The organism is Streptomyces sp. Y309, assembly GCF_056712025.1.
Window position 1 is genome coordinate 9261790 of sequence record NZ_CM160048.1, and the last position, 57671, is coordinate 9319460.

Consider the following 57671-nt stretch of genomic DNA (forward strand, 5'->3'; position numbering starts at 1 on the left):
CGCAGTGGCGTTCAGCCCCGACGGGCACACTCTCGCCACTGCCAGTGCCGACAACACCGCACGGCTGTGGAACGCCACCACCGGCACGGCACTGACCACGCTCACCGGCCACAAAAACGAAGTCGTCTCGGTGGCGTTCAAGCCGGGCGGCAAGTCCCTTGCCACCGCAAGCGCTGACGGCACGGTGCGGCTGTGGGATGCCACGGCGGGCACCGCACGCACCACGCTCACCGGCCACAAGGACTTTGTGAACGCGGTGGCGTTCAGCCCCGACGGGCGCACCCTCGCCACCGGCAGCGACGATGACACCGTACGGCTCTGGGACAGCGCCCGTCACCGCACCCGCGCCGTCCTCACCGGCCATGACGGCAACGTGTACGGAGTGGCGTTCAGCCCGGACGGCAAGTCCCTTGCCACCAGTGATGCTGGCGGTACGGTGCGGCTGTGGGACGCGGCAACCGGCGCCCTGCGAACCGCACTCACCGGCCACGACGACTTGGTGACAAAGGTGGCGTTCAGCCCCGACAGGCGCACCCTTGCCACCGCGAGCACCGATCGGACGGTGCGGTTGTGGGACACGGCGAGCGGCCGCACCCGCAAGACGCTCACCGGACACAACGACTGGGTGTACGCGGTGGCGTTCAGCCCCGACGGGCACACGCTTGCCACCGCCAGCTTCGACAAGACGGTGCGGTTGTGGGACACGGCGAGCGGCCGCACCCGCAAAACGCTCACCGGACACAACGACCAAGTACACGGGGTGGCGTTCAACCCTGACGGGCGCACCCTCGCCACCGCCAGTGCTGACAACACCATACGGCTGTGGGATGCCACCACAGGATCCCCCCGGACGACCCTCAGCGGCCACGACGACCAGGTGCACGCGGTGGTGTTCAGCCCGGACGGAAGGTCCCTGGCCAGCGCGAGCGCCGACAACACCGTGCGCTTGTGGGACGCCGCCACCGGCACCGCACGCACCACCTTCACCGGCCACCAGCGCTGGGTGTTCGCGGTGGCGTTCAGCCCGGACGGGCACACCCTGGTCAGCGCGAGCAGCGATGCCACGGTACGGCTGTGGACCGCGAAGTCACCCGGTAGAGCCGCGGCGACAAGGGCGATCTGTGCATCCGTCGACCGCGATTTCACGGCGGACGAACGCGCCACCTACCTCTCGGGCCGACGGTCCGGCCCGGTGTGCCCCTCCTAGTCTGAGGCAGGGGCCTGCTTCCTGGATCAGGATATCTGTCACGAGGCCGCGACTGGCTTTGTCGGTGACTGGCGACAAAGCCACGCGGCACCGTCCTCAAGGGCCACACGGAACGGCTGTCGGCTATGGAGTTCAGCCCGGACGGGCTCACCCTGGCCACCGCAGCGCGGGCGACGCCGTGCTGCTGTGGGACATGAAGCGGCGTACGGTCCTGGCCACCGCACCGGCCACACCCAGCTGGTCAGCACGCTAGCGTTCAGCCCCGACGGCGGTACGCTCGCCACCGGCAGCGACGACCACACCGCCCGGCTGTGGAGCACCGACCCCGAGCGCACCGCTCAGGAGCTGTGCGCCACCCTTGCCAAGAACCTCAGCCGACAGGAGTGGCAGCGGTTCATCCCTGGCAGGCCCTACCACCGCACATGCCCGCCCACAGGCGGAGGTCTCCCTGTTCACCGACGCACGGCGTCCTCCAGGGCCTCGACGTAAGAGCCCATCCTTGAACCTCTTGTGATCTCGAACACCAGCCACCAAGTCATCATGAACGGCCCCAGCTACCGCCCGAACAAACACCCCAAGAACCCCACCGACAAGCCAGGCAAGCCCTCCATCAAGTAGTCCCCACCAGGCCCGGCCCTGGGGGAATTACGTGACGTTCAGCCAGGGGAATATCGCCGTCGTCCACACGCGGGTACTGCCGTCGCAGCACGGACCGGTCCGGCGGAGATGCGCCGGACGATGTCAAAAACACCAGCGGATTCCGGCCTCCTCCTGTAGCAGCACGCGAGCAGGAGGAGGCCGTCCCATGCCGAACGTTCACGTCCCGCGCGGCCGGCCGTCAAGTCCGCCTCCCGACTCGGCCGGACCGTAGAACTCCGGGCTGTCCCGCCCGATCCTCCCCAAGCACGCGTTGCCGGCGAACCGCCGGAGACATCGGAGCCCATGCTCGGACCGCCGCAGTCCGTCTCCGGACCGGAGCAGCAGTCGGTCAGTCCGAAGCCGGACTCCGGCAGGACGCACTCGGACTCCTTCGACTTGGCGATCGGTGTCACCGACAGAAGGTCGGTGTCCTGGGCGCACGAAACGCCTTGGGACGAACTGCTGACACCGACAGGGATCCTTGCCCTCCTCATCCGCCGGGGTGGTACGCCGGACGGGCGGCCGACCCTCCCTCTCGTGCGGCCGCGGCAGTTGCTTCCCTTCGACCACACGGGTCCGGGTGTCGCTCGCCTCCGGTGAGTAGGAGTCGGGGAGCGCACGGTGTGGGACTCCGGCCGGGTGACCTCTGCGCGGACCGTCGGCGTGCCGTACGGCGGGCCCGCGTTGCTGCCCCGTACCCGCTGCCACTGGCAGGTGCGGGTCTGGGACGGAGCGGGTCGGTCCTCCGCGTGGAGAGCGTCCTGGGTGGTGGGAGACCGCGTTGCGGGACGAGGACTGGCAGGGGTACTGGATCGGGGCGGGCGCCGCGCCCTAGCCGCCCGGCTTCGACGGTGCTTCCGAGAACGTGGCGGGGCTGCGCCCCAGCGACGAGGGCTGCCGGACGTTCACCGTGCGGCCCGACGCCGCGCGACGGGGGCGACGACGAGGGGGACTGGGCGCGCACGGAGCTGCGCACGGTCCGGGGTCCGGGCGGGCTGTCCTGGTCGCGCGTCGACAAGTCCGTGGGGCTCACGGGGCGGCGTTGCCGTGTGCTGGGCGGCGACGGGCGTCAGCGTGCCCCGAGGCTGGAGTGCCGCACCACCAGTTCCGGGCTGAGCACGATGGTGCGGTGCCGGTGGTCCGAGCCGTCGGGCTCCGCCGCGATTTCCTCCAGGAGGAGCTCGGCGGCCATCCGGCCCATGGCGACGGCGGGCTGGCGTACCGAGGTGAGCGGGATGGCCGCGGCGGCGGCGAACTCGATGTCGTCGTAGCCGACGATCGCCAGGTCGTCCGGAACGCGCACCCCGGCGGCGAACATGGCCTGCAGCACGCCGAGGGCGAGCAGGTCGTTGGCGCAGAAGACGGCGGTGGGCCGGTCCGCCAGGCCGAGCAGACGCGCCCCGGCGTCGCGTCCCGCGGCGACGTCGAGGCGTTCGGTGGGCAGTTCGCGCAGCGCGTCGCGCGTCAGGCCGGCCTCGGTGAGGGCGTTCACGGCGCCGGTGCGGCGGTCGGTCACCTGCTGGAGTCCGGGCGGGCCGCTGACGTAGGCGATCGAGCGGTGCCCCGCGTCGAGCAGATGGCGCACGGCCAGCGCGCCGCCGGTCACGTCGTCGACCGAGACGGAGCACTCGGAGGCGCCCTCGGCCACCCGGTCGACGAGGACGAACGGGATGCGGTGCCGACGGAACATCTCCACCGTGCGGCCGGTCGCGTCCGCCGGGGTGAGCAGGACACCGCGCACCCGCTGCTCGGCGAAGAGCGAGAGGTAGTCGGCCTCTTCGGCCGGGTCCTGCTCGCTGTCGCAGAGCATCACCCCGAGGCCCGCGGCCCGGGTCGCACGCTGCGCGCCCCGCGCGATGTCCACGAAGAAGGGGTTGCCCATGTCGAGGACGAGGAGGCCGACCATGCGGCTGCGTCCGACCCTCAGCTGGCGGGCGGACTCGCTGCGGACGTAGCCGAGGCGGTCGATCTCGGCCTGGACGCGGGCCCGGGTGCGGGGCGAGACGGAGTCCGGCCGGTTGAGCACGTTGGAGACCGTGCCCACGGAGACTCCTGCGGCGAGCGCGATGTCCTTGATACCCACGAGCGGGGCCATCGGGGCAGGACCTCCAGGGATGTGTGGTTCGACGAGATCGGTGCAAGGCTATGCGACGTCAGAAGTCGAACCGGTCGATGTTCTTCTCGTCGAAGACGGTCGGCTTGCCGAGGTTGATCACGCCGTTCTCGCCGAGGGTGAAAGAGCCCATGGCACCGGCCTTGAAGGTCTCGCCTTCCTTGCCGGTGATCTGCCCGGACTTCAGGGCGACGGCCGTGCGGGCGGCGAGCTCGCCGAGTTTGGCGGGGTCCCACAACTCGAATGCTTCGACGGTGCCGTTCTTGACGTACTTGCGCATGTCGTTCGGGGTGCCGAGGCCGGTGAGCGCGACCTTGCCCTTGTACTTGGAGCCCGACAGGTACTGGGCGGCCGCCTTGATGCCGACCGTCGTCGGGGAGATGATGCCGGCCAGCTTCGGGTGCTCCTGGAGGAGACCCTGCGTCTGCTGGAAGGACGCCTGCGCGTCGTCGTTGCCGTACGCGACCTTCACCAGCTTCATGTTCTTGTACTTGGGGTTCTTCAGCTCGTCCTTCATGAAGCCGATCCAGGTGTTCTGGTTGGTCGCGGTCTGTGCGGCCGACAGGATCGCTATCTCGCCCTTGTGGTCGAGCTGCTTCGCGAGCAGTTGCACCTGGGTGCGGCCCAGGTCCTCCGCACTGGCCTGGGAGACGAACGCGTTGCGGCACTCGGGCTTGGTGTCGGAGTCGTAGGTGACGACCTTGACGCCGTTCTTCATGGCCTGCTTGAGGGCGGTGCACAGCGCGCCGGGGTCCTGCGCGGAGACGGCCATGGCGTCGACCTGCTGCTGGGTGAGGGTGTTGACGTAGGAGACCTGGCCACTGGTGTCGGTGGCGGAGCTGGACCCGGTCTCCTTGTACGTCGAGCCGAGCTCCTTGAGGGCCTTCTCGCCGCCCTTGTCGGCCGTGGTGAAGTACGGGTTGTTGACCTGCTTGGGCAGGAACGCGACGGTCAGGTCCTTCTTGGTCGCGGCGTTCGGGTCGGCCTTGCCCGCGGAGGCGTTGGCGCCGCCCTCCTTGGCGGCGTCGTCCTTCGTGGTGCCGCCGCAGGCGCTCGCGCCCAGGGTGAGGGTGGTGGCGGCCGCGACGGCGCAGCAGGCACGGCGGAGCGTGACTCGGGACATGAGAGGTTCCCTTCGGGCACTGGGGTACGGGGACTGCGTACAGAACGTGCGGCACGTGCGGGCGGACTCAGCGGAACGTACGGCCGGACTCAGCCGACGGCGGCAGGCGGCCGACCGGCCCGGCGGCCCGCCCGGGCCTGCACGACCTGGCGCGCCACGCGCGGACCGAGCACCGACAGGACGAGCAGGACCCCGGTGACGACGATCTGGGACTGCGCGGACACGTCGAGCAGGCTCATCACGTTCTGCAGGGTGCCGAGCAGGAACACACCGGCGACGGCGCCGCCGAGGGTGCCCTTGCCGCCGTCGAAGTCGATGCCGCCGAGCAACACGGCGGCGACGACGGACAGTTCGAGGCCGGTGGCGTTGTCGTAGCGCGCGCTGGCGTAGTGCAGGGCCCAGAAGACACCGGTCAGCGCGGCCATGAACCCGGTCGCCACGAACAACCACAGCTTGTGCCGCTTGACGCGGACGCCCGCGAACCGGGCCGCCTCCTCGTTCGCTCCCACCGCGAACAGGGAGCGCCCGAAGGGCGTGGCGTGCAGGACGACGACGGCGATGGCGAGCAGGGCGAGGAAGGGCGGCAGGGCGTACGGGACGAACGTGTCGCCGAATCGTCCGGCGGCGAAGTCCAGGTACCGCGTGGGGAAGTCGGTCACCGCGTCCGAGCCGAGCACGATCTGGGCGATGCCCCGGTAGGCGGCCAGGGTGCCGATCGTGACGGCCAGCGAGGGCAGCCCGAGCCGGGTCACCAGGAGCCCGTTGACCAGCCCGCACACCACGCCGAGCAGCAGGCACAACGGGATGATCGCCTCGATCGCCATGCCCGCGTTCCACAAGGCACCCATCACCGCGCCGGAGAGACCGGCCGTCGACGCCACGGACAGGTCGATCTCACCGGCCACGACCAGGAGCGTCATCGGCAGCGCGATCAGCGCGATCGGCAGGGTGTTGCCGATCAGGAACGACAGGTTGAGGCCGTTGCCGAACCCGTCGACGAAGCCGAAGGAGAGCAGCAGGACGACGAGGAGCAGGGCGCCGACGACCGTGTCCCAGCGGACGGCGCGCGCGAGCGGCTCAGGCATGGCGAGCGTTCCTCTTCTTCAGTGCGCGGGCCACGCGCAGCGCGACGACGCGGTCGACGGCGATGGCGAGGACGAGCAGGAACCCGTTGATGGCCATGACCCACACCGAACTGACGCCGAGCGCGGGCAGCACGCTGTTGATGGAGGTCAGCAGGAGCGCGCCGAGGGCCGCGCCGTAGACGCTGCCGGAGCCGCCGGTGAACACGACGCCGCCGACGACCACGGCGCTGACGACGGTGAGTTCATAGCCGTTGCCGGTCGCGGAGTCGACGTTGCCGAAGCGGGCGAGATACAGCGCTCCGGCCAGACCGGTGAGCGCGCCGCACACGGTGTACGCCGTCAGAATGCGTCTGCGCAGCGGGATGCCTGCCAGGCGCGCGGCCTCGGGGTTGGAGCCGAGCGCGTACAGCTCGCGGCCGCCGCCGAGGTGCTTGAGGCAGAACGCGGTCGCCACCAGGACGGCGAGGGCGATTAGCGCCAGATACGGGACGGCGAAGACGCCGCCCGAGCCGAAGTCGACGAAGCCGCCGGGCAGATCGGCCGCGGTGATCTGACGCGAGCCGACCCAGATCGAGTCGACGCCGCGGATGATGTACAGCGTGCCGAGGGTGACGACGAGGGCCGGCACCTGCCCCAGGCTGACCAGCGCGCCGTTGAGCAGCCCGCAGCCGATGCCGAGGGCGACGGCCACCAGCACGGCGACCACGCCGCTGCCGCCGCCCTGGAGATACGTACCGGCGGCGAAGGCGCTGATGCCGAGCGTCGAGCCGACCGACAGGTCGACGTTGCGGGTGATGACGACCAGCGCCTGACCGGTGGCGACGAGCACCAGGATGGTCGCGTTCAGGAGCAGGTCCTTGATGCCCTGCTCGGACAGGAACTCGCTGTTGCCCGCCTGCGTGATCGCGATCATCGCCAAGAAGACGACCAGGATGGCGAGTTCGCGCATCTTGAACACCCGGTCCACCAGGCGCGCACCGTTGGACCGCGGCACCTCGGTGGCGGGTGTGGGCGTGGGGGTGGTCACCGTCATGCGGCCCTCCCGGTGGCCGCGGCCAGCACGGCTTCCTCGGTGGCGTCGGCACGGGGGATCTCGGCGGCGATCCGGCCCTCGTGCATGACGAGCACGCGGTCGGCCATGCCGAGGATCTCGGGCAGGTCGGAGGAGATCATCACGATGGCCACGCCGTCGGCCGCCAACTCGCCGAGCAGCCGGTGCACTTCGGCCTTCGTGCCCACGTCGATGCCGCGGGTCGGCTCGTCCACGATGAGCACCTTGGGCCCGGTGGCGAGCCACTTGGCGAGGACGACCTTCTGCTGATTGCCGCCCGACAGGGTCGAGACGGCATCCGCGATGCGCGCGTACTTCACCCGCAGCCTGACGGCCCAGTCGACGGAGCGGCGCCGCTCGGCGGAACGGTCCATCAGCCCGGCCCGCACCGTCGTACGCAGGCCGGTCAGCGCGATGTTCCGCTCGATGGACATGCCCATCACCAGGCCCTGGGCGCGCCGGTCCTCGGGCACCAGGGCGAGGCCGGCGGCCATGGCCACGGACGGGGCGCCGTTGACCAGCGGCCGCCCGTCCAGGTCGACCTCGCCGCCGTCCCACCGGTCGACGCCGAAGACGGCACGCGCGACCTCGGTGCGCCCGGCGCCCACCAGCCCCGCAAGGCCGACGATCTCGCCGCGGCGCACCTCGAAGGACACGTCGGTGAACACGCCCTCGCGCGTCAACCGCCGTACGGAAAGGGCGACATCACCGGGCACGACGTCCTGCTTGGGGTACAGCTCGTCGAGGTCGCGGCCGACCATCCTGCGGACGAGATCGTCCTCCGTCATGCCGTCCACCGGCTCGACGGCGATGCGGGAACCGTCGCGCAGGGTGGTGACACGCTGCGCGATCTCGAAGATCTCCTCGAGGCGGTGGGAGATGAACAGCACGGCTGCGCCTTGTTCGCGCAGCGTGCGCACCACGCCGAAGAGCCGGGACACTTCACTGCCGGTCAGGGCGGCCGTCGGCTCGTCCATGATCAGGACGCGGGCGTCGAAGGACAGCGCCTTGGCGATCTCGACGATCTGCTGGTCGGCGATCGACAGTCCACGCGCCGGACGCTGCGGGTCCAGCGTGACGCCGAGGCGTGTCATCAGCGCGGCGGTCGCCGTGAGCATGGCCCGGTGATCGAGCAGCCCGAGGGCTCGGCGAGGCTGGCGGCCCATGAAGATGTTCTCGGCGATGGAGAGGTCCGGGAACAGCGTGGGCTCCTGATAGATCACGGCGATGCCCGCGTCCCGGGCGTCGGCGGGACCGTGGAAGGCGGTCGCCGCACCGTCGAGCAGTACCCGGCCGGCGTCGGGCCGGTGCACGCCGGCCAGGACCTTGATGAGTGTGGACTTGCCCGCGCCGTTCTCCCCGGCGAGGGCGTGCACCTCACCGGGGAACAGCTCCAGCGACACGCCCCGCAGGGCGCGCACCGCACCGAAGGACTTGGACACGCCCTCGAGGGCCAGCACAGGAGTCGGGCCCGAGTCGGTCGCGTGGGTCATGGGGGCTCCTCGACGACACGGCTACGGACCGGCCACGTCGTGACAGAGTGCGTGAAAGGTTTCAGTTCAGTGGCTGGGACGTTAGACAGGCCGACGTTTTCGCGTCAATGGGTTCGCAGGGAAGCGTTACGCTCGTGCGAATCCCGCACGAGGTGCGGGCCGTTGGTGTCTGTTCCGCCCCCTCTTGACGCTCCGCGCCCGGACTTCTAGGTTCGCCATGAATCGTTTCACGATCCGTCGTGGGCACCTCGCGTGCCGCTGCGCCAGGGAGTCCCGTTCCCCCAGGAGTTCCGAAGTGACAGACCGCGCCGAAGTGAAGGCCGTGCTCAAGCGCCAGGCCATCGAGACCCCGTCCTGGGCCTACGGCAACTCGGGCACCCGTTTCAAGGTGTTCACCCAGCCGGGCGTCCCGCGCACCCCACGGGAGAAGCTGGACGACGCCGCCACCGTGCACGAACTGACGGGTGCCGCACCGACGGTGGCGCTGCACATTCCCTGGGACGAGGTCGACGACTACGCCGCGCTCGCGACGTACGCGAAGGAGCGCGGCCTGCGCCTGGGCGCCATCAACGCGAACGTCTTCCAGGACGACGACTACCGACTCGGCTCCGTCACCAACCCGGACCCCAAGGTGCGCCGCAAGGCCCTCGCGCACCTCCTGGACTGCGTCGACATCATGGACGCCACCGGCTCCCGCGACCTGAAACTGTGGTTCTCCGACGGCACCAACTACCCCGGCCAGGACGACACCCGGGCCCGCCAGGACCGCCTCGCCGAAGCCCTTCAGGCCGTCTACGACCGGCTCGGCGAGGACCAGCGGCTGGTCCTGGAGTACAAGCTCTTCGAGCCTGCCTTCTACACGACGGACGTCCCGGACTGGGGCACTTCGTACGCCCACTGCCTCAGGCTCGGCGACAAGGCTCAGGTCTGCGTGGACACCGGGCACCACGCCCCGGGCACCAACATCGAGTTCATCGTGGCCTTCCTGCTGCGCGAGAACAAGCTCGGCGCCTTCGACTTCAACTCCCGCTTCTACGCCGACGACGACCTGATGGTCGGCGCGGCGGACCCCTTCCAACTCTTCCGGATCATGTACGAGGTACGGCGCGGCGGCGGCCTCGACGCCGACTCGGGGATCGCGTTCATGCTGGACCAGTGCCACAACATCGAGGCCAAGATCCCGGCGATCATCCGCTCGGTGATGAACGTGCAGGAGGCCACGGCCAAGGCGCTGCTCGTCGATCGGGACGCACTGTCCGCGGCCCAGCGCTCGGGCGACGTCCTGGAGGCCAACGCCGTGCTGATGGACGCGTACGACACCGATGTCCGCCCGCTGCTCGCCGAGGTGCGCGAGGAGCTCGGCATCGCCCCGGACCCCGTCGCCGCCTACCGGGCCGCGGGATGGCAGGAGAGGATCGTCGCCGAGCGGGTGGGCGGTGAGCAGGCCGGCTGGGGCGCCTGACGTGAGGCAGCCGCCCCGCACCCCGTACGTCACTCCCCGATGGACCGAGACTCCCCGAAGGGCCGAATCCGACATGGCACCCCACCCGGACGCACCCCACCCGGACGCACCCCACCCCGAGGCAGCCGCCCTCCTCGCCCGCTCGCACCGGCTCGGCGCCGACCCCCGCAACACCAACTACGCGGGCGGCAACACCTCCGCCAAGGGCACCGCCACCGACCCCGTCACCGGCGGCGCGGTCGAGCTGATGTGGGTCAAGGGCTCCGGCGGCGACCTCGGCACCCTCACCGAACCCGGCCTCGCCGTGCTGCGCCTGGACCGGTTGCGGGCCCTCACGGACGTGTACCCGGGAGTGGAGCGCGAGGACGAGATGGTCGCCGCGTTCGACTACTGCCTGCACGGCAAGGGCGGCGCCGCCCCGTCCATCGACACGGCCATGCACGGCCTGGTGGACGCGGCGCACGTCGACCATCTGCACCCCGACTCCGGCATCGCCCTGGCCTGCGCCGCCGACGGCGAGAAACTCACCGCCGAGTGCTTCGGCGAGAAGGTGGTGTGGGTGCCGTGGCGGCGCCCCGGATTCCAGCTCGGCCTGGACATCGCCGCGGTCAAGGCCGCCCACCCGGAGGCGATCGGCTGCGTCCTGGGCGGCCACGGCATCACCGCCTGGGGCGACAGCGCCGAGGAGTGCGAGGCGAACTCGCTGTTCCTCATCCGCACCGCCGAGACGTTCCTGGCCGAACGCGGCAAGGCACAGCCCTTCGGCGCGCCCCTTCGGGAGTACGAGGCCCTGCCCGAAGCCGAACGCCGGGCCCGGGCCGCCGAACTCGCCCCGCACATCCGGGGGTTGGCCTCCAGGGACCGCCCGCAGGTCGGCCACTTCGACGACTCCGACACCGTCCTGGACTTCCTCTCACGCACCGAGCACCCGCGGCTCGCCGCCCTCGGCACGTCCTGCCCCGACCACTTCCTGCGCACCAAGATCCGCCCGCTCGTCCTCGACCTGCCGCCGACCGCCGCACTCGACGCGGTCGTCACCCGGCTGAAGGAGCTCCACACCGCCTACCGCGAGGAGTACACGGCGTACTACCGCCGCCACGCCACCGACCAGTCACCCGCGATGCGCGGCGCCGACCCGGCGATCGTGCTCGTGCCCGGCGTCGGCATGTTCAGCTACGGAAAGGACAAGCAGACTGCCCGCGTGGCCGGCGAGTTCTACCTCAACGCGATCAACGTCATGCGCGGGGCCGAGGCGGTCTCCACGTACGCGCCCATCGAGGAGTCGGAGAAGTTCCGCATCGAGTACTGGGACCTGGAGGAGGCCAAGCTGCGGCGCATGCCCGCGCCCAAGCCTCTGGCCACCCGGGTCGCGTTCGTGACGGGTGCGGGCAGCGGCATCGGCAAGGCGATCGCGCACCGGCTGGTCGCCGAGGGTGCCTGCGTGGTCGTCGCCGACCTCGACGCGGACAACGCGGCTGCTGTGGCAGAGGAGTTGGGCGGTCCGGACAAGGCGGTGGCCGTCACAGTCGACGTCACCTCCGAGGAACAGATCACGCGGGCGTTCCGGGCCGCGGCGCTCGCCTTCGGCGGCGTGGACCTCGTCGTCAACAACGCGGGCATCTCCATCTCCAAACCGCTCCTCGAGACCACCGCGCAGGACTGGGACCGCCAGCACGCCATCATGGCGCGCGGCTCCTTCCTCGTCTCCCGCGAGGCCGTCCGCATCATGACGGGACAGGGCCTGGGCGGCGACATCGTCTACATCGCCTCGAAGAATTCCGTCTTCGCCGGACCGAACAACATCGCCTACTCCGCCACCAAGGCCGACCAGGCTCACCAAGTACGCCTGCTCGCCGCCGAGTTGGGCGAGCACGGCATCCGCGTCAACGGCGTCAATCCGGACGGAGTGGTGCGCGGCTCCGGCATCTTCGCGGGCGGCTGGGGAGCGCAGCGCGCGGCGACGTACGGCATCGAGGAGGAGAAGCTGGGCGAGTTCTACGCCCAGAGGACCCTGCTCAAGCGCGAAGTGCTGCCCGAGCATGTCGCCGGGGCCGTGTTCGCGCTGACGGGCGGGGACCTCACGCACACGACCGGCCTGCACATTCCCGTGGACGCGGGTGTCGCCGCGGCGTTCCTGCGATGAGTTCTCGTACGGGACGTACGCCGCCGGCGGGCACGGGGACGTTCGCCGCGGTCGACCTGGGCGCGTCCAGCGGACGCGTCATGGTCGGCCGCGTCGGCCCCGACGCCCTCGGCCTCACCGAGGCGCACCGCTTCCCGAACCGTCCGGTCCGGCTCGCGGAGGGGCTGCGCTGGGACGTGCTCGGGCTGTACGCGGGCATCCTCGACGGCCTGCGTGCGGCGGGCCGCGTGGACTCGATCGGCATCGACAGCTGGGGCGTCGACTACGGTCTGCTCGACGCCGACGGGCACCTGCTCGGCAATCCGGTCCACTACCGCGACGCACGCACCGACGGCATGGCGCAAAAGGCGTGGACGCTGCTGCCCGCGCAGCGGCTGTACGCCGAGACCGGCATCCAGGACACGCCCATCAACACCCTGTACCAACTCCTGGCCGCACAAGGCACCGCCCAACTCGCCGCCGCATCCCGCCTGTTACTGATGCCCGACCTGATCTCGTACTGGCTGACCGGCGAGCAGGGCACGGAGCTCACGAACGCCTCCACCACCCAGCTGATCGACCCACGCACCGGCACCTGGGCGCACGCGGTGGCCGCCGCCCTGGGCATCGACCTCTCCCTCTTCGCCCCACTGCGCCACCCCGGCGACCCGGCAGGCCGACTGCGCGCCCACGCGGCGGAGTTCACGGGACACGAGACGCCGGTCACGACGGTGGGCTCGCACGACACCGCGTCCGCGGTGGCCGCCGTCCCCGCGGCCACCGGCGAGCGCTTCGCGTACATCTGCACGGGAACCTGGTCCCTCGCGGGGCTCGAACTCGACGCGCCCGTCCTGACCGAGCAGAGCCGGACCGCGAACTTCACCAACGAACTGGGCATCGACGGCGCGGTCCGCTACCTGCGCAACATCATGGGCCTGTGGCTGCTCCAGGAGTGCATGCGCTCCTGGAGCGAGCCGGACGTCGTGCCCCTCCTGCGGGAAGCGGCCGCGGCGCCCGGCCTGCGCTCGGTCGTGGACGCCTCCGACCCCGCGTTCCTCGCGCCCGGCCGGATGCCGGAACGGATCGCCGAGGCCTGCCGGGCCACCGGACAGCCCGCGCCGGTGACCCGCGGTGAGATCACTCGCTGCATCCTGGACTCGCTCGCCCTCGCCCATCGCCGTGCCGTCGCGGACGCCCAACGGCTCGCCGACCACCCGGTCGACGTCGTGCACGTGGTCGGCGGCGGGGCACGCAACCGCCTGCTGTGCCAACTGACCGCGGACGCCTGCGGGGTGCCGGTCGTCGCAGGACCGGCCGAGGCCGCGGCACTCGGCAACGTCCTGGTGCAGGCCCGCGCCCAGGGCCTCGTCGCCAACCGGCCGACGATGCGCGAACTCGTCGTACGCACACAGCCTTTGCGGCGCTACGAGCCGTCCCGCGACCGCGGCGCCTGGGAGGCGGCGGACCGGCGGGTGCCACGGCCGTGAGGGGGCGGGGGAGGGGATGGTGACCCCGGGACGCCCGGGGATTCACCCCACCTCCAGTCGTGGCCAGTCCGCGAGGTCCCGCAGCAGTTGCCGGTCGTGCGTGGCGACGACGACGGCGGCGCTCGTGCCGCGGATGGCGTCGGTCAACTCGTCGACCAGCGTCGACGAGAGGTGGTTGGTGGGCTCGTCGAGCAGGATGAGGCCGGGCCGCCCGGCCAGCGCGAGGGCCAGGTCGAGGCGCCGCCGCTGCCCCTGCGACATCCGCCCGACCGGCGTGCGCAGCGCGTCGGGGTCGAGGAGTCCGAGCGCGCCGAGCGGGACGGCGTCGGCGTCGCGGAGCGCCCCGCGCGCCACCAGCCGTCCCACATGGCGGGCGTGCACCTCGTGGGCGGTGAGGCCGGGGTGCTGCTCGGCGGTCTCCTGGGTGACCCGGACGATCCGGGCCCCCTGCGCCGTCCGGACGTACCCGTGCGTGGGTTGGAGCGAACCGGCGAGGACCGCGAGCAGCGTGGACTTCCCGGCACCGTTCGGCCCGGTGACGAGCAGCCGGTCGCCGCCGTCGAGGGTGAGGCCGACCGGCCCGGCGAGGCGGCCGTCGACGGCGACGCCGTGCGCGCGCAGCTGCGGCGCACCCGCCCGGACGCCCAGGTCGGGCCACCGCAACGCCGGCGGTGGTTCCGGTACGTCGATCCGGTGGGCGCGCAGGGCCTCCTGCTGCCGGTTCAGGGCCTGTACGACGCCGGGTGCGCGGGACTGGCGCTGGTGCTTGCCGGTCCCCTTGTCCGGCCGCCAGCCGGTGGAGAGCCGGTCGCGGGCCTTGGACACCGCGTCCTGCAGCCGCCGGTGCTCGGCCTGCTGCTCCTCGTGGTCCTGCTCCCAGCGCTCACGCTCACGACGCCGGGCGTCCTGCCAGGCGTCGTAGCCGCCGGCGTACAGGCGCGGCCTTTCGTCGCGGGTCGGGTCGAGGTCGAGGAAGCGGTCCGCGACATCGCGCAGCAGCGCCCGGTCGTGGCTGACGACGGCCAGACCGCCGTCGTGCTCGCGCAGCCTGCGGGTCAGGAAGTCGAGGCCGCCCGCGTCGAGGTGGTTGGTCGGCTCGTCGAGCAGCAGGACGTCGTGCCGCGCGCCGAGCAGGCACGCGAGCCGGACCCGATAGCGCTGGCCGACCGACAGCGCGGACAGCGGGCGGTCGCGGTCGGTGCACGCGCCGAGGGCCTCAAGGGCGACGTCGACGCGGCGTTCGGCGTCCCACGCGTCGAGCCGGGTCGCGGCGTCGAGCGCGGCGGCATAGCGGTCGTCGGCGGCGGGCTCGCCCTTGGCCATGGCGAGGGTCGCCTCGTCCAGCGCGGCGAGGGCCGCGAGTGACGCGGCCAGCGCCTCGGACGTCAGGGTGCCGACGGTCTCACCGTTCCGCGAGGACAGCTCCTGGAGGGCCAGGCCGATGGTGCCGGCCCGGTGCACGGTGCCCTCGTCGGGCGCGATCAGTCCGGCGAGGACGTGCAGCAGCGTCGTCTTGCCGCGGCCGTTCTCGCCGACGACGGCGATCCGCGACCGGGCGGAGACGGTGACCGAGACGCCGTTCAGGACACGTCGGGACCCGCGGGTGACGGTGACGGCCTCGGCGCGGACGTGCGCGCGGCCGCCTGCCTCGACGGGCAGGGACAGGGCTCGGGCTTGAGGGGTCGGGGTGAAGTTCAAGGGATGCTTCGCAGCTCGCAGTGGAGCCGGGCAGCAAAAGACGGCCGCCCGGCGGGACCGGGACGGCGAGCGCGGATTCAGCAGGGAGAAGGCGCCGCCGTCAGCGGGCGGAGCGGACCTTCTGCGACCAGATACCTCGTGCCATGTCGATCAAGGTAACAGCACCGGCGCGCCGCGGGCCAGTGAGAATGCGGCCTCCCCGACGTCGGGCGGCCACACGGAGTGCGGCCCCGGCTGGGCGCGGCCTCGGCCCGCAAGCCTTTGCCATCTGCGAGCGGGCCAGGGCCTGTTCAGGCAGGTCAGGGCTTGTTCAAGTAGGTGAGGACGGCGAGGACGCGGCGGTTGTTGCTGTCGTCGTCGGTGATGCCGAGCTTGCCGAACAGGGAGGTGGTGTACTTGCTGATCGCGCTTTCGCTGAGGAAGAGCCGCTTGGCGATGGCCTGGTTGGACAGGCCTTCCGCCATGAGGCCGAGCACGGAGTGTTCGCGTTCGGTGAGCTGCTCCAGACGCCGGTTCGAGGGCGCGCTGGAGAGCAGTTTGGCGATGACGGCCGGGTCCATGGCCGTGCCGCCGTCCGCGACGCGTTCCAGGGCGTCGATGAACTGGTCGGCGTCGAAGACGCTCTCCTTGAGGAAGTAGCCGATGCCGCCCGCACCGTCGGCCAGGAGTTCGCGGGCGTAGAGTTGCTCGACGTACTGGGAGAGGATCAGCACCGGCAGTCCGGGTAGTTCGCGGCGGGCGGCGAGGGCCGCGCGCAGGCCCTCGTCGGACTGGGTGGGCGGCATGCGGACGTCGACGACGGCCAGGTCCGGCCGCCACGTCAGCAGGGCTCCCAGAGTTTCGGGGCCCGTGGTCGCCGTCGCCACCACCTGGTGTCCGTACGCCTCGATGAGACGGACCATTCCGTCACGCAGGAGGTAGAGGTCTTCGGCTACGACGATTCGCATGGCACCGTCATTCTCACTCGGGTGGGCCCGCCTGCCGGGCTGTCGACGTCCAGGGTGCCGCCGAAGGCCGCGAGGCGGCGGCGCAGTCCGTCGAGGCCGCCGCCGGGGCGTGCCTCGGCTCCGCCCCGGCCGTCGTCCTCGACCACGGCGACGAGGTCGGCCGCCGCACCCTCGCGGGCGAGGGAGATGTGCGCGCGGGTCGCCCGGGCGTGCTTGACGGTGTTGGTGGCCAGCTCGGCGATCCCGAAGTAGACGGCGGACTCGATCGGCGGGTCCAGGTGGAGGAGGACATCGGCGTGGACGATCACGTCGAGCGGACTGTCCAGGGCGAGCGCGCGGACGGCGTCGACGAGCCCGCGGTCGTTGAGCACGGGCGGGTTGATTCCCCGCACCAGTTCGCGCAGTTCGGTCAGGGACGTGGCGGCGCCGACCCGCGCTTCCCGCATCAGCGACTTGGCCTGTTCGGGGTCGGTCTCCATCAGCTTCTCCGCGGTCGCGAGCGAGAGCCCGAGTACGACCAGGCGGGCCTGCGCCCCGTCGTGCAGGTCCCGTTCGATGCGGCGGATCTCGGCGGCCTGCGCGACCGTCGCGTCCGCGCGTTGCGCCGTCAGCTCGTCGACGCGGTCCGCGAGCGCCATCGCCGACGACGGGCGCAGGAAGCGGACGGCGACCGGGGCGAGGGGCCGCCAGGCGTACGGGGCGAGGGCAGCGGCCACGACCAGGGCGAGCGCGCCGCCGACGCGGGCGCCGAGCCCCGGTCGGCCGAGCCCGAGGACGGCCGCCGCCACCCCGGCCGCGGGGACAGCCGCGACCACGCCCGCGGTGAGCGGCACGATCCCCGTGAACCGCAGGTCGCGCCAGTTGGCGGGATCGCGCCACCGGACCCGCCACTTCTGGTCCAGGAGGGCGTCGCGGCGTGTGCGCTCGTAACTGAAGCCGTTCCACCAGTACCCGGTCGACATCCGCGTCACCGGCCCCGCCCGCCGGTATCCGGCGGGAATGACGGTGGCCGTCCACCTCGCGACGAGGAAACGGACCATCCGGCAGACCGGCCGGGACAGCGCGAGCGTGCCCACGCACCCCAGCACGACCGGCGCGACCCACGACCACGGGTTGCCCGCGCCCCACCAGATCCCCAGCGCCACGGCCGCGGCCCACACGGCGGGGATCAGCAGGCTGACGACCGCGACCACGCAGGCCCGCACGAACCCCACACCGACGCGCGCCGCCCACGAACCGAGCTGTCGCATGACTCTTCCTTCACCTTCTTCGCTCGAGGATCCCGTCGAGATCAGCCGAGATCAGCCGAGATCAGCCGGGATCCCATCAAGATCCCGCCGAGATCCCACTCTGCACCGCGCAGGGCCCGCCGCCGCCCCGATCGGCCCAGGAGTGGGTCTGGCCCCACCCACCCGTGCGCCCAGACCGAGCCCGCGCCCGGCCGCCGCGTACGGAGGCCTCGGGGTTCCTACGACGGCGGGCGGCCGGATTGCGCGAGGCGGCGACGGAGCCAGCGGGTGCGGGCGTCGCGTGCGTCCTGGCTGAGGGCCGCCCGCGGGGCCACGCTGTCGAAGCCGTGATACGCACCGGGCCATACGTGCAGTTCGGCCTGGCCGCCGGCCTGCCACATGGCGTTCGCGTAGGCCACGTCCTCGTCCCGGAACATCTCGGCCGACCCGACGTCGATGTAGGCCGGGGGTAGCCCGGACAGGTCCGTGGCGCGGGCGGGGGCGGCGTAGGGCGGCAGGTCCGCGGCGCCGTAGCGGTCACCCAACAGCGCCTGCCACACGGTCGCGTGGGAGGTGAGGTCCCACAGGCCGAGGCCCGTCATCTGGTGACTGGAGACGGTGTCGGCGCGGTCGTCGAGCATCGGGCACAGCAGCAGTTGCCCCAGTGCCACGGGGCCGCCGCGGTCACGGGCCAGCAGGGCGAGGGCCGCTGCGAGTCCGCCGCCCGCGCTCTTGCCTCCGATGATGATGCGGTCCGCGTCGACGTCCAGTTCGGCCGCGTGCTCGGCCGCCCAGACGAGTCCGGCGTAGCAGTCCTCCAGGGGCCCCGGGTACCGCGTCCGCGGCGCCAGCCGGTACTCGACCGAGAGGACAGCCAGTCCCAGCGGGAGGGCCCACTCGCGGAGAATGCGCGGCAGGACGGACCACGCGTTGCCCATGACCATCGCGCCGCCGTGCATGTAGTACAGCAGCGGCAGTGGCCCGGCGACGCCGGACGGCCGCGCGCTCACGAGCGTGACGTCCGGTCCGTCCGGCGGTCCCGGCACGCGGAGCTCCGCCACGTCGAAGCGGCCGTCGGCGCGAAGGTCCTCGGCTGTCGGCCGGGGCCGGGCCGCGGCATCCCGCTGCCGCCGGGCCTCAAGGTTGTCCGCGGTGATCGGCTCCCTCGACTCCAAGCCCAAGGCCGCCAGCGCGAGGCTCAGTTCGGGGTCGAGGGGAGGCACCGCCTTCGGTATCGGGTCAGGGCCGGGCTCCGAAGGCGCGCGGCGGACACTCACGACCCACCCCCGGTCCGGACGGCGGGATGCTGCCCGGCACCCTCGCTGAAGCGGCTCGGCTCGTGACCGGCTTCATCGAAGCCCGCACCACGACGAAACCCACACCACGACCGCGGCCCGAGCAGGCAGAAGTCGACAAGGCCGCAGATCATGCTCATGCCCGCCAGACCGTCATGTCCGCGGTCAAGAAGCTGACCCCGCTCGTCGGCAGTGCGGTCGACTTCACCTGGATCACGAGCAGCGCGATGTCCCCGGAGGGGTGCTTGACGCAGATCTCGCTGCCGGCCGCCGCGGCGGCCAGAGGGAGGCGGCGGCTGTCGGCGCCGTCGAGGGCGCGACGGCACGAATCGCGGGATGCCCCCGGCTTGCCGTACAGCATGGTGATCACGCTCGTGTCGCTCTCCAGCGCGCAGCCGGTCTCCTGGCAGACGAGGCGGATGTCCCCCTTGCGGTCCTTGCGCTCGACCGGCTCCTTGATGCCCACAGAGTTCTTCTCGTCCAGCCACTGGAAGGGGTACGGGACGGCTCGTGGCGGCTCGAGCGCGGTCGAGGAGGGCCGCGAGGCCCCCAGTGCCCGGCCGCGGGCCCCCGACGCCGGGCCGTCCGACGTCGACCCGGATGCCCCTGACGACGCCTCGGACCGAGCGGATTCCTCCTCACCGGGGGTCGATTCACCGGCGGGCAATTCACTGGGGGTCGATGACGCGTCCGCCCTCTGGTCGCGGGAACCGTCGGTGGCGTCCTTGACCGTCCACGCCACGCCCGTCAGCAGCACGGCCCCCGCCGTCAGGGCCGCCGCCGCTATCAGCGCGGTACGCCGTCTGCGGGACCGCCGCTCCTCCGGTCCCGCCGGCTGCGGCCGCGCGACCAACGGCAGCGTGTGCACCGGTGTCGGGTCGGGGACCGGAGGCGGAACCATCACGTCCGGCCCGGTGATCTCCCGCCAGACGACCGGTCCCGGGCCCGCGTCCCGGCCCAGCCGCTGCCGGCACCACCGGACGACCTCCGCCGGGGTGGCCCGCTCCTCGGGGTCGGCGGCCAGGCACCGGGCGATCAGCGGCCGCAACTGCGCCGGCAGCAGGGACAGATCGGGTTCGGAGTGCACGATGCGGTACAGCACGCCGACGGCGGAGCCGTCCCCGTACAGCGGCTTGCCCAGCGCCGCGAACGCCGCCGTCTGGCCCAGCGCGAAGACATCCGTCGCCGCCGTGACCTCGCCCGCGGACGCCTGCTCGGGAGCCATGAACGAAGGCGTGCCGACGGTGGCGCCGGTGGCTGTGTGTGAGGTGACGTCGGCGGCCAGCGAGATGCCGAAGTCGATCACACGCGGTCCGTCCGCGGCCAGCAGCACGTTCGACGGTTTGAGGTCCCGGTGCACGATGCCGGCGCCGTGTATGGCCTGCAGCGCCTCGGCCACTCCTGCCACCAGCCACAGCACGGCGGGCACCGGCAGTGGCCCGCGCCGCGCGACGGCCTCCGTCAGGGAGGGCCCGGGCACGTACAGCGTGGCCAGCCAGGGCGGTGCGTCGCCCGCGTCGGCGTCGATCAGCTCGGCGGTGTACGCGCCCCGGACTCGCCGGGCCGCCTCCACCTCCCGGCGGAACCGCCGCCGGAAGGCCGGGTCGTCGGCGAGCTCCGGCCGTACCACCTTGATCGCCACAGCTCGGCCGCCCTGCGTGTGCGACAGATAGACCCGGCCCATGCCACCCGCGCCGAGCCGGGCGGCGAGACGGTAGCCGGCCACCAGTGGCGGATCGTCCGCCTGCAGTGGCTGGAACACCCCGGTCGCATCGTTCATCGGCCCTCGCCCCCTGATCACCTGGTCAGCAGATGGCGCTGACCAGCGACAGAAGCCTAAGCGGGCGGGTGTCGGCGGTGATCGGAGGGGGATCGGAGAGCGTCCACGTCGAGCACGGAGACGCCTGGGTGATGCCGGTGGAGAGGGCGGTGCGTCGTACGTTGGTGAGGCTGGGGTGGGCAAGGAGGTGCTCCGGAGGAAGCCTGCGACGGCCGGCCATCCCTGCCCCACCAAACCGCCCATCCCTGCCCCACCAACTGGTCCTACGGGCCGGGCATCCATGTACAGAAAGGCGAATTCAGCCATGCCCCTGCCGAGCCTCCTCGCGGTGTTCGCGCATCCGGATGACGAGTCTCTGTCGGCCGGTGGTGTGCTGGCCCGCCACGCGGCCGCGGGAGCACGGACCGCTGTCGTCACGGCGACCTGGGCGCCGGAGACCCAGCGGGCCGCGGAGTTGGCCGACGCGCTCCGCATCCTTGGCGCGGGCACGCCGAGGCTGCTCGGCTACGCCGATGCCCGGGTGCCGCAGTCGGCGCCGGGCAGCGCCCGCTTCGTGGACGCGCCCCTGGATGAGGCGGTACAACGGCTGGTCGCGCACATCCGGCAGTTCCGCCCGGACATCGTCGTCACCCACGACGCCTACGGCGGCCTGACCGGACACCCGGACCACCTCCACGCCCACCGGGTGACCACCCTCGCCGTCCAGGCCGCCGCGCTGGACCAGCTCTACCCGGACGCCGGCGCCCCGTGGGGGCCGAACTCCCTCTACCTGGCCACACACCCGCACTCCGCTGCCCGGAAGCTGGGCCAGAGTCTGGTCCGCGACGGCAGGACGCTGTACAGCGTCCCGGACGAGTCGGTCACCGCGACGGTCGATGTCGGCCCTTGGCTGGAGCGGAAGTTGAGCGCCGTCCTGGCTCACCGCAGCGAGGTGGAGCGCGGAGCTCTGCCGGGGCGGCTCGCGAAGCTTTCCCCCGCCGAGCGGTCGAGGCTGCTGTCCACCGAGTGGTACATCCGCCGCGACCTCGTCTGACGGCTGACCGGCACGACCGGCACGACCGGAAAAGAATCTTTCCGCGGTGACTCTGCTGCTCCTCATGATGCGCAACCGCTGATGCTCCCGCCCCCCCCTCGGCGAGGCCCCGCCCGTCAGACACGCGAGGCCCCCGCCCGTCAGACAAGGCGGGGGCCTCGCCGGGACCGTCCGCAAGGCCACGGGCAGGCTCAGGCGCAGGCCCCTCATCCCTTGCTGAGGGTGACGTTCTGGCTCTGGGCGGCGTGGAAGTGGGGGAGCGGAAGGCCGTTGCTGAGGCGCAGCTCCATGAGGGTGGCCTCCACGGTGGCCGTGCCGGGCTTGACGGAGCGGGACGGGATCTTTCCGCTGTTCTGCCAGCGGTGCTCGGCGCCGTCGCACAGGGCCAGGGAGCTGCCGACGGTGCGCTTGACGCCGGGTTCGCGCTGGCCGATCGAGGAGCTGAGGAACACCGGTCCGGTGGCGCCCGTGCAGCGGTAGGTACCGGAGAGCGTGACGGTGCCGTCCTTGGCGATCTTGCCGGTGGGGTTGACGGTGACGGACTCGCCGTCTGCGGCGGTGGCCTGGCCAGGGGCCGCACACAGCGCGGTGACGGCGAAGAGGGCGGCGGTGAGGGCGGGGCGTACGGACATGGAGTACCTCCGGTTCTCTGGGTGGAGGTATCCACTGATACTGGACGGCCGCCGAGCCAGGCGTGACCGCCACTCTTTTCGCGGCGCGTCACCCTCTGGTTTTCGCGGCGTCACCCTCTGGGAATCGCCCGCCTGCGCGGGTACGCGCGCGTGATCGCCAGGCCCGCACGCGCCGGTGGACGCCCGCGGCGGCAGCAGTGGACGCCCGCGGCGGCAGCAGTAGTTGCGTTCAACCCGGGTTGAGTTGGAAGCGTTGCGTTCCACCGGCCGCCGGTCGAAGAACGGCGGCGTATGGAGAGGTGGAAGGAACATGGGCGGAGCGTCGACCCTGACCGAGACCGCGCGGGCGTTGCGGGAGGGCAGGGTGACCAGCGTCGGGCTCACCGAGGCTGCCATCGCCGAAGCCGAGCGTTCGGACGGGGCGCTCGGTGTGTACCTGACGCGCTTCGACGAGCGGGCCCGGGCCGCGGCCGCCCGCGCGGACGAGGAGTTGGCGCGCGGAATCGACCGCGGACCGCTGCACGGGATCCCGTTCGGCGTGAAGGACACCATCGCGGCGGCCGACGGCCCGACCACCGCGCAGAGCCTGGTGCACGACCGCGGCCGGTGGGCCGGGCAAGACGCCCCGGTGGTGGCCCGGCTGCGCGCGGCGGGCGCGGTGCTCACCGGGAAGACGACCGCGATGGAGTTCGGGTGCGGACTGCCGCAGGAGGACAAGCCGTTCCCGTTCCCGCGCAACCCCTGGCGGACCGAGTCCTGGGCCGGGGGCTCCAGTTCGGGCTCGGCGAGCGGCATCGCGGCGGGGATGTTCGCGGCCGCGCTCGGCAGCGACACCGGGGGCAGCATCCGCATGCCCGCGGCGTTCTGCGGGGTCACCGGGTTGATGCCGACGTTCGGGCGGGTGCCCGCGGCCGGCTGCGTACCGCTCGGGTACAGCCTGGACCGCGTCGGCCCGCTCGCCCGCAGTGCGGAGGACTGCGCGGCGGTGCTGAAGGTGATCGCCGGCACGCCGGACGGCGTCCCCGCCGCGTCCGACGGCGGCCCTCAACTCCCTTTCACCGAGCCCCGGTTCGGCGGTGACCTGGCCGGCGTGCGGGTCGGCGTGGCGCGGGAGCACCACTTCCCCGCGGACGGCGATCCGGCGCTGCCCGGGGCGTTCGACGAGGCCGTGTCGGTGCTCGCCCGCCTCGGCGCGGACGTGGTCGAGGCGCGGCTGCCGTACTGGCGGGAGCTGATCACCACGGCGTTCGTGACCGTGGCCGCCGAGGGCCTCGCCCACCACCGCGCCGACCTGACCCGCCGCTGGGACGACTACTGCGTGGCCTCGCGCGGCCTCCTCGCGATGGGCGCCCTCGTGTCGGGCGCGGACTACGTCCAGGCGCAGCGGGTGCGCACGGTGGCCCAGCGGGCCGTGGACGCCCTATTCGGGGACGTGGACGTGATCGTGTGCCCGACCGCGTCGATCGGGGCTCCGCCGTTCGGCGCCCTCGCCGACGCGGCAGGCCACCAGGACCACGCGGGCGTGTTCGGCAAGGTCCATACGCCGTACTGGAATCCGCTGGCCAACCCCGTACTGGCCGTCCCCATGGGCGTCACCGCGGCAGGGCTGCCACTGTCGCTGCAGATCGCGGGCCCGGTGGCGGGCGAGGCAACGATCCTGCGGGTCGGCGACGCGTTCCAGCACCACACCGACTGGCACCTGCGCACACCCGATCCGGCGGCGTACGCGGCGTACGCGGCGAGGGCGGCGGGCGAGGCGGCGGCCGGCCGAGCCCCGTCCCACGCCCCTGCTCGGGCGGTCGACGAAACCCCCGCGCGGCACGACGACCTCGGCGACCGCGTGCGTACGTTGCTCGCGGCCGCGCGACTACCCGCGGACGAGAGGCAGATCGCCGGACTCGTCGCCGCGCACGCAACTCAACGTCCGGCCGTGGACGCGCTCTTCGATGTGCCCGAGGCGCGTGACGCCCAGCCGGTCCTGCGCCGGGTCGCCCTCGTACAACCGGACGACGACCGGGGCCTGGACTCCTAGGCCGGACGCGGCAGGGGGACAGTCGCCCGGAAGTCGGGGCACTGCTCCAAGTCGTGCCCGTGGGCGCAGGAGAGGAGGTGGCCGAGGTAGGAGCGCGCGGCATCGAGCCGGGCGATGTGCGCCTCCAGCGCCTGGATGCGGCTGTGCACGGTGGCCCGCCAGTCGGGGCCGGGGGGATCGTCGCGGTGGAGCAGGGAACGGATCTCCTCGACGGACATCAGACCGGTCTCCCGCCACAGCTTGATCAGCGCCACGCGGTACACCTGCTCCGAGTCGAAGTACCGCCGCCCGGACCGCCGGTGCGGCTCCACCAGCCCGCGCCGCTCCCAGTAGTGCAGGGTCGAGAGGGGCAGCCCGAAACGGTCGGCGACTTCTCGTATGGGTGTCAGCTCGTCCATGACGTTCATGGCTTCCATGAGAACAGGCGGGCGGGGCACGGGCAGCGCCTGTGCCCACCGGACGTGCCGCGGCAAACGCGGCCCGGCGCGCCCGCAGCGCAGCGACACCATGGAGCTACGTCCAACCGTGATCGGCCGGATGCCGTCTGTTCACAGATGGGTGAACGCCCATAGGCTCTGCGACCTTCGCTCTGGGGGGTCTCGTGAACGGTCTCCGTGCGGTCATCGTCTGCCTTGTGATTGCGTGCGCCGCGGTGGTGTCTCCGGCTGTGGCTGCCCCGTCGGCCGCGGATGTGACGCCGAATTGGTCGGCGCTGCCGGTGCCCGCGGCGGCCCCGCCGGTGACCGTGTCCGACCTCGCCGCCCGTGGGCGGGGTGAGGCGTGGGCGACCGGGTACGAGCACGTCGCCGATGGACTGCGGCCGATGCTGTACCGGTGGGACGGCAAGGCATGGAGCCGGGACACGACCTTCCCCGGCGCCGGTGAGTGGGGCTGGCTCGGCAAGGTGCGGTTCGTCGGCGACGAGGCGTGGATCTTCCACAACCGCGCGGGGGAGGGGGAGATCCTGCGCCGGACGGCCGGCGGGTGGAGCGCCCTCCCGTTGCCGCAGACCCTGTCGATCTACCAGGACTTCACCGCCGTACCGGGCGCCGCCTGGGTGGTCGGTGAGGACGACACCGGCCTGAAGGTGTTGTACTACGACGGTTCCCGCTGGACCACACAGTCCACCCCGGACGGCGTGTTGTACGTGATGGGGATCACCGCGCGTACCGCCACCGACGCCTGGGCCTGGGCGGACACCAGCACCGGAACCGCCGTCCTGCGCTGGGACGGCACGGCGTGGCGGGACGCGAAGGTCTCGCTGCCGCCGAACAGCAACGTGCACACGATCCTGCTCGAACCGACCGGCCGGGTCACGATCGGCGGCAGCCAGTACACCGACGGCGTGGCCCGCACCTACCTGATGACCTTCAACGGGCACGCCTGGCGCACCACTTACCCACCGCTGGGCGACACCTACACCGAGGCCATGGTGCGCGGCCCGGACGGCGCGCTGTGGCTGCCGGTGCGCAGCGACCGCGCGTTCCAGTCGAAGTACGCACGGGTGGACGGCTCCGGCTCCCGTACCACCTTCTCGTACGGCCCGAAGCGCACGAACGCGATCGACGTCAAACCGCGCGCACTGGCGAGGGCCGGGTTCTCACTGCTGTCTTTCGGGACTGTCGAGATCTACGGCTCGAAACCGAATCTGATGAGCGAGCGGCTGGGAGGCTGACCATGGTGCACAGACCCACCATGGTGCACAGACCCACCATGGCACGTAGACTTCTCGTCGCGGCCCTCGCCGTCGCCATGACCTTCATGGCCGTCATGGCTTCGGCCGCGGCGGAAACCCAGTCCTGGCAACACGTTCCGGTCCCGGCACAAGTACGCCCACAGGCCGGGCTGAACGAGGCCGTGGCGTTCGGTCCTGACCGGGCGTGGGCGGTGGGTGCCGACGCCGTCGGCCGCGAGGCGCCGGGCTTCCCGCTGGTGCTGCGCTGGGACGGAACCGCGTGGCAGCGCCAGCGCCTGCCCGGGATCGGCTGGCAGGGCGAACTTCTTTCCGTCGCCGCGACTTCACCGACCGCGGTCTGGGCGGTCGGCCGCGACGCGGCGGGCGACGCCCACCTGCTCCGCTTCGACGGCAGCGCCTGGCGCGAGAGCAGGCCGCCGCACGGTGTCGTACTGACCAAAGTCGTCATCGGCGGCGGTGAGACCTGGCTGATCGGTTCGCGGGGCGGCGCGCAGGTACTGCTGCGCCGCGACGGGAGCGGCTGGCAGGACGTGCCGGCGCCGCCGGGATCCGTGTACGGCCTGCACATCAAGGCGGCCGACGACGTCTGGGCCGCGGGCGCCACCAACTCGGGTGCGGCCGTGTCGCACTGGGACGGGCAGGCGTGGCAGCAGACGATCGTGTACGGGTTCCCGCGGTCGGCCGTGGGCAGTGTGCTGGCGGTCTCGCCGACCGAGGTGTGGGCGGGTGGCACGGCCGGGTTCGTCGGCGGCCCGGTCGGCAAGCCGATTCCGCCCCTGCTTGTCCGCTTCGACGGGCAGGCGTGGAGCCGGGTGACCGTGCCCACCGACTTCGGCGGGATCACCTCACTGGCGCCCACCACGTCCGGCGACCTTGGCTGGGTCGCGGTGGCCCGCTCGCAGAAGTGGGGCCCGCCGGGCAGCTATCCGCCGTTCGTCCCCGGGCCCGATTTCCTTGCCTGGAACGGACAGTCGTTCACCGAGCACAGTGAACCGGCGGTGGCCGGGGAGGGCGACTCCTCGACACTGCGCCTCGCGCCGGTGCCGGGCACGGAGACGGTGTGGTCGGTCGGCCGCGCCGCCGGTCCCGAGAACACCTTCGCCCCGCGCATCCTGCGCTTCGGCTGAGATGACGAACGAGGCTAGCCCTCGCGGCCGAGAGCACCCGCGGCCCTGTGCAGGAACGCGGTGAGTTCCTGGACGAGCGCGGTCGGCCGTCGGCGGTGCACGATGCAGATCTCGCGTGCCGGAGCGAGCCCGCGCAGGCCGACGACCGAGACCTGGGACAGGTCGGCACCGGCGAGCATGCTCTGCGGGACGAGCGCGATGCCGAGGCCCGCGCCGACCAGCGCCAGGATGACGTGGTAGTCGGCGGAGGCGTAGGCGACGTGGGGCTCGATGCCGGCTTGGCGGGCGAGCGCGTCCAGGCAGGTCCTGTTCGGGATGCCCGGGGCACCGGAGATCCACGTCTCGTTCGCGAGCCGGGAGAGGCTGACGCCGCGGCCCGCCGAGCCGCCGGCGAGCCGGTGGTCGGCAGGCAGCACCAGGCGCAGCGGGTCGTCGAGCAACGGCTGCCGGTCGAGCCCCGGATGCGGGGTGGATGCCACGCCGGGGTAGCGATGCGTGATCAGCACGTCGAGATCGCCCGACGTCACCAGGCCGTAGCCGTCGGGCGGTTCGATGTCGACCAGCGACAACTCCGCCCGCGGATGGCGGCGTTGGAGCGCGGCCAGCGCCACCGGCACGAGCACCTGCGCCGCGGTGGCGAAGGAGCCCAGAGCCAGACGCTGCGGCAGCGCCCCCATCGCGGCGTCCACCGCGGCACGCGCCTGCCGGAGCTCGCCGATCACACGCTCCGCGTGCTCCACCAGCACGGCGCCGACCGGCGTCAGCGTGACGCCGGTCGGACGCCGTTCCAGCAGACGGGTGCCGAGTTCCGTCTCGAGTTTGGAGATCTGCTGCGAGAGCGCCGAGGGCGTGAAAGCGAGATTGCGCGCCGCCTCGGCGATGGACGCGGCGTGTGCCACCTCCATCAGGACCCGCAATCGGTTCACGTCCAGCTCTCCCGTCACGCGCCCCATCGTAAGCGTCGCTAATGGCAGCTTACATATTGTTGCTGGCGCTAACAGGGGCGCGGCGTGAAGCATGGCCCCATGAAGAGTCCGACTCACACGCTCTCGGCCACCGACGTGCATGCGGCCGCCGACAGAATCCGCCCGTACGCCCGCCGCACTCCACTGCTCGACCTGGAGATCGACAACCGGCGGGTCCTGCTCAAGCTGGAGTACCTCCAGCGCGGCGGCTCGTTCAAGCTGCGCGGCGCGCTCAACGCGATTCTGTCCGGGTCCTTGGACGACCACCTCGTGGCGGCGTCCGGCGGCAACCACGGCTTGGCGGTCGCGACGGCCGCGTCCCTGCTCGGCGTGTCCGCGACGGTCTATGTGCCGGAGACGGTTCCGGCGGCGAAGGCCCGCCGCATCGAGGCCGCCGGCGCCCGGCTCGTCCGGCACGGCGCCACCTTCGCCGAGGCCGCCTCGGCGGCGTCGGACGCCGCGGCGCGGCCGGGACATTGGTTCCTCCACCCCTACGACGATCCCGACGTCGTCGCGGGGCAGGGAACCGTCGCGGCCGAGATCATGGCCGACGCGCCCGGTGTCGACACGATCGCGGCGGTCGTGGGCGGCGGTGGTCTCGCGGCCGGTACGGCGCTCGCGGTCGCCGCCGAGGCCCGCGTCGTCGCCGTCGAACCGGAACACTGCCGCTGCCTGCACGACGCGCTCGCCGCGGGAGAGCCGGTCGACTCGGCCGTGGACTCCGTCGCCGCCTCCGCGACCGGCGCGAGCCGGGTCGGAGACATCCCCTTCGACGTCCTGTCCGCACACGACGTGTCATCCGTGCTGGTCAGCGATGAGCAGATCGTGCAGGCCCGTGACCGGCTGTGGGAAGAGTGCCGGATCGCAGTCGAACCGGCCGCGGCCGCCGCGTTCGCCGCATGGCTGGCCGGCCGGGTTCCCGGAGACCTGCCGTGCGTGATCGTCTGCGGTGCCAACGCCGACTGGGCCGCGGGGTGAGGGAAGCGCCCCTGAGACCGAGCTGTCTGCCCGGTGCGGCGTCCAGTCCAGGGCGCGGGCGAAGCTCCTGGTCCCGGTGATCAGCTCAGCTCCTGGATGCGCACCAGGTTGCCCGCGGGGTCGCGGAAGGCGCAGTCGCGCACCCCGTAGGGCTGCTCGGTCGGCTCCTGGACGATCTCGGCCCCTCCTGCCACCACCTTCTGGAAGGTGTCGTCGAGGTCGGGAGTGGCCAGCAGGATCCAGCCATAGGTGCCCTTGGCCATCATCTCGGCGATGACGCGGCGCTCGTCGTCGGTGATGCCGGGGTCCGCGGCGGGCGGCGCCAGGAGGATGGACGTGCTGGGCTGACCGGCGGGGCCGACCGTGATCCAGCGCATGGTGCCGCCGCCGACGTCGCTGCGGACCTCGAAGCCGAGAATGTCGCGGTAGAAGGCCACGGAGGCGTCCGGGTCCTCGTGCGGGAGGACGCTCGTGTGAATGGTGATGTTCATGGCATTCACGCTAGCTGCGGCTCGAGGGCCCGCGCTTCTCCATTCCTGACCGGCCTGGTCACCAGTTTCTCCACGCACGGAGGAATCCCCGCCGCAGCGCCCGCCGTCCGGTGGCGGTAGGCGCCGGGAGGCACACCGACCAGCTGGGTGAAGCGGCTGCTGAAGGTGGCGTACGGCGATTCGCCGTCGGCCTGCGCCGCAGTGAGTGCGAGGGCCCACGCGGGGTGACACATTGGAGAGCTCCTTTCGCCGCTGTCGGCGTTTGTACCTGCGTCCCCGATTCACACGCACCTGCGTCACCGATTCACAGCGACGCGGTCTCCGACACGTTCGCCCACGCGAACCCGTCCGGGTCGGTGAAGGTCCCGGCGTCGCCGTTGATCGTGAGCCGGTGCGATCCGGTGCCGTCGGGGGAGACACCGGCGACCTTGGCCAGGGCGCGCCGCTTGTACAGCGCCAGCTTGACGGGACCCGACCCGGTGGCGAACTCGACGTACTTGCCGGCGAAGCTCTTCGCCACGGGCAGACCGTGGTCGACGTAGAACTTCTTGCTCCCGGCCACGTCCGCGGCTCCCAGGAGGAGCACGATCTCGTCGAACCGGCGGGTGGGCGGGCCGGTGTCCTTCTTCGACGAGGACGCGATCTGCCAGATCGTCCCGTCCGGGACCTGTACGACGCCTCCGTAGCCCCAGAGCGACTTGGTGGCGGGCTTGAGCGTCGTGGCGCCGGCGTCCACGGCGGCGTCGAAGAGGGCGTGGACGTCGGCCGGCTGGGACACCACGAGCGACAGCGTGAACCCGCGGAAACCGGTGGTCGGTGTCTCCGAGGCCCGCACGCGTACCTGAGTGTCCAAGCCGAAGGCGGTGGTGTAGAAGTGCTCGGCGGCGGTGGGGTCGGCCACCTCAAGGGTGACGGATGCGATGGAAGTCATGAAAATGACGCTAGCCGCGCCTCGGTGACCTGCGCTTCTCGATTCCTGACCAGTAGCCGGTCGCGGTAGTCGTCGAGGTACTCCACGGCTTGCTGACGGGCTGGTTCAGGTCGGGGCGGACGTCGACGTTCCCCGGTCGGTGAGCGAGAGCGTGGACGACTCCCCGGGGTCCACGGACACGGTGCGGTCGGCGAGCGCGACGTCGATCGGGTCCCGGTCGGACTCCGGCACGGTGATCCGCAGCTCGCCCGCGCTCAGCCACAGCCGGACACCCCAGTGCCCCCGGTAGCGGATCGCGAAGCCGTACTCCGACAGCTCCGGCAGCGGCACGGGGTCCAGACGCAGCACCCCGTCACGGGTCTCGAGGCCGGTCAGGCCGCGCTGCACCAGGTCGAGGGTGCCCGCCATGGCGCCGAGGTGGATGCCCTCGCCCGTGGTGCCGCCCTGCAGGTCGGCGATGTCCGAGGCGAGCGCCTCGTGGACGTAGCTCCAGGCGTCGGAGCGCCGGGCGCGGGCCAGGACCCAGCCGTGGACGAGGCTGCTGAGGGTGGATCCGTGGCTGGTGCGGGCCAGATAGTGGTCGACGGTGCGCTGCCAGGTGACGTCGTCGAGCTCGTACCCCAACTGCCGGAAGAGGCACTGGAGTTCGGCAGGAGAGAAGAGGTAGCCGAGCATCAGGACGTCGGCCTGCTTGGACGCCTGGTAGTGGTTGACGCTGTCGCCCTCGGCCTCCAGGATCCGGTCCAGGCGCCGGATGTCGCCGTACCGCGCCCGGTACGCCGCCCAGTCGAGCTCGGCCAGCTCGCCGTACCCCTCGAACTGGCTGATGACGCCGTCGTGGAAAGGCACGTACAGCTTCTGGGACACGTCCTCCCAGGCGTCCAGTTCACCGGAGGCGAGGGAAATGCGCTCGCAGAGGTCCCGGCAGCGCGGTTCGGGCAGGCTGCGCAGCACGTCGAGGGCCCGGGCCAGCACCCAGGCGGCGGTGACGTTCGTGTACGCGTTGTCGTCGAGGCCCGGCCGCGAGGAGCCCGGATACGCCTCGTGGTATTCGTCGGGGCCGACGACACCGCGGATCCGGTAGCGGCCGAGCGCCTCGTCGTACGTGGCGAGCCCGGCCCAGAACCGGGCGATCTGCGCCAGCATCTCGGCGCCCTTGGTGTGCAGGAACTCGCTGTCGTCGCTGGCCTCGCAGTACTGCCACACGTTGTACGCGATGGCCGAGCCGACGTGGTGCTGGAGGCGGGAGTGGTCGGGCAGCCAACGGCCCGAGCGCGGATTGAGGTGGAGTTCCTGCGTCTCCTCGCGGCCGTCGCTGCCGCTCTGCCACGGGTACATGGCGCCGCTGTGCCCGGCGTCACGGGCGGCGAAGCGGGCCTGCTCCAGGCGCCGGTGGCGGTAGCTGAGCAGAGCCCGCGAGACCTCCGGAAAGTGCAGGTTGAGGTAGGGCAGGACGAACAACTCGTCCCAGAAGACATGGCCGCGATACGCCTCGCCGTGCAGCCCCCGGGCCGGGACGCCGACGTCCAGGTCGGCCGTGTGCGGGGAGAGGGTCTGCAGGACGTGGAAGAGGTGCAGCCGCAGCACCGGTCCTGAGCTGTCCGGGACATCCAGCTCGGCGTTGCGCCACAGCTGCCGCCAGGCGGTGCGGTGGGAGGCGATCAGGGCGGTGGCGTCGGGCGCGCGGCCCACCCGGTCGACGGCGGCGTGCAGCGGGTCACTGATCGCCGGGTCGTGGGAGGTGTGCAGCGCGACGGTCTTGTCGACGGTCACCGTCCGTCCGTCGGTGAGGGAGAGCCGCAATCGCTGGACGGCCCGCCCGTCGTCGTGTGCGACGGAGATCCTCGTCGGGGCGTCGGCCGTGGTCCGGGCGGCCAGGCCGACGCGGATGTCGGAGGTCGTGGTGCGGCAGCGCAGCCACATCGTGGTCCTGTCGTCCGAGGCACCGGTGTGGGCGTGGGTGAGGTGGCGCGAGGCCAGCTGTCGGTAGCGTTCGACGCCCGAGTTGGTGACGGTCCCGTCGAGAGCCGCTTCGACCTCCAGGTCCCCGGACCAGCCCTCCGCGGTGAACTCGGTGCGCAGCAGCGCCAGATGAGGGTCTCCCATGTGTACGAGACGCAGTTGGCGCACGCCGAGGCGGCGGCCGCTGTCGTCCTCGTAGCGCAGGGTGCGGGTGAGCGTGCCGGAGCCCGGATCGAGGGACTGGTGGTGGTCGAGGAGCCTGTGGGTGTCCGGCGACAGCCACTCGCCCGAGCCCGTACGGAAGCGCAGCGGCAGCCAGTTGGGCAGGTTGACGATGTCCTCGTTCTCGACCTCGCGCCCGGCCACGTCGGACGTCAGCCGGTTGTAGCAGCCGGCGGCGTACGTCCCCGGGTAGTGGACGGAGTCGGCGGCGCACTCGGGGGCGGCACCGCGCGTCGCGAAATAGCCGTTGCCGAGGGTGCACAGCGACTCACGGAGCCGTTCCTGTGCGGGGTCGTAGCCCTCGTACTCCCAGCGCCAGTCGGTCAGCTCGGCCATGTGGGTCTCGTCGGGCACGCTCAGTCCTCCGATGCGAGCAGGGCGGCGCGGTCGTTCACCATGATGTCCGCTCCGGGTTCCAGAAGTGCGGCACGGGCCTGCGGGGTGTCGGCCCGGCCCCCGCCGACGGTCAGCCGCGGGCAGCGGTCGGGCCGTACGGCCGCCTGAGAGGCATCAGCCGTGGGGGACGACGGCGACGGGGGCGGTGGCGTGGTGCAGCACGGCGTGCACGACCGGTCCGATGCGCATGCCGAGCGTGCGGCGGTGCACCTTGCGGCCGACGACCACCAGGCCTGCCCGGGCGGCGGCTGCCAGGACGACTCCGGAGGCGTGCGACAGTTCCACGGTGAGGGTCACCGGAACCTGCGAGTACCTCGCGCGCCACGGCTTCAGGACCTCTGCCAGTGCTTGCTTCGCCTGCCCCGTGATACCGCCTTCCTGCGCGGCCAGCCGCCCGACAGCGGGCGCGTGGGCGTACAGGGGCGGCAGATTGGGCGCGTGGACCACGCGCAGGGCGGTCCCTCGGGTGGCGGCCGTGTCGAAGGCGAACTCCAGGAGCGGCTCGGGAATCTCGCCGGCCTCCTGCACACCGACGACCACTTCGCCGTCGTCTGCACCGGAGTCGGGCGCCGGGCCGGAGCCCGAATCTGCCCGGACCATCACCACGGGGCGCTTCGCCCGGGCAAGCACCTGCTGCCCGACCGACCCCAGCAGGAATCCGGCAACGGCTCCGTGACCACGGGAACCCAGCACCAGCATCTCGGCCGTCTCCGCCTCGGCCAGCAGCACGCCGGTCGCCGGGTCGGAGACGAGTTCCGTACTGACGGCCAGGCTCGGATGCCGAGCACCCACCAGCTCCTTGGCTTCCTGCAGGACGCGCAGGGCCCAGCCCTTCTGAGTCTCCAGGTCCGCCGTGACGGGCACGTCCTGCTCCCGCCAGACCCAGGCCTCCACCAGACGCAGCGGGAGCGCGCGGCGCTCGGCCTCACGGGCGGCCCACTCGGCGGCGGCCAGGCTTTCGGGGGAGCCGTCGAGGCCGGCGGTGACGGGACGAATCATGGAGACCTCCTTGGTCGTCGGGCGTGCGGGCACAAGTTTCCCAGCCGCCGAGGGCTATGGCAGCGCCTGAACGCCCGCTTAATGTCGCTGTATGGAGTGCGGCAAAGGTGGGCACGGGCGCGCCCGGCCGCGGGGATCGGTGGTCGTGGCCCACGACCGGAGGTGGCGGGCCGACCTTCGCGAGGCGCTGCTGAGCGCTGCCTGCCTGCTGGGGCTCCTGATGCTGGTCGACGCGGCCGCCGCAGGCGTGACGACACCGCACGCCGTGCTGTGGGGTGCCCTTGCGGTCCTGCTCTTCTTCGTGCTGCTGCCGCCCCGGGTGGCCGCGGGCAACGGCTGGCTGTGCGTGCGCGGCCTCTTTCGTGAGAGGTGCGTACGCACCGACCGGCTGGTCTCGCTGGGCTGGCACGAGGGGGTGGCCCGGCGACTGGCCCTGCGGGACGAATTCGGCGCCCGCTGTGAGTTCGATCCGAAGGTCCTCATCAACAATCCCGACATCTGGCGCCAGTTGGAGCACGACGCCCGCATCTCCAGGGAACGCTGCCTGCTGATGTCCGGCACGCTCGTGCTGCAGCAGCTCTCTCGGCGCATCGACAACGAGACCGCGCGCCAGCTGTTCAAGATGTCCGGACTGGAGTAACCGGAGTAACCGGATTGGAGTAAGGCTCGGAGTAACCGGACTGGAGTAAGGCCCGGAGTAACCGGACTGGAGTAAGGCGAGTCCCCCGGGTACCCGCGTCGACGGCCCCCACACGACGGGTCGACGGGCCCCCGCACGACAGGGTCAGGCCTGGCCGCTCTCCAGCTTCCCGGTGGCGCTGAGGAGTTCGTGCAGCAGGTGCGAGGCGGTGATGACGCCGAGCAGGTGGGTGCCGTCCTTGGACTTCTCCGCCACCGCCACCAGCGGGCTGCGCAGCTGCGCCATGAGCGCGGCCACCTCCAGGGCGGTGTCGTCGGGGGCGGCGATCGGGGGCGCGGGAGTGCTGCGTGACAGGCAGGCGCCGACCGTGCGGCCCACCAGTTTCTGGCAGAGCCGGTCGGCGTGCTTCTCGTCGACGACGGCGGCGAGGGTGGGGTCCTCGATGACGTAGGCGGGGACAAGAACTTTGATCATCTGGGACGCGGGCAGGATCGCCTTCGGCTCGCCCCGCTCGTCGAGCACGAGGAGCCCGGGCAGTCTGTGCTCGGCCATCAGCCGGGCCGCCGCCATGGCGTCGCTGTCGACGCGCACCGATTCGTACTCAACCGCCAGGTCGCGAGCGCGCATGGCCGACTCCTCAAGATGTGCTGGAGGCATCCCCCTGCGCACAGCGTCGTACGTATCCGAGGCGCAGGCCAGGATGTTGACACGAAACATACGCGGCGCGTCTTGGCAGGAGCTCCAGACCCGCGGGGCGGCTAGGGTCCGACGGCACCCGTCTGCCGTCGGGGCCGCCTGAGGAGCTCGGCGAGTCCCTGGCGGGTGGCGGCCAGGACGACACGGTCCTGGGGGCGCAGGACGTAGCCGGGGTGAAGGTCCCAGACGAGGCCGGCGGGACGGTCGGTGTCGTCGTCGGCCGGTGAGACCGAGAGATCGGGGAGGCGCTCGTCCGGCGCGGTCGCGTCCAGGGCGATGACCCGCCAGGCCCCCGCACGGAACGATTCGTCGATGGTGCAGCCTTCGAGATGGGGGAGCCCGGCGACGTCGAGAGCGGCGAAGAGCAGCACACGGCGTTCCACGGGGATGGCCCCCAGGATCTGGCGGCCCATCATCGCCCCGGCGAAGGCGGGGGCGGCGAGCGTCGAGACGCTGCGACTGCGGGTGAGGGCATGGGGATGGGCGGCGCGCAGGGTGCGGTAGACGGCGGTGGCGAACGCGTCGTCGTACAGGCGCAACGCCACGCGCAGACCGGGCTTGACCGAGCGTGCGTACAGAGCCGCTTCGAGGTTGGTGGTGTCGGAGCTGGTGAGGGCGAGCAGGGCGTGCGCACGGTGGATTTTGGCGGCCTCCAGGACGCCCTCCTCGGTCACGTCGCCGATGACGGTCGGTACCCGCAGCCGCCGGGCCAGCGGGATGCCGCGCGCCTCCGGGTCCTCTTCCACGCACACCACCGGGATGCCCAGTTCGCCCAGCCGGGCCAGGACCCGCGTGCCCACCTTGCCGAGCCCGAGAAGGACGACGTGGCCGGACAGGCCGCGCGGCGGGCGGCGCAGCGCTGACGCGGTGCGGAAGGTGCCCAGGGCCTCAAGGACCGCGGCCAGGAGCACGGGCAGCAGCAGCAGTCCGGCAAGACCGGACAGGAGCTGGAGCACTTGCCGGGCGGTGGGTTCACCGAGTGCGGGGTCGTCGATGGCGAAGAGGTCGAGCAGCGTCAGGTATCCGGCGTGCAGGGGGTGGGTGCGGGAGGTCAGCCAGTTCGCCACCGCCAGGCCGAGCACACAGGCCATGAGCCCGGCCAGCGACCAGCGGAGCCGGGGCGAGAACAGCGAACCGAGCGGGACACCGCGCCCGGCCAGCCGACGGGGCGGGAGCGGCGGACCGGCGTGGGAAACGGTCTGCAGGACCACCGTGCCCCGGCCGGCCGCGGCGGCCACCGTGCGGTCGTCGGGCAGCAGCAGCGGACCCTCCTGGCCGCTGTCGTCGGAACCTTCGGCGCCCGCCGGGTCACTGGCGGTGGACGACAGCAGAGCGAGCGTGCACAAGCCCGGATCGGCGACCTGACCGGGCCGCGGCGGAGTCCGTTCCACGGCGCGCAGCAGCAGCCCGTCCGCCTGGATGACCTTGCTGGTGCCGGCGACCGCGGTCGCCGCCAGTGCGGGCGCGGCGGTGTCGGCGTCCGACAGGACGGTCGTGGACGCGTCGAACGCCGTTGCGCCCGGGTCGGGAACCGTGACCGCGGCGGCCTGGTCGAGGAGGTCCTCCAGGTGCTGGCCGAGCTTGCGGTTGTACAGGCGGATCACCAGGCGCAGGCGGGGATTGAGGCGGCGGGCGGCCAGGGCGGCGTGGATGTTCGTCTCGTCGTCGTCATGGACGAGCGCGAGCGCGGACGCCTCACGCACTCCGGCCTCGGCCAGCGCCGCCTCGTCGAGGTCCGGTGCCTCCAGGACGCGGGGAGCCTCCGTCTCCGCGTTGGCGGGCGCGCCCGTCGCCCGCGCCATGACGGCTTGCAGCCGGCTGAGCAGCGCGGTGGCCCGGCCGGCCGCCCCGGCCTGGGGCCCGGCTGCGGCCCGCGCGGCCGGGACGACGACCGTGACGCGCTCGCGGTACACCGTGTGCAGCTCGGCGGCGAGTCGTTCGGCGAGGGCGTCGTCGCCGCACACGATCATGTGGCCGAGCGGCAGGGACCGTTGTGGCTGATGGGGGAGTAAGGACGCCTCGCCCGAAGGACGCGGGCCCGGGGGCCGGCTCCCATGATTCACCGCTTCTCCTCATTGATCATGTCCCATCATGCAAGGGCGAAGTAGCGTAGCCACACGTATACGGCCGACAGCAACACGGTGACGGCCGTGACGACGAGACCGTACTTGGTGAACTGCCAGAAGCTGATGGGCTGGCCGTTGCGCTCGGCGATACCGAGGACGACGACGTTGGCGCTCGCGCCGATCGCCGTGGCGTTGCCGCCGAGGTCGGCGCCGATGGCGAGGGCCCACCACATGACGTGGGTGCTGGAGCCGCCCATGTCATTGACCAGGTCGCTGGTGATGGGCGCCATCGTGGCGACGTACGGAATGTTGTCGACGATGCCCGACAGGACGGCGGACGCGCCGAGGAACAGCATCGAGCCGCCGAACTCGCTGCCCCCGATGGCATCGGCGAGCGACTCGGAGATCTCGCCGATGACGCCCGTCTCGATGAGACCGCCGATCATGATGAACAGCCCGGCGAAGAAGGCGAGGGTCGGCCACTCCACCTCACCCAGCACCTCGCCGGTCTCCACCGCGGACAGGCCGATGAGGAGCCCGGCGCCGAGGAGGGCGATGACGCTGGGTTCGTAGTGCAGGACCGGATGCAGCACGAAGCCGATCACCACCAGGCCGAGGACGATCAGGCCCTGGACGAGCAGGCGCGGGTTCCTGATGGCCTCGCGCTCCTCCAGCGCCATGACTTCCTCGGCGCGGTCCTGGTCGTACGTGAAGGACTTCCGGAAGAGGAACCGGCACAGCGCGATGAGCACCAGGGTCAGCACGGCGGACAGCGGGGCCAGGTGGACCAGGAAGTCGTTGAAGCTGAGCCCCGCGCGGCTGGCGATGATGATGTTGGGCGGGTCGCCGACCAGCGTCGCCATGCCGCCGACGTTCGAGGCGAAGACCTCGGCGATGAGGAACGGGGCGGCGGGCAGGGCGAGGCGTTCGCAGACCAGGAGCGTGACCGGGGCGATCAGCAGCACCGTGGTGACGTTGTCGAGCAGTGCCGAGGCGATGGCGGTGATGACGATGAGCATCACCATGACGCGAAACGGTTCTGCGCGTGCGCGTTTGACGGCCCAGATCGCCAAGTACTCGAACATGCCGGTCTTCTTGAGCACGCCGACGATCATCATCATGCCCATGAGCAGGAAGATGACGTTCCAGTCGACGCCGCTGTGCTCGGAGTAGAAGGCCGACTTGTCGTCGGTCGCGCCGACCGCGAGCATCAGCGCCGCGCCGCCGAGCGCGGCGGCCACGCGGTGGATCCGTTCGCTGATGATCAGCGCGTAGGTGCCGACGAAGACGGCGATGGCTGCCCAGCTGTGCCAGTCGTTCACGATTCTCCGATGCGTTGTCCGAGGCGTCGAATAGGCAGGCGGCGCCTGTGCGGTCAGGGGCCGACGCGGCCGGCCTCATTCGAGGCGAGGTCCTCGCCGCGGCGGGGAGCCGGCACTCCCGCCAGCTCGTCGACGCGGAAGAGGCGGGCGATGGGGACGTCGGTGCTGCTGTGCGCGACGATCGAGAAGGCGATGCACACGGCGATGAGCGTGAAGGCCTCCTCGCCGTGCGGGATCCCGGACTGCAGGACCAGCAGCCCGTACACGACGGAGGCAAAGCCTTTGGGGCCGAACCAGGCGGCCACCAGCTTCTCCTGGCGGGTGAAGGAGGTGCCGACCAGCGAAAGGAGCAGCGAGGCGGGCCGGACCAGGACGATGGCCAGGACCGCGACGACGTAGCCGCCGAAGGACAGATCCCCGAAGAGCCGAGGCGTGAGCAGCGCGCCGAACACCAGCAGGGCCGCGAACTTCGCCAGTTCGGCCAGGGCCTCGCCCAGCGGCTCGAAGGTCTCCTTCGCCTTGGTGGACCGCGCGGTGAGGACCGCGCCCGCGCAGAAGGCCGCCAGGTAGGGGTTGGCGTGCGTGAGGTGGCACAGCGCGTACAGGATCACGCCGATGGCCAGCGGGAGCAGTGGCTGCAGCTTGGGCTCGGGGCCCACGTGCCGGAAGCGGACCAGGGCGATGACCACCATCGGCAGGATCACCCCGAAGGCCAGGCCGAGAAGCAGCTCCAGGCCGATCTTCGCCAGGGATGTCTCGGCGTGGTCGGACGTCGGGCCGGCCGCGGTGATCAGGATGAGGACGACGGGCAGGGCGAGCCCGTCGTTGATGCCGCTCTCCACGTTCAGCAACTGCCGCAGCTTGGACGGGACTTCCTTGCGTCCGACGATGGCCGAGGCGAACACCGGGTCGGTGGGGGCGAGGACCGCGCCGACCAGGAGGGATGTCATCCAGTCGAGGCCGACCACATAGTGCGTGAGCAGCGCCGTGCCGATGAACGCCAGCGGCATGCCGAGGGCCAGGGCACGGGCCGGATGCTTCCAGCTGGCGCGCAGCTTCGGGAGCGAGACGTGCATGCCGTCGGTGAACAGCACCGCGAACAGGGCGAGATCGGCCGTCACGGACACGATCTCGCTGTCCGGCGTGATGTGGATCAGGCCGAGGAAACCGTCGCTGACGAGCGCGCCGCCGGCCAGGAAGAGGAACGAGGTGGACAGGACCGTCCTGGCGGCGAGACCGGACAGCAGCACCGCGATGAGCAGTGCGGTCCCGAAGACAGCGATGAGCACCATGGCCGGAGTTCCCCGATCGGCGAAGAGACCTGTAGCAAGACCGCCGACCAGGCTTCCCGGCACACCGCGGGAAACCCTACACGTTCTTTACTCGGCATTGACAGCTTCTTAGCGCGTACTTGAGTGGCCCTCAGGTTGCCGGGCCCCGGCAACGAAAGGGCTCTGCTGTGACCCCGGGCGGCTCCTCGGCCGAGCGGTGGTGACTCGGCAGCGGCGGCGCCGGGAGCGACACCCGGCATCAATGGTGCGTAAAGATTGCCGTGATACGGCAATGCGCTCGACGTCACTCGCAGGTCAGGATGTCCGTGGCAGGCACGGAGGCCTGGTCCCGGTGCCGGGTTACGGAAGAGGAATCCGGCACCGGGGCTGGAGCCGATGGAGGTACCAGGGGGGTGGAGAGCATGGAGGAGTTCCTCGGCGCGGCCGTGGGGTTTCCGGCTGTCGTCTTCAGCGCCGCCCTCCTGGTGGTCATCGGATTCTGGCTGCTCGTCGCGTTCGGCGGTTCGGACGCCGACGCCTTCGACACGGACGCCGACTTCGGCGCGGTGGGGCTCGGGGGAGTGCCGGTCACCGTGGCGGCGTCCTTGATGACCGTGGTGGCCTGGTTCACCAGCCTGACCGGTTCGGTGCTGATCGCACGGGCCGGATTGCAGGGGGCGGCACGCATCGTGCCGGAGATCCTCCTGTTCGTCCTGGCGCTGTCGGCGGCCTGGTGGGTGACGCGCACCCTGATCCGCCCGCTGGCCACACTCTTCCCCGACGAACCCGGGCCGTCCCGGCACGACTTCATCGGGTCGGTCTGCACCATCCGCACGGGGCGGGTGGACGCGGACTTCGGCCAGGCCGAGGTCGCCGCCAGGGACGGCTCCACCGCCGTCGTCCAGGTCCGGCAGCACGGCGCGGATGCCCTGAGCAGGGGCAGCACCGGACTGCTGTACGCCTACGACGACACCGGCGAGTTCTTCTGGGTCGCGCCCTATGACGCGGCGCTCGACCCGGGGTCGCACACCAACCGCGGCTGAACCGCCTCTCACCGGCTCTTCTCATCACACCGGGGCCCGGCACGCCCATGCCCCAGGAATCGCTAGGACGTCATTACATGGATGCCATCACCTTGGGCATAGGCGTGTCCGTCGCCGCTGTCCTGCTCGTCGTCATCGTGCTGCTGCTGGTCGTCACCCGACTGTTCCGCAAGGTGGAGCAGGGCAAGGCGCTCATCGTCTCCAAGATGCGGAAGGTCGACGTGACCTTCACCGGGCAGGTCGTCCTGCCCGTGCTGCACAAGGCCGAGATCATGGACATCTCGGTGAAGACCATCGACATCACCCGGACCGGGCGGGACGGCCTGATCTGCCGGGACAACATCCGCGCCGACATCCGGATCTCGTTCTTCGTGCGCGTGAACAAGACCGTCGAGGACGTCATCCGGGTCGCCCAGGCCATCGGCACGGCGCGCGCCAGCGACCAGAACACGCTGCAGGAGCTGTTCAACGCGAAGTTCTCCGAGGCCTTGAAGACCGTCGGCAAGCAGATGGACTTCTCCGACCTGTACACCAAGCGCGACGAGCTGCGCGACCGCATCATCCAGGTCATCGGCACCGATCTGAACGGCTACAGCCTGGAGGACGCGGCGATCGACTACCTGGAGCAGACGCCGCTGAACCAGCTCGACCCGGCCAACATCCTGGACGCCCAGGGCATCCGGAAGATCACCGAGCTGACGGCCGTCGAGCACGTGCGCACCAACGAGTACACGCGGAACGAGGAGAAGGAGATCACCCGGCAGAACGTCGACGCCCGCGAGGCCATCCTCGAGCTGGAGCGGCGCCAGGCGGATGCCGAGATCAAGCAGAAGCGCGAGGTCGACACCGTACGGGCGCGGGAGGAGGCGGAGACCGCGCGGGTGGCGGAGGAGGAGCGGCTGCGCGCGCAGAGCGCCTTCCTCGTCACCGAGGAGAAGCTCGGTGTCATGCGGGAGAACCAGGCCCGCGAGGTCGCCGTCGCGCAGAAGAACCGTGAGCGCGTCATCGCCATCGAGAACGAGCGCATCGAGAAGGACCGCCTCCTCGAAGTCATCGCCCGGGACCGGGAGACCGAACTGACCCGGATCGCCGCCGAGAAGGAAGTCGAGGCGGAGAAGCGGGACATCGCCGAGGTCGTCCGGGAGCGGGTCGCCGTCGACCGCACGGTCGCCGAGCAGGAGGAGTCCATCAAGAAGCTGCGTGCCGTGGAGGAGGCCGAGCGGCAGCGGCAGGCCGTCGTCATCGCCGCCGAGGCCCAGGCGCAGGAAGGCCTGGTCAAGAGCATCAAGGCGGCGGAGGCCGCGGAACAGGCCGCCACGCACCGCGCCGCGGAGGAGATCACGCTCGCCGAGGCCCGCCTCAAGGCCTCCGACCTGGACGCGCAGGCCAAGCAGCGCCTCGCCCAGGGCGTCCAGGCCGAATGCGCCGCCGAGGGACTCGCTGCCGTGCAGGTCCGTGAGCAGGAGGCAGGCGCGATCGAGAAGGCCGGGCGCGCGGAGGCCGAGGCCGCCGAGGCCCGCATGCGCGCGGAGGCCGAGGGCGTGGAGGCGAAGCTGAAGGCCGAGGCCGCGGGCCTCACCGAGAAGGCGGCCGCGATGGCCGCCCTGGACGAGGCCTCGCGCACGCACGAGGAGTACCGGCTGCGCCTGGAGGCGGAGAAGGAGGTCCGGCTCGCCGGCATCGAGGTGCAGCGGAAGGTCGCCGAGGCGCAGGCCAGTGTGCTCGCCACCGGCCTGGAGAGCGCCGACATCAGCATCGTCGGCGGCGAGTCGGTCTTCTTCGACCGGCTTGTGTCGTCGATCGCGCTCGGCAAGGGCGTCGACGGCTTCGTGCAGAACTCCGAAACCGTTCAGGCGCTCGCGGGACCGTGGCTGGACGGCAGCGCCGGCTTCACCGAGGACCTGACGCGGCTGCTCGGCTCGGTCTCCACGTCCGACGTGCAGAACCTCACCGTGTCCGCCCTGTTGATGAAGCTCATGAAGGGCGACGGCGAGCGGTCCGGGCAGCTGCGCGAACTGCTCGACAAGGCAGGCCAGTTGGGGCTCGCCGACATGCCGCTCGCCGAGCTGAACGGCTCGCTCAAGAGCTGACCCGGACCGGCCGGGGCCGCTCCACGGGGGTGAGCGGCCCCGGCCCCCTCGCGACACATCACCTCCCCGCGCAGCGCTCGGAGCCACGGAAAGGACAGCGGACATGGAGACCGGGACCGGTCTGGACACGGGGGCGTACGAAGGCCTGGACACAGGGACGTACGAGGGTCCGGACACGAGGACGTACGAGGGCCCGGACACAGGGACGTACGAAGGTCCGGACACCGGGACGTACGAGGTGCTGCGCGACCGGCTCGCGGCGCAGGCGCGGCAGCTGGCCGAGCGTGCCACGGCTCTCAACGACCGCCGCGTGGCCGCCTTCGGCTCCACCGGTCTCACCCTCACCGGCACCCGGAACCTGCGCACCGAGCAGCCCTGCGTGGCGCGCGACATCGTCACTGTCGGCGACACCTTGCTGTTCGGCTCCAACAAGTTCGTCGGACGCAAGCCCGAGACCGCCGTCCGCGATGTCTTCGCCCTGCACGACCGCGACCTGAACAGGCTGCCCGACGACGCGGTTCCCGGCCTCCTCGACGACCCCGCGTTCGTCCACGAGTTCGCCGCGCTCTTCCGCTACTACCGTCACGCCCACCTGCTCCACCTGCGCAAAGCCGACGGCAAGCTCCTCGCCGTCTTCCAGACCGGCGAGAAGGCGGCGGACATCCGGGTACTGCGCTGGGCGCTGTCCGGCGACGGGCGCGCGGAATTCCTGGACGCGCGCGGCGAACGCGACCACATCTTCCCGCCGTCCCACGACGTCACCTGGACACAGGCGACCCGCGAGGACCACGTCCTGGGCCGCCACCCGCACATCGCCGTCGGCGGCGAAGCCTTCGTCGCGACCGTCGGCGGCACCCTCACCGTCAAGACCGAGAACGACACCGAAACCGGGCAGGGCATCTACGACGAGCCGGTCGACGAACCGCTGCAGTCCCTGGCCGACGCCGACGTCGCCCATGCGCGCGTGGGCGCCCTGATCCTGCTGCGCATCCGCCCCTACAAGGAGGAAACCTGGCGCCACCTGGTCTTCAACACCCTCACCCGGACCGTCGTACGCCTCGACGGCATCGGGCAGGCGTGCCATCGCCTGCCCGAGGACCAGGGCATCGTCTTCCCCGGCGGCTACTGCCTGGCAGCGGGGGCGCACAAGACCTTCGACGGCCTGGACACCGCAGACCTCGAGTTCGAGCGCGCGGTGCGCTCGCCCAACGGCGAGGACGTGCTGTACGCGTACCACGCGCGCGCGGAGGGCCGAAGCCTCCTGCTCTCGTACAACCTGATCCGCAAGGACGTCGCCAGCCCGCTGTCCTGCCACGGGTACGCCCTCTTCGACGACGGCACCCTCGCCGTGCTGCGTACCGACGCCGATGAGCACGCCCGCGTGCACCCGGTGCAGATCTGGCAGTCGCCGTACGTCTCCGACACCCACGCCGCCGCGCAGCCGACCGGCGACGAGCCCCTGGCCCGCATCGGCAACGCCGACCTCGTCCGCGGCATCTCCGACTGCCTGTCCCTCACCCGTGCCGTCACCGAGATCACCCCGACCGCCGAGGTGTACGGGACGCTCGCCGCCTCCTGCGTACGCGCCGCCGACTCCTATCACTGGCTGGGCGACCCCGAGGTCGGCGACCTGCGCGGCCCGCTGAACGCCTTGCGGGCCACCGCCGAGCAGGTCCTCACCGAGTTCGAGACCGTCCGCACGCTCACCCGGCAGGCCGCCGACGCCCTCGCGGAGTCGGCCGCGCACATCACCACCCTCGTGCGCCGTATCCGTGGCGAGGCACCACGCACCGCCGCCGCATGGGTGGAGCGCCTCACCGAACTCCGGCGTGCCCAGGGGCACGTGATGACGCTGAAGGACATGCGGTACGCGGACGTGGACCGCATCGAGGCGCTGGCCGACGACCTGGCGGGCGGCATCGCCGCGGCGGGGCAGCGGGCCGTCGCCTTCCTCGGCCGCCCGGACGCCTTCGCCGCCCACCACACCGACATCGAGCAGCTCACCGCCGACGCCGCCACCATCGGCACCGCCGCCGAGGCCGTCCCGCTCGCGGACCGGCTCAAGGAGCTGACCGAACAGCTCCAGACCGTCACCGAGGTGGTCGCCGGCCTCGACATCGGGGACGCCACCGTCCGCACGGCCATCCTGGAGCGGATCGCGGAGGTCCTTGCGGGCGTCAACCGGGCCCGCGCCACGCTGGATGCCCGGCGCCGCGAACTGACCGCGCACGAGGGGCGGGCCGAGTTCGCCGCCGAGTTCTCCCTGCTCGGCCAGGCCGTCACCGGCGCGCTCGCCGCGGCCACGACCCCCGAGGCCTGCGACGACCAACTGGCCCGGCTGCTGCTCCAACTGGAGAACCTGGAGGGCCGGTTCGCGGAGTCCGACGAGTTCCTCGCCGACCTCGACGCCAAGCGCACCGAGGTCCACGAAGCGTTCGCCTCCCGCAAGCAGACCCTCGCCGACACCCGGGCCCGGCACGCCGAACGCCTCGCGACCTCCGCGTCCCGCGTCCTGGACACGGTGACCCGGCGCCTCGCCACGCTCGCGTCCGCCGATGAGATCAACACCTACTTCGCGTCCGACCCCATGCTCGCCAAGGTCCGCCGCACCATCGACGAACTGCGCGCACTCGACGACCAGGTGCGCGCCGAGGAACTCACCGGACGCCTGAAGGCCGCCCGCCAGGAAGCCGCCCGCTCCCTGCGCGACCGCGCCGAGCTGTACGCCGACGGCGGCGACACCATTCGCCTCGGCCGCCACCGCTTCGCCGTCAACACCCAGCCCCTCGACCTCACGCTCGTCCCGCACGACGACGGCATGGCCTTCGCCCTCACCGGCACCGACTACCGCTCACCCGTCACCGACCCGGCCTTCGCCGACCTGCGCCCGTACTGGGGCCAGCTCCTGCCGTCCGAGAACGCCGACGTCTACCGCGCCGAACACCTCGCCGCGCGCCTTCTCGACGAACAGGGAGCCCAGACGCTGCTCACCGCCGACGACCTGCCCGGCCTCGTCCGCGCGGCGGCCGAAGCGGCGTACGACGAGGGCTACGAACGCGGCGTACACGACCACGACGCGACCCGGATCCTGACCGCGCTCCTGCGCCTGCACGACACCGCGGGCCTGCTGCGCCACACCCCCGCGGCACGAGCCGCGGCCCAGCTCTTCTGGACGTACGACACCGACAGCGACCAGCGCGCGCTGTGGACCCGGCGTGCGGTGTCCCTGGCCCGCGCCCGCGACACCTTCGGCCTCGCCCCCGCCGTCGACGACTTCCGCGCCGAACTCGCCCTGCACACAGGAGAGCCGGCCGCCGCGTACCTCTTCGACGAACTCACCACCGGACCCGCCGGATTCGTCACCGCGGCGGCGACGCGCACGTTCCTGGAGAAGTTCCACCGCGCCGTGGACAGCTCGGCGTACGAGGACGACCTGGCCGGCATCACCGGCCTGGCCGCGCGGCGCCAGCTCGTCGAGGCGTGGCTGTCGTCCCACGCGGCAGCCACCGGCGAAGGCGCCGAGGACCTGGCCGAGGCCGTGGCCGTCGAACTCTGCCCGGACCTGGAGCGCCACGACTGCGCGGCTCCCGTCGCCGAGACCGTCACGGGACTGCTCGGCACCCACCCCCGCCTCGACGGCGGCCGCCTGACCCTGCGCGTCGACGAATTCCTCGCCCGCACCCGGCACTTCCGGGAGACGACCGTGCCGGGCTTCCGCGCCTACCGGGCCCGCCGCGGCGAGCTGGCCGGGGCCGAGCGTGCGCGGCTGCGCCTCGACGAGTACCGCCCCAAGGTCATGTCCTCCTTCGTACGCAACCGCCTCGTCGACGAGGTGTACCTGCCGCTCATCGGCGACAGCCTGAACAAGCAACTGGGCGCCCAAGGCGGCCTGCTGCTCCTGGTCTCGCCGCCCGGCTACGGCAAGACGACCCTCATGGAGTACGTCGCCGACCGCCTCGGGTTGATCCTCGTGAAGGTCAACGGCCCGGCGCTCGGCGCCCGCGTCACCTCGCTCGATCCCGCCGACGCACCCGACGCCACCGCGCGCCAGGAGGTCGAGAAGGTCAACTTCGCACTCGAAGCGGGCAACAACGTCCTGCTGTACCTGGACGACATCCAGCACACCTCGCCCGAACTGCTGCAGAAATTCATCTCCCTGTGCGATGCCCAGCGCCGCATGGAAGGCGTGTGGAACGGCACGTCACGCACGTACGACCTGCGCGGCAAGCGCTTCGCGGTCTGCATGGCGGGCAACCCCTACACCGAGTCCGGCGGCCGCTTCCGCATCCCGGACATGCTCGCCAACCGCGCCGACGTCTGGAACCTCGGCGACGTCCTGACCGGCAAGGAAGACGCGTTCGCCGCCAGCTTCGTCGAGAACGCCCTGACCGCGAACCCGGTGCTCGCCCCGCTCGCCGGCCGCGACCGGGCCGACCTCGACCTGCTGCTGCGGCTCGCCGAAGGCGACCCCACGGCGCGCGCCGACCAGCTCGCCCACCCCTACGCCCCGGCCGAGCGGGAGCGGATCGTCGCCGTGCTGCGGCACCTGCTCACCGCCCGCGCCACGGTCCTCGCCGTCAACGCCGCCTACATCGCCTCCGCCGCGCAGGCGGACGGCACCCGCACCGAACCACCCTTCCAACTCCAGGGCTCCTACCGCAACATGAACAAGATCGCCGCCCGCGTCGACCCCGTCATGAACGACGCCGAACTCGCCGCCGTCATCGACGACCACTACACCGGCGAGGCCCAGACACTCACCCGCGGCGCCGAGGCCAACCTCCTCAAACTCGCCGAACTGCGGGGCACCCTCACCCCAGAGACGGCCGCTCGCTGGGCCGAGGTCAAGAACGCCCACATCCGGGCGAACACCCTCGGTGGGCCCGACGAGGATCCGCTGATACGCGCCGTCGGCGCACTCGGCCTGCTCGCCGACCGCGTCCTCGCCGTCGAGAAGGCCATCACCCGCGCCGCCGACCCCCGGCACGCCCTCACCAACCCCCACGCCCGCCACGCCAACCGCCCATGACCGAGCAAACCGTGGGCAATTCCCTCAGGCTGCCGGGATCCGGCAACAACCCCCCTGCCCGCCGGCCCGCACTTCCGCAACCTGCGCTAGAAAGGCGTCAGAGAATCATCAACCACCACATTGGGGCGGACATGGGTGAGCAGGACATACCTGAGGACTACCTGGACGGGTATGCCAGCATCCTCGCCGAGGCCTCGGCCACCGGTCGCAGGCTGACCCGCGACGAACTGGACTCCCGCCGTGCACTCGGCGAACGGGCCGCCGAGGCAGGTCACGGGCTGCGCGCCCTCGTCGCCGCGCACCTGGCGGCGACGCGCGACAACGCGTCGGCGGGCGTCGCCCCGGCCGACCGGGTCCTGGCCGCCGTCGAACAGGCCGTCGACGCCTTCGCCGAGGGGTACGAGCGGGCCCAGCGCATCGCCGTACGCCAAGAGGTCACCGCACGCCGGGAGTTCATCGACGACCTGCTCTACGGCCGCTGCGACCTGGGGCTGCTCGCCGAGCGGGCCGAGCGCTTCGGACTGCGCCTCTCCTACGAGCACGCCGTCGCCGTCGCCCGGGGGCAATCCGCCCACGACGAAGGCGACGCCGTGCCCCGGGAGGTGGAACGCGCGCTGATCAGCCGGTTCGGTGACCGCAGCATCCTGCTCACCACCAAGGACGGCCGCCTGGTGTGTATCGCGCCCGGCGACCAGGACGAGGTCCTCGCCTTCTTCGCCAAGCAGGCCCACGCCGCCACCGGCGGCGGCCGGGTCGCCATCGGCCGCCCGCAGCCCGGCCCGGGCGGCGTCGTCCAGTCGTACGAGGAGGCGCTGAACGCTCTCGACCTCGCCGAACGCCTCGCCCTCGACGACCCCGTCCTGCGCGCGGCCGACCTCCTCGTCTATCCCGTACTCACCCGCGACCGCCAGGCCATGGCCGACCTCGTGCAGAGCGCCCTCGGCCCGCTGCGCAACGCCCGGGGCGGCGCCGAGCCCCTCATCGACACCCTCTCCACGTACTTCGACTCCGGCTGCGTCGCGGCGGAGGCCGCCCGTCGCATGTCGCTGAGTGTGCGCGCCCTGACGTACCGCCTGGAACGCATCCACCGACTCACCGGCGCGGACCCGGCCGACCCCGTGCACCGCTACATGCTGCAGACCGCGGTGATCGGCGCGCGCCTGCTGGACTGGCCGGACGCGGAGTTCTGAGCCGGTTGCCCAGGCCAAAGGTGCCGTCGAGGTAGGGTGACGGCCCGCAGGACCTTGACGACTTCTTGACGGAAGCGCGCGTGCGGGAAGGCAGCCGAGTGGCAAGAGGTGGGGCGATGGTGCGGCGCCCGCTGTTCACCGCGCATCCCGCCCGGACGGTGGTGGTGGCGTTCGCCGCCGTGATCCTCGTCGGGACGGCGCTGCTCGCGCTGCCCCTGGCTGCCGAGGACCGGACGGCGACCGGCCTGGTGGCCGCCCTGTTCACCGCCACCTCGGCCGTTTGCGTGACGGGTCTGGCGGTCGTGGACACCGGAACGTACTGGAGCGGCTTCGGCGAGGGCGTGATCCTCACACTCATCCAGGTCGGCGGCTTCGGCATCATGACCATGGCCTCGCTCCTGGCCCTGCTCGTCTCCGGCAGGCTGCGCCTGCGCATGCAGCTCACCGCCCAGGCGGAGACCAAGAGCCTGGGCATCGGTGACGTCCGCCGGGTGCTGCTCGGCGTCGCCGGATCCACGCTGATCGTGGAACTCGCCGTAGGAGCGATCCTCGCGCTGCGCTTCCGCTACGGCTACGGCAACGCCATCGGTGAGTCCGCCTACCTGGGCTACTTCCACGCCGTCTCGGCCTTCAACAACGCGGGGTTCGGACTGCACGCCGACAGCCTCACCCGCTACGCGCAGGACCCGTGGGTGACCCTGCCCGTGGCAGCCGCGGTGATCCTCGGCGGCATCGGCTTCCCCGTCCTGCTCGAACTGCTGCGGCACCGCCACCGCAGGCGTACCACGGGCCGCCGCAACTGGAGCCTGCACACCAAGCTCACCCTGGTCACCACCGCGTCCCTGCTCGCCGTGGGAACGCTGCTGACGTGTCTGCTGGAGTGGACCAACGCCCGCACCCTGGGCCCTCTCGACTTCGGTGAGAAGCTCCTCAACGGGTTCTTCCACTCGGCGATGTCCCGCACCGCGGGCTTCAACTCCCTGGACGTGGGAGCCTTGCACGCCTCCACGCTCCTGATGACGTGCATGCTCATGTTCATCGGCGGCGGCAGCGCGGGCACCGCCGGCGGCATCAAGGTCACCACCTTCGCGGTCCTGGCAGCGGCCGTCGTGGCGGAGGTCCGTGGCGAGCCCACATCCACCGCCATGGGCCGCAGGCTCGCCCCGCACGTCCTGCGGCAGGCCCTGACCGTCGTCCTGCTCGGCATCGGCCTGGTCGTGACCGCCACGCTGGCGCTGCTGAGCGTCACGACGCTGCCGTTCGAGTCCGTGCTCTTCGAAGTCGTCTCCGCCTTCGGCACCGTGGGCCTTTCCACCGGCATCACCGCCGACATCCCCGACATCGGCCGGCTGATCCTGGTGCTGCTCATGTTCATTGGCCGGCTCGGCCCTGTCACCCTCGTCTCGGCCCTCGCCCTGCGCGAGCGCACCCGCCGCTACCAACTGCCCGAGGAGCGACCTGTCATTGGGTAACTACCTGCACGCCCTGCGCCGACGCCGCCGCAAGCAGCTCACCGACGAACACACCACCGTCAGCGGCGACCAACGTGTCGCCGTCATCGGCCTCGGCCGCTTCGGCAGCTCCCTGGCCAACGAGCTGATGCGCCGCGGCTGGGACGTCCTGGGCATCGACACCGACGCCCGACTCGTCCAGAGGTACAGCGACGGCCTCACCCACGCCGCCGTCGCCGACTGCACCGACCCCGAAACCCTGCGCCAGCTCGGCGTCCACGAATTCACCAGCGCGGTCGTCGCGATCGGCACCGACATCGAGGCCAGCATCCTGGTCACCTCCAACCTCCTCGAGGCGGAGGTGCCCAACATCTGGGCCAAGGCCATCAGCCGCCAGCACGGCCAGATCCTCGAACGCCTCGGCGCCCACCACGTCGTACTCCCCGAACACGAAATGGGCGAACGGGTCGCGCACCTCGTCACCGGCCGCATGCTGGACTTCATCGAATTCGACGACGACTACGCCCTCGTCAAGACCGTCGCTCCCGAGATCGCCACCGGCGTCCCGCTCGGTCAGAGCCTGGTCCGCAGCAAGTACGGCGTCACCGTCGTCGGCATCAAACGGCCGGGGGAGGACTTCACCTACGCCACCGCCGACACGGTCGTCGAAAAGGGCGACGTCATCATCGTCACCGGCAAGACCCGTGCGGTGGAGAGCTTCGCCGATCTCGGCTGACGGCGGCGGTGTGCCCTGCTCGTACTCGACCGCGACCAGCGGCCCTACGCGATCGTGCCGGGCTCCGAGCTGCTCTCGGTCATGCGGCGGTACGCGGCGCGAGCGGACAGGACACGCCCCGTTGCCGTACCGATGAAAGCCGCGCCCAGCAGACAGCTGATCCACACCGGATCCCGGTGCTCGGCCCAGGAGATCTCCCCGATGGGATCGACGGCGTAGGTGTTGAGCAAGGTCCAGCACACCAGAGCCGTGCCCGGTGCGGCGGCGAAGCGCCCCCGCACCCCCAGCAACGCGGCCAGGAGGCACAGGACGCCGAGAGCGAGTCCGGCGCCGCCGAGCGCGCCGAGCAGGTCGAGCACGACCATCGCCACGAACGCGCCCAGATACGCCGCACTCCAGATCAGGTGTGTGGCCACCGGCTCGGGAACCGGCCTCGCACCCCTGGCAATCAGCCGCCACCGCACCACCGTCGCCTCCCTCCGGCGCTGTCACAGACACATTGTCGCCGGGTGTTCCACCGCACCGGACACCGCAGCCGGTCGGATCCGGCGACGCGGACCTCGTCGCCGGGTGTTCCACCCCGGCGCCGGGTTGGGATCGGGCTGTGCTGTGACCGGCTGCGGGTCCGGGCGTAATTCGCTTGCTCTGGCCGCGGGGCAACGCTGCACTGTGGCCGGACACCACGAGTCGTGGTGCCGGTATGTCGAGGAGGCAGTGGCGGCAATGGAGATTCGTTCCACGACCGATGAGGACTTTGACGTCTTCGTCGACACAGTGCATGCCGCGTTCGGGCGCTTCCCGGAAACCCCGGTCGAGGGCGGCGGGCTGTGGTGGTCGGCGCTCGAAGTGGACCGCTGCCTGCTCGCGCTGACGGCGGACGGGCGGCCTGTCGGCACCGCCGCCGCGCACTCCTTCGAGCTCACCCTGCCCGGTGAGACCCTCGTCCCGGCCGCGGGGGTGACCGCCGTCGGCGTCCTGCCCTCGCACCGGCGCCGGGGCGTGCTCAGCGCGGTGATGCGGCATCAGCTCGCCGGGCTGCGCCGCGCCACCAGGCTGCCTTCGCCATTCCCCGGGCACGGGGAGCGGCCGCAGTACGAGTGACCGGCTCGGACACCGGCTCGGTCGAGGTGCTGCGTCGTGCCGAGTGCGGTGAGATCCTGGAGGAGATCTACGACCGGTATCGCCGCGTCCAGCCCGGCGCGCTGTCCCGGCCGCACCGCTGGTGGGCCTTGCGCGCGGGCCAGCCCCCGATCTCGCCGGCGCCGCGCTACGTCGCCGTCCACCGGGACCGCGACGGCGTCCCGGACGGGTACGCCAGCTACTCGATCGAGTCCGGCACCCTGACGGTCGACGAGACCGTTGCCACCGACGACGCCGTCTTCACGGCCCTGGCCCGGTTCGTACTCGGACACGACCTGGTCTCTCGCGTCGTGTTCAAGCATGTCCCGCCCGGGCACCCGCTGCGCTGGCAGTTCGCGGACTTCCGCGCCGGTGAGGTGAGCGGTGACACCGACTGGCTCTGGGTGCGGCTGCTTGACGTCCCGCGTGCGCTGACCGCGCGCGGCTGGTTCACCGACGGCGAGCTCGTCCTCGACGTCGAGGACCCGTTCCTTGGCGAGCGCGGCCGCTATCTGCTGACCGTCCGGGACAGCAAGGCCGACTGTGTCCCCACGGACCGGGAGCCCGACCTGTCGCTGGACGTGAGCGATCTGGGCTCGGTCTGCCTCGGCGGCACCGCCCCGAGCACGCTCGTTCGGGCCGGACACATCCGGGCCCACCGCCCGGGCGCGGCCGCCCTCGCGGACGCCCTCTTCCGCGCCGAGCGCTCCCCGCACTGCCTGCACTGGTTCTGACCGCGCGCTCGCCGGCCCCGCACACAGCACAGGAGCTCAGGGGCCCATGGAGTGCCTGTCGAGAGGGGTAGAAAGGTGACATGACCGAGCGCGAGGCCCCGTGCGGGGGCGTGGACGATGTTGATGCGGTGACCCGTGCGGTGCTGACGGCCTCGCGGCTTCTGGTCGCGGTGTCCGCGCGATCGTTGGCGGAGGTCGAGGAACGGGTGACGCTTCCTCAGTTCCGCATGCTGGTGGTCCTGTCCACCCGAGGTGCCACCAAGCTGGTGGCCCTCGCGGAGCTGTTGCATGTCGCGCCGTCGACCGCGATGCGCATGGTGGACCGGCTGATCGCGGCAGGGCTGGCCGAACGGCGCATCAACCCGGGCAACCGTCGTGAGACTCTGCTCCAGCTCACGGAGGAGGGGCGGCGAACCGTCGCGGACGTCACCGCCCGGCGCCGGTCGGAGATCGCCCGGATCGTCGAACGGCTCGCCCCGGAGCAGCGTGCCCGGCTCATCAGTGCTCTGACCGCGTTCAACGAGGCGGGGGGTGAGCCGTCGGTCCCCGACGCGGGAGGGGTGGAGCTGCATCCCTTGGGCTGGACCGACACGGCCGCGGAGTGCGGCGCCTGACGGCGGTGTACCGAAGGGCTCCGGGAAGGGCTGTACGCCGTGCGACACATTTTGCATAATGCAAAGGACGGGGGATGCCGCGAGCCGGCCGTGTTGTCGGCTCGCGGCATGCGGGACCGGCCTGCGGGGAGGGATGGCTGCGTCGGCAGCGGCCCGCGGTCGAGGCCGGTCTGATGGCTCATCGCGCACGGGTGTGGAGACCGGCGGAGTTCGTCGGTGCCCCGCCGCGGCGCCTGGTGGCGCAGGGGCTTGGGGCAACCGGGCCCCGGTCGCTCGCTGAGCCGAAGGTGCCGGACGCGGTAGTACGCCGTCACGGCGAACGGTGCCGCACATGCAGCCACTGGGCCCGGGACGGCGTGCCGCGGTCGTCGACGGCGAAGACCATGTACCAGCCCGCGGGCACCAGTGACGGGTCGCCGGGGACGCGGACAGTGAGTTCACCGCCGGTGCGCCCGCTGATGTTCAGGGCGACGGAGCGTTGGTCGAAGTCGGTGACGTGGGTGGCTGATCCGGGCCTCATCAGACGGACCTTGGAGATACGCGCCGCGTCCGGTGTGCGGAGCCTGACACTGCCGCCCGGCGCGACCGCAGCCGTTCCGCCAGTGCTCAGGTCCGGCCGGTCGCCGCGATGGAGGTAGGGCGGTGAGTAGACCTCGACACGCTGCTCGAAGCGTCCTGGGCGGGAGTTGGCCTTGTCGGAGAAGAGCGGGTCCGAGCCGAAGACGGCGACCCGGCCGTCAGGCAGAAGAAGGGCTTCGGTGTGGTAGTTGCGGCCCACGGTGGGGGCGGCCGCCGTGGTGAAGGTGTTGGTGGCGGGGTGGAAGAACTGCGCCTTGAGGATGTCGCTGGCGCCGCGCCCGCGGTAGCCGCGGCTCCCGCCGGTGGTGAAGACGGTGTCGTCGGGCATGAGGACGCTGTTCAGATAGCGCGTACGGTCCGGGAGCCGGGGCCCGTCGTTGAAGGCGGGGCGACCGGAGCGCAGGTCGATGACGGCGGTACGGTCGGTGGCATCGGCGGACTCACCGACGCCCCCGCCCCCGAGCACCATTACCTTCTTGTCCTGCGCGGGTGGCAGCAGCACTGACGAGGACGTCTCCAGAAGGCCGGCGTTCTTCAGCCCGCGGACGGGCGTGAAGGAGTTGTTCCGCAGATCCCACAGGCCGGGCGTGCGGCCCTTGTCGGCCGGCCCGTACCCGGCGTTGGACCCGGAGTAGAAGAGGGTGTTCCGGCCGGTCAGGAAGAACGAGGGGTAGGTCGGGAAGTATCGGGTGGGCGCCGTGGACCAGGTCTTCGACGCGGGGTCGTAGATCTCGTTCTTGCCCGGCACCATCTGTCCGACGTCGTCCAGGCCGGACACCGCGAGAACCCGTCCGTCCGCGAGCGTGGTGAGGCTCGGGTACCAGCGGGCCTCGTCCATGGAGTCGACCTTGGTGTACTTCTCGGTGACAGGGTCGAATTCATAGGCGTCCTTGATGCCTTGGAAGTCCTTCTTGTCGAGGCCGAGTTTGGTGGCGACGCCGTAGAAGTTGTCCGCGTCCTCGCCCTTGAGGCCCTCGATGCCGTACTGCTGGGTGGTGTTGGTGACCCCGCGGGTGCCCTTCCGCACGGCCTCGACAAAGACCCGGGCCTCGCCGGCGGTGACCTTCACCCTTCCGGCCCGTTCGCCGACCGTCTTCTCGGCGGCGGGCACGCGGACGGAGACCTGGGAGCGGTACTTCATGCCGGACGCCGAGCGGAAGACGGTACCCTTCGGGAACGTCCGCGCCTGGTCGGGATCCTCGTTCTTGACGAGCATGGCGCCGCCCGCGCGCTTCACGTCACCCTTGAGGACCTCATAGCGGGCCGTCCCGCCCGCGATCAGGACCTTCCCGTCGGGAAGTTGGGTGTGTCCGCCGCAGAACAGGTCCTCCGGCGTGTCGATCTTCTTGAAGGTGCCCTCGGCCGGGTCCCACAGGGTGCTTTTGAAGACACCGCCGTTGAACAGCTTGACGCTGTTGCCGGACCCCGCGACGAGCAAGACCTTGCCGGTACGCAGCAGGATCGCGTGAATCGAGTTGAGCTGATACCGGTGGGGCATCGCCGCGAGCGCCCAGTGCCCGTACTTCCTTTTGTACGAGGGCTGACTGATCTCCCAGCGGTGGTACTGCTCTTGCGCGAAGCCGACCAGCGCCGGGGTGTTGAGCCCGGCCAGGACGACCACGACTCCGGCGCCGAGCCAGGTCTTGCGCGACGTGAGGCGGGGACGCGTGCGCTGCGCCAAGGGAGCCTCCACAACGAGGGAGAAGGACGCGTGGACCCTCGAGGCCTATCGCACGGACTGCGTCCCCCGACGGCGACACTCGGTCTTGCACCGTGCAAAATGCCCCGTCCGGGCCCTCGGCGGGATCCGTTCCGCATGAACGGTGTGCGGCGTCGGCCGCTGTGCGCGTCGGTTCCGTAACGATGGAGCAGTGTCCTGTTTACCCAGTGCAATGGTTGCTTAGGGTGAGCGGTGATGACCGAGCGAATTACCTCTGCTGCCCGTGTGCTCTCCGTGCTCCCTTACGGGGTGATGGGGCTGGTGGCACTGGTCGATGTCACGGCGGGGCCGGGGGTCGGGTTCCTGCCGCTGGTGTCGTTGGGGCCGGCCTTCGCGGGCCTGACCGGTGGGTGGCGGCGCACGGCACTCGTCGGGGCGATCGCGCTGGCCGTGTGTGTGGGGCTCGGCCTGTACGACGGACTGTTCACGGGCCGCCGTGGGATCACCGCCCTGCTGTCCGTCGTCGGTGTGACCATCGCGGGCCTCGTGGCGGCAGTGATGAGACAGCGGCGAGAGACGGAGCTGGCGAACGTGCGCTCCATCGCCGAGGTGGCCCAGCGCGTGCTGCTGCGACCGGTGCCGCGCGGAGCCGGTCCGCTGCGCATCGCGGTGTCGTACACCTCCGCCGTGGCCGAGGCGCGGATCGGCGGTGACCTGTACGAGGTGGTGGCCTCGCCCCACGGCGTGCGCGCCGTTGTGGGCGACGTCCAGGGCAAAGGCCTGGAAGCGGTGGAAACCGCGGCAATCGTCCTGGGCGCCTTCCGCGAAGCCGCCTACGACGAGCCGGACCTGACCGCTGTGGGTGCGAGAGTCGAGCGGGCGCTGGAGCGGCACCTGGCGGAAGAGGAGGCCGAAGAGAAGTTCGTCACCGCCGTCTTCGCCCAAGCCGACGGCCGGATCGGCGGCACGGCAGCAGACGAGTGGAGCATGACGTTGCTCAACTACGGTCACCCCGCGCCCCTGGCCGTGCGAGCCGACGGCGCCGTGGACTACCTCGCCCCGCCCCGGCGCGCACTGCCCCTCGGCCTGACCGCCCACGCCGCGAACGGCCCATCGCCTCACCAAGTGGCCTTCGCCCGGGGCGACCAGGCGCTGTTCTACACCGACGGCGTCTGCGAAGCCCGTGATCCGGAGGGCCGTTTCTATCCGCTGGACCAGCGAACGATCCTGCTGAAA

At 71.5% G+C, this 57671-nt stretch carries 43 protein-coding genes and 2 pseudogenes (2 of these 45 only partly in view); 22 read left to right on the top strand and 23 right to left on the bottom strand.

Annotated elements, in window-relative coordinates:
- The 4 genes and pseudogenes from AC0KTA_RS38905 to AC0KTA_RS38920 form a co-directional block, all read left to right on the top strand.
- Positions 1 to 1207: the final stretch of an nSTAND1 domain-containing NTPase gene (locus AC0KTA_RS38905; RefSeq protein ID WP_481052910.1), read on the top strand. Its footprint begins 2453 nt before the window's first position; the window shows 1207 of its 3660 coding nt (coding positions 2454–3660); its start codon lies beyond the left edge, outside the window; its stop codon occupies positions 1205 to 1207.
- 186 nt (positions 1208 to 1393) lie between these two features.
- Positions 1394 to 1696, top strand: coding sequence for a WD40 repeat domain-containing protein (locus AC0KTA_RS38910; protein ID WP_481052911.1), 303 nt, complete (start codon positions 1394 to 1396; stop codon positions 1694 to 1696).
- 30 nt (positions 1697 to 1726) lie between these two features.
- A pseudogene (locus AC0KTA_RS38915) lies at positions 1727 to 1825 on the top strand (ATP-binding protein); the annotation flags it as partial.
- Between the two features lie 684 nt (positions 1826 to 2509).
- Positions 2510 to 2962, top strand: a complete 453-nt coding sequence (locus tag AC0KTA_RS38920) for a glycoside hydrolase family 78 protein (RefSeq protein WP_481056711.1) — start codon at positions 2510 to 2512, stop codon at positions 2960 to 2962.
- Here AC0KTA_RS38920 and AC0KTA_RS38925 read toward each other — a convergent pair.
- The 5 genes from AC0KTA_RS38925 to AC0KTA_RS38945 all read right to left on the bottom strand — a co-directional run bounded on the left by AC0KTA_RS38925 (position 2916) and on the right by AC0KTA_RS38945 (position 8711).
- Positions 2916 to 3941: a LacI family DNA-binding transcriptional regulator gene (locus tag AC0KTA_RS38925; RefSeq protein ID WP_481052912.1), complete on the bottom strand. Its 1026-nt coding sequence runs from the start codon at positions 3939 to 3941 to the stop codon at positions 2916 to 2918. The genes AC0KTA_RS38920 and AC0KTA_RS38925 overlap by 47 nt on opposite strands.
- Before the next feature lie 58 nt (positions 3942 to 3999).
- Positions 4000 to 5082, bottom strand: a complete 1083-nt coding sequence (rhaS, locus tag AC0KTA_RS38930; RefSeq protein ID WP_481052913.1) for a rhamnose ABC transporter substrate-binding protein — start codon at positions 5080 to 5082, stop codon at positions 4000 to 4002.
- Positions 5083 to 5171: 89 nt separating this feature from the next.
- Positions 5172 to 6167 carry an ABC transporter permease gene (locus AC0KTA_RS38935; RefSeq protein WP_481052914.1) on the bottom strand — a complete coding sequence of 332 codons (996 nt, stop codon included), beginning with the start codon at positions 6165 to 6167 and terminating at the stop codon, positions 5172 to 5174.
- Positions 6160 to 7200: an ABC transporter permease gene (locus tag AC0KTA_RS38940; RefSeq protein WP_481052915.1), complete on the bottom strand. Its 1041-nt coding sequence runs from the start codon at positions 7198 to 7200 to the stop codon at positions 6160 to 6162. The genes AC0KTA_RS38935 and AC0KTA_RS38940 overlap by 8 nt, the downstream gene beginning before the upstream one ends.
- Positions 7197 to 8711, bottom strand: a complete 1515-nt coding sequence (locus AC0KTA_RS38945; protein ID WP_481052916.1) for a sugar ABC transporter ATP-binding protein — start codon at positions 8709 to 8711, stop codon at positions 7197 to 7199. The genes AC0KTA_RS38940 and AC0KTA_RS38945 overlap by 4 nt, the downstream gene beginning before the upstream one ends.
- A 295-nt stretch (positions 8712 to 9006) precedes the next feature.
- Between AC0KTA_RS38945 and rhaI the strand changes: the two genes are divergently transcribed.
- The 3 genes from rhaI (at position 9007) to AC0KTA_RS38960 (ending at position 13782) form a co-directional block, all read left to right on the top strand.
- Positions 9007 to 10173: an L-rhamnose isomerase gene (gene rhaI, locus AC0KTA_RS38950; protein WP_481052917.1), complete on the top strand. Its 1167-nt coding sequence runs from the start codon at positions 9007 to 9009 to the stop codon at positions 10171 to 10173.
- Positions 10174 to 10246: 73 nt separating this feature from the next.
- Positions 10247 to 12316 (top strand): bifunctional aldolase/short-chain dehydrogenase, encoded by a 2070-nt coding sequence (locus AC0KTA_RS38955; protein ID WP_481052918.1) that lies wholly within the window; start codon positions 10247 to 10249, stop codon positions 12314 to 12316.
- On the top strand, positions 12313 to 13782 hold the full coding sequence (locus AC0KTA_RS38960; protein ID WP_481052919.1) for a rhamnulokinase: 1470 nt from the start codon (positions 12313 to 12315) through the stop codon (positions 13780 to 13782). The genes AC0KTA_RS38955 and AC0KTA_RS38960 overlap by 4 nt, the downstream gene beginning before the upstream one ends.
- A 42-nt stretch (positions 13783 to 13824) precedes the next feature.
- On the opposite strand, the gene AC0KTA_RS38965 is transcribed toward AC0KTA_RS38960, so the two are convergent.
- The 5 genes from AC0KTA_RS38965 to AC0KTA_RS38985 all read right to left on the bottom strand — a co-directional run bounded on the left by AC0KTA_RS38965 (position 13825) and on the right by AC0KTA_RS38985 (position 20731).
- Positions 13825 to 15480 (bottom strand): ABC-F family ATP-binding cassette domain-containing protein, encoded by a 1656-nt coding sequence (locus tag AC0KTA_RS38965; RefSeq protein WP_481052920.1) that lies wholly within the window; start codon positions 15478 to 15480, stop codon positions 13825 to 13827.
- Between the two features lie 299 nt (positions 15481 to 15779).
- Positions 15780 to 16427: a response regulator transcription factor gene (locus AC0KTA_RS38970; protein ID WP_481052921.1), complete on the bottom strand. Its 648-nt coding sequence runs from the start codon at positions 16425 to 16427 to the stop codon at positions 15780 to 15782.
- Positions 16412 to 17677 carry a sensor histidine kinase gene (locus tag AC0KTA_RS38975; RefSeq protein ID WP_481052922.1) on the bottom strand — a complete coding sequence of 422 codons (1266 nt, stop codon included), beginning with the start codon at positions 17675 to 17677 and terminating at the stop codon, positions 16412 to 16414. Before AC0KTA_RS38975 ends, AC0KTA_RS38970 begins: the two co-directional genes overlap by 16 nt.
- A gap of 218 nt (positions 17678 to 17895) precedes the next feature.
- Positions 17896 to 18879: an alpha/beta hydrolase gene (locus tag AC0KTA_RS38980; protein WP_481052923.1), complete on the bottom strand. Its 984-nt coding sequence runs from the start codon at positions 18877 to 18879 to the stop codon at positions 17896 to 17898.
- 208 nt (positions 18880 to 19087) lie between these two features.
- Entirely contained in the window at positions 19088 to 20731 is a 1644-nt protein-coding gene (locus AC0KTA_RS38985) for a serine/threonine-protein kinase (RefSeq protein ID WP_481052924.1), read from the bottom strand.
- A 304-nt stretch (positions 20732 to 21035) separates the two neighbouring features.
- Here AC0KTA_RS38985 and AC0KTA_RS38990 point away from each other — a divergent pair, with 304 nt between their 5' ends.
- Positions 21036 to 21764, top strand: a complete 729-nt coding sequence (locus AC0KTA_RS38990) for a PIG-L deacetylase family protein (RefSeq protein ID WP_481052925.1) — start codon at positions 21036 to 21038, stop codon at positions 21762 to 21764.
- Positions 21765 to 21970: 206 nt separating this feature from the next.
- On the opposite strand, the gene AC0KTA_RS38995 is transcribed toward AC0KTA_RS38990, so the two are convergent.
- A complete protein-coding gene (locus AC0KTA_RS38995; protein ID WP_481052926.1) occupies positions 21971 to 22396 on the bottom strand; it encodes a DUF6299 family protein in 426 nt (141 codons plus the stop codon).
- A gap of 310 nt (positions 22397 to 22706) precedes the next feature.
- On the opposite strand from AC0KTA_RS38995, the gene AC0KTA_RS39000 reads away from it, so the two are divergent.
- A complete protein-coding gene (locus AC0KTA_RS39000) occupies positions 22707 to 24428 on the top strand; it encodes an amidase (RefSeq protein ID WP_481052927.1) in 1722 nt (573 codons plus the stop codon).
- Here AC0KTA_RS39000 and AC0KTA_RS39005 read toward each other — a convergent pair.
- Positions 24425 to 24835 (bottom strand): helix-turn-helix domain-containing protein, encoded by a 411-nt coding sequence (locus tag AC0KTA_RS39005; protein ID WP_481052928.1) that lies wholly within the window; start codon positions 24833 to 24835, stop codon positions 24425 to 24427. The genes AC0KTA_RS39000 and AC0KTA_RS39005 overlap by 4 nt on opposite strands.
- 194 nt (positions 24836 to 25029) lie before the next feature.
- On the opposite strand from AC0KTA_RS39005, the gene AC0KTA_RS39010 reads away from it, so the two are divergent.
- A complete protein-coding gene (locus AC0KTA_RS39010; protein WP_481052929.1) occupies positions 25030 to 26103 on the top strand; it encodes a hypothetical protein in 1074 nt (357 codons plus the stop codon).
- A gap of 38 nt (positions 26104 to 26141) precedes the next feature.
- On the top strand, positions 26142 to 27251 hold the full coding sequence (locus AC0KTA_RS39015) for a beta propeller repeat protein (RefSeq protein ID WP_481052930.1): 1110 nt from the start codon (positions 26142 to 26144) through the stop codon (positions 27249 to 27251).
- 14 nt (positions 27252 to 27265) lie between these two features.
- Here the strand turns inward: AC0KTA_RS39015 and AC0KTA_RS39020 are convergent, their stop codons facing one another.
- On the bottom strand, positions 27266 to 28195 hold the full coding sequence (locus tag AC0KTA_RS39020; protein WP_481052931.1) for a LysR substrate-binding domain-containing protein: 930 nt from the start codon (positions 28193 to 28195) through the stop codon (positions 27266 to 27268).
- A gap of 81 nt (positions 28196 to 28276) precedes the next feature.
- Here AC0KTA_RS39020 and AC0KTA_RS39025 point away from each other — a divergent pair, with 81 nt between their 5' ends.
- The gene (locus AC0KTA_RS39025) at positions 28277 to 29194 is read left to right on the top strand and encodes a serine/threonine dehydratase (RefSeq protein ID WP_481052932.1); all 918 of its coding nucleotides are present in this window, start codon (positions 28277 to 28279) and stop codon (positions 29192 to 29194) included.
- An 80-nt stretch (positions 29195 to 29274) separates the two neighbouring features.
- Here AC0KTA_RS39025 and AC0KTA_RS39030 read toward each other — a convergent pair whose 3' ends face one another.
- From AC0KTA_RS39030 to AC0KTA_RS39045, 4 genes are all read right to left on the bottom strand, one after another.
- A complete protein-coding gene (locus tag AC0KTA_RS39030) occupies positions 29275 to 29685 on the bottom strand; it encodes a VOC family protein (protein ID WP_481052933.1) in 411 nt (136 codons plus the stop codon).
- Between the two features lie 304 nt (positions 29686 to 29989).
- A complete protein-coding gene (locus AC0KTA_RS39035; RefSeq protein ID WP_481052934.1) occupies positions 29990 to 30616 on the bottom strand; it encodes a VOC family protein in 627 nt (208 codons plus the stop codon).
- Between the two features lie 105 nt (positions 30617 to 30721).
- Positions 30722 to 33127 (bottom strand): glycoside hydrolase family 65 protein, encoded by a 2406-nt coding sequence (locus AC0KTA_RS39040; RefSeq protein WP_481056712.1) that lies wholly within the window; start codon positions 33125 to 33127, stop codon positions 30722 to 30724.
- Between the two features lie 183 nt (positions 33128 to 33310).
- Positions 33311 to 34195: a universal stress protein gene (locus AC0KTA_RS39045; protein ID WP_481052935.1), complete on the bottom strand. Its 885-nt coding sequence runs from the start codon at positions 34193 to 34195 to the stop codon at positions 33311 to 33313.
- 145 nt (positions 34196 to 34340) lie between these two features.
- On the opposite strand from AC0KTA_RS39045, the gene AC0KTA_RS39050 reads away from it, so the two are divergent.
- Complete coding sequence (locus AC0KTA_RS39050; RefSeq protein ID WP_481052936.1) at positions 34341 to 34835, top strand: hypothetical protein; 495 nt, start codon at positions 34341 to 34343, stop codon at positions 34833 to 34835.
- A 144-nt stretch (positions 34836 to 34979) separates the two neighbouring features.
- Here the strand turns inward: AC0KTA_RS39050 and AC0KTA_RS39055 are convergent, their stop codons facing one another.
- From AC0KTA_RS39055 to AC0KTA_RS39070, 4 genes are all read right to left on the bottom strand, one after another.
- Entirely contained in the window at positions 34980 to 35462 is a 483-nt protein-coding gene (locus AC0KTA_RS39055; protein ID WP_481052937.1) for a CBS domain-containing protein, read from the bottom strand.
- Between the two features lie 131 nt (positions 35463 to 35593).
- Positions 35594 to 37501, bottom strand: a complete 1908-nt coding sequence (locus AC0KTA_RS39060) for an NAD-binding protein (RefSeq protein ID WP_481052938.1) — start codon at positions 37499 to 37501, stop codon at positions 35594 to 35596.
- 119 nt (positions 37502 to 37620) lie between these two features.
- Complete coding sequence (locus AC0KTA_RS39065) at positions 37621 to 38919, bottom strand: ArsB/NhaD family transporter (RefSeq protein ID WP_481052939.1); 1299 nt, start codon at positions 38917 to 38919, stop codon at positions 37621 to 37623.
- Between the two features lie 53 nt (positions 38920 to 38972).
- On the bottom strand, positions 38973 to 40211 hold the full coding sequence (locus AC0KTA_RS39070; protein ID WP_481052940.1) for a cation:proton antiporter: 1239 nt from the start codon (positions 40209 to 40211) through the stop codon (positions 38973 to 38975).
- A 401-nt stretch (positions 40212 to 40612) separates the two neighbouring features.
- Here AC0KTA_RS39070 and AC0KTA_RS39075 point away from each other — a divergent pair, with 401 nt between their 5' ends.
- The 6 genes from AC0KTA_RS39075 to AC0KTA_RS39100 all read left to right on the top strand — a co-directional run bounded on the left by AC0KTA_RS39075 (position 40613) and on the right by AC0KTA_RS39100 (position 51729).
- Positions 40613 to 41233 carry a hypothetical protein gene (locus tag AC0KTA_RS39075; protein WP_481056713.1) on the top strand — a complete coding sequence of 207 codons (621 nt, stop codon included), beginning with the start codon at positions 40613 to 40615 and terminating at the stop codon, positions 41231 to 41233.
- 77 nt (positions 41234 to 41310) lie between these two features.
- The gene (locus AC0KTA_RS39080) at positions 41311 to 43323 is read left to right on the top strand and encodes a flotillin family protein (protein ID WP_481052941.1); all 2013 of its coding nucleotides are present in this window, start codon (positions 41311 to 41313) and stop codon (positions 43321 to 43323) included.
- A 103-nt stretch (positions 43324 to 43426) separates the two neighbouring features.
- On the top strand, positions 43427 to 48352 hold the full coding sequence (locus tag AC0KTA_RS39085) for a DNA repair ATPase (protein WP_481052942.1): 4926 nt from the start codon (positions 43427 to 43429) through the stop codon (positions 48350 to 48352).
- A 131-nt stretch (positions 48353 to 48483) separates the two neighbouring features.
- Positions 48484 to 49542 carry a PucR family transcriptional regulator gene (locus AC0KTA_RS39090; RefSeq protein ID WP_481052943.1) on the top strand — a complete coding sequence of 353 codons (1059 nt, stop codon included), beginning with the start codon at positions 48484 to 48486 and terminating at the stop codon, positions 49540 to 49542.
- A gap of 116 nt (positions 49543 to 49658) precedes the next feature.
- Entirely contained in the window at positions 49659 to 51014 is a 1356-nt protein-coding gene (locus tag AC0KTA_RS39095; RefSeq protein ID WP_481052944.1) for a TrkH family potassium uptake protein, read from the top strand.
- Positions 51007 to 51729 (top strand): potassium channel family protein, encoded by a 723-nt coding sequence (locus tag AC0KTA_RS39100; protein ID WP_481052945.1) that lies wholly within the window; start codon positions 51007 to 51009, stop codon positions 51727 to 51729. Before AC0KTA_RS39095 ends, AC0KTA_RS39100 begins: the two co-directional genes overlap by 8 nt.
- 44 nt (positions 51730 to 51773) lie before the next feature.
- Here the strand turns inward: AC0KTA_RS39100 and AC0KTA_RS39105 are convergent, their stop codons facing one another.
- Positions 51774 to 52145 (bottom strand): hypothetical protein, encoded by a 372-nt coding sequence (locus AC0KTA_RS39105; protein ID WP_481052946.1) that lies wholly within the window; start codon positions 52143 to 52145, stop codon positions 51774 to 51776.
- Between the two features lie 307 nt (positions 52146 to 52452).
- Between AC0KTA_RS39105 and AC0KTA_RS39110 the strand changes: the two are divergent.
- Together AC0KTA_RS39110 and AC0KTA_RS39115 are read left to right on the top strand one after the other, a co-directional pair.
- Positions 52453 to 53582, top strand: a pseudogene (locus AC0KTA_RS39110) (GNAT family N-acetyltransferase).
- Between the two features lie 80 nt (positions 53583 to 53662).
- Positions 53663 to 54196 (top strand): MarR family winged helix-turn-helix transcriptional regulator, encoded by a 534-nt coding sequence (locus AC0KTA_RS39115; protein WP_481052947.1) that lies wholly within the window; start codon positions 53663 to 53665, stop codon positions 54194 to 54196.
- A 310-nt stretch (positions 54197 to 54506) separates the two neighbouring features.
- Here the strand turns inward: AC0KTA_RS39115 and glxA are convergent, their stop codons facing one another.
- On the bottom strand, positions 54507 to 56456 hold the full coding sequence (glxA, locus tag AC0KTA_RS39120; protein ID WP_481052948.1) for a radical copper oxidase GlxA: 1950 nt from the start codon (positions 56454 to 56456) through the stop codon (positions 54507 to 54509).
- 234 nt (positions 56457 to 56690) lie between these two features.
- On the opposite strand from glxA, the gene AC0KTA_RS39125 reads away from it, so the two are divergent.
- Positions 56691 to 57671 carry the 5' portion of a PP2C family protein-serine/threonine phosphatase gene (locus AC0KTA_RS39125; RefSeq protein WP_481052949.1) on the top strand. 129 nt of this gene lie beyond the right edge of the window, so 981 of the gene's 1110 nt are visible here — the first part of the coding sequence; it begins with the start codon at positions 56691 to 56693; the stop codon falls past the right edge of the window.

Bases quoted from the DNA above. Each gene is read 5' to 3' on its own strand.
- AC0KTA_RS38925 (WP_481052912.1), bottom strand. From the start codon at position 3,941: ATGGCCCCGCTCGTGGGTATCAAGGACATCGCGCTCGCCGCAGGAGTC.
- rhaS (WP_481052913.1), bottom strand. From the start codon at position 5,082: ATGTCCCGAGTCACGCTCCGCCGTGCCTGCTGCGCCGTCGCGGCCGCC.
- AC0KTA_RS38935 (WP_481052914.1), bottom strand. From the start codon at position 6,167: ATGCCTGAGCCGCTCGCGCGCGCCGTCCGCTGGGACACGGTCGTCGGC.
- AC0KTA_RS38940 (WP_481052915.1), bottom strand. From the start codon at position 7,200: ATGACGGTGACCACCCCCACGCCCACACCCGCCACCGAGGTGCCGCGG.
- AC0KTA_RS38945 (WP_481052916.1), bottom strand. From the start codon at position 8,711: ATGACCCACGCGACCGACTCGGGCCCGACTCCTGTGCTGGCCCTCGAG.
- AC0KTA_RS38955 (WP_481052918.1), top strand. From the start codon at position 10,247: ATGGCACCCCACCCGGACGCACCCCACCCGGACGCACCCCACCCCGAG.
- AC0KTA_RS38960 (WP_481052919.1), top strand. From the start codon at position 12,313: ATGAGTTCTCGTACGGGACGTACGCCGCCGGCGGGCACGGGGACGTTC.
- AC0KTA_RS38970 (WP_481052921.1), bottom strand. From the start codon at position 16,427: ATGCGAATCGTCGTAGCCGAAGACCTCTACCTCCTGCGTGACGGAATG.
- AC0KTA_RS38975 (WP_481052922.1), bottom strand. From the start codon at position 17,677: ATGCGACAGCTCGGTTCGTGGGCGGCGCGCGTCGGTGTGGGGTTCGTG.
- AC0KTA_RS38985 (WP_481052924.1), bottom strand. From the start codon at position 20,731: ATGAACGATGCGACCGGGGTGTTCCAGCCACTGCAGGCGGACGATCCG.
- AC0KTA_RS38990 (WP_481052925.1), top strand. From the start codon at position 21,036: ATGCCCCTGCCGAGCCTCCTCGCGGTGTTCGCGCATCCGGATGACGAG.
- AC0KTA_RS38995 (WP_481052926.1), bottom strand. From the start codon at position 22,396: ATGTCCGTACGCCCCGCCCTCACCGCCGCCCTCTTCGCCGTCACCGCG.
- AC0KTA_RS39000 (WP_481052927.1), top strand. From the start codon at position 22,707: ATGGGCGGAGCGTCGACCCTGACCGAGACCGCGCGGGCGTTGCGGGAG.
- AC0KTA_RS39005 (WP_481052928.1), bottom strand. From the start codon at position 24,835: ATGAACGTCATGGACGAGCTGACACCCATACGAGAAGTCGCCGACCGT.
- AC0KTA_RS39015 (WP_481052930.1), top strand. From the start codon at position 26,142: ATGGCACGTAGACTTCTCGTCGCGGCCCTCGCCGTCGCCATGACCTTC.
- AC0KTA_RS39025 (WP_481052932.1), top strand. From the start codon at position 28,277: ATGAAGAGTCCGACTCACACGCTCTCGGCCACCGACGTGCATGCGGCC.
- AC0KTA_RS39030 (WP_481052933.1), bottom strand. From the start codon at position 29,685: ATGAACATCACCATTCACACGAGCGTCCTCCCGCACGAGGACCCGGAC.
- AC0KTA_RS39035 (WP_481052934.1), bottom strand. From the start codon at position 30,616: ATGACTTCCATCGCATCCGTCACCCTTGAGGTGGCCGACCCCACCGCC.
- AC0KTA_RS39045 (WP_481052935.1), bottom strand. From the start codon at position 34,195: ATGATTCGTCCCGTCACCGCCGGCCTCGACGGCTCCCCCGAAAGCCTG.
- AC0KTA_RS39055 (WP_481052937.1), bottom strand. From the start codon at position 35,462: ATGCGCGCTCGCGACCTGGCGGTTGAGTACGAATCGGTGCGCGTCGAC.
- AC0KTA_RS39060 (WP_481052938.1), bottom strand. From the start codon at position 37,501: ATGATCGTGTGCGGCGACGACGCCCTCGCCGAACGACTCGCCGCCGAG.
- AC0KTA_RS39070 (WP_481052940.1), bottom strand. From the start codon at position 40,211: ATGGTGCTCATCGCTGTCTTCGGGACCGCACTGCTCATCGCGGTGCTG.
- AC0KTA_RS39075 (WP_481056713.1), top strand. From the start codon at position 40,613: ATGGAGGAGTTCCTCGGCGCGGCCGTGGGGTTTCCGGCTGTCGTCTTC.
- AC0KTA_RS39080 (WP_481052941.1), top strand. From the start codon at position 41,311: ATGGATGCCATCACCTTGGGCATAGGCGTGTCCGTCGCCGCTGTCCTG.
- AC0KTA_RS39085 (WP_481052942.1), top strand. From the start codon at position 43,427: ATGGAGACCGGGACCGGTCTGGACACGGGGGCGTACGAAGGCCTGGAC.
- AC0KTA_RS39090 (WP_481052943.1), top strand. From the start codon at position 48,484: ATGGGTGAGCAGGACATACCTGAGGACTACCTGGACGGGTATGCCAGC.
- AC0KTA_RS39095 (WP_481052944.1), top strand. From the start codon at position 49,659: ATGGTGCGGCGCCCGCTGTTCACCGCGCATCCCGCCCGGACGGTGGTG.
- AC0KTA_RS39115 (WP_481052947.1), top strand. From the start codon at position 53,663: ATGACCGAGCGCGAGGCCCCGTGCGGGGGCGTGGACGATGTTGATGCG.